Raw genomic sequence first — 57671 nt, 5'->3', positions numbered from 1 at the left:
ACATTTTGATGGCAAATGAAATGCTCAATGGGATGAATGATTTGCGCCAGAAGCTTATCCAGAATATTAAATAGTATGGTAAGAACGTCTAGGCTTCACTGATTTCAGGACGAATGCTTAAAATAAAAAGAGGGGTATTTTTATGACCGGTTTGGTTTTGATGAGCACATTTTCAATTGCAATTGGTGTGATGATTATCGCCATTTCAAGATGGGGTGTCCACCCCTTTTTAGCGATTATGGGTGTTTCATTAATTCTTGCTGTGGTTGTCGGATTGCCGCTTTCAGAAATTCCCGGAATTTTAGGATCCGGATTTTCAGGAATATTTACAAGTATTGGTATTGTGATTATTCTGGGTGCTCTAATTGGATTAATCTTGGAAAAAACTGGTGCGGCAATTAAATTGGCAGACCTTGTAGTAAAGATGGTGGGACAGAATAATCCTGAACTGGCTTTGATGATTATAGGATGGGTTGTCGCAGTGCCGGTTTTTTGCGATAGTGGGTTTGTAATCTTAGATCCGATTCGCAAAGCAATGCAAACAAAAACCAGAACCTCATCAGTAGCCATGACGGTAGCTCTGGCAGCGGGACTTTATACGGCTCATGTATTTATTCCACCCACACCAGGACCGATTGCAGCAGCTGGAACGCTTGGGGTTGGAAATAATTTGCTGTTAGTTATTGGTATCGGTACACTGGTGTCGATTCCTACATTAGTGGCGGCGCTGATATTCTCAAAATACATTGGTGAAAAAATCAAATCAAAAGATGAACTTGAGGATCAGGACTATCAAAAAAGTATGGCGGAACTACTTTCTGAATATGGTGAAATACCAGGTGGTCTGGCTTCCGTTGCTCCGATTCTGGTACCTGTGGTACTGATGGCACTTGGTTCAATTACCAATTTATTCTCAGTTGGCGGAATATTGGGTCAATTTTTTGCTTTTTGTGGAACTCCCATGATTGCACTAACGGGAGGGTTACTATGTGCGTTGGGGCTCTTGATTTTAACAAAAAAAACAGCAGATTTTTATGAACTGACCAATGAAACCTTGAAGATTGTTGGACCCATACTATTTGTAACAGCTGCTGGTGGGGTTTTAGGTAAGGTGATTGTTGCAGCTGGCTTTGTTGAATTTATTCAGTCCAATGCCGGTTTCATATCCCAGGCCGGTATCTTTTTTCCATTTCTGATTGCAGCTATTTTAAAAACGGCTCAAGGATCTTCAACAGTTGCGATGACTACGACGGCAGGAATTATGGGCAGCTATTCAGACGCTGGCTCAATGATGACGGCATTAGGTTTAACTACCCCATTATCTGCAGTTCTGGCAGTGCTGGCGATCGGGGCTGGGGGAATGACGGTATCCCATGCAAACGATAGCTACTTTTGGGTGGTGACAAACTTTGGGGCAATGGCACCCCAGGATGGCTATCGTACCCAGACGCTATTGACCCTGATTATGGGAATGACAGCGATGGTAACTATTTTTATTTTATCGCTATTCGTGTTATAATTAAGTAATTAATAGTCTAAAAATTAAATGTAACGATTAAGATATTGTTATTCATATTATGGTATTATTATCCTAAAGTAAAGGCATCGCAGTACGATAACATACATGTGTTTAGAATGTAGATTAAGGCAACGGCTGATTCGAACGAATTTGTTTCATGAAATTTTCATTGATTCACAAAAAAGAAGGGTGGAATGAATATGGATATTGCGGCACTATCAATGGGTTTGAGCCAAATGCAGGTTAGTCAACAAGCCAGTATTTCGGTGATGAAAATGGCAATGGAAACTGGTACAGAGCAAATGACTGATATGATGGCAATGGTCGAAACAGCGACTCCGTCGGCCACTGTAGCTGGTCCTGCACCAGATCCTAATATCGGCCAGTTGTTGGATATCTCGATTTAAATGGATCCAGCCGGATTATAACACCGGCTGGATTTTTCATTGTTAATATACATAAGGTGCAGGTAATTTCGATAAATATTCTGTTGCGGGAATTATTGCAAGCCTGATGGTTTAAAAGTAAAAAATGGGGTACGAATCAGATCATAGACTAAAGAAAGCTGGAGGAAATAAAATGTGTTGTAAAAATAATGAAGAGAGCCAATGCTGTGTAGCGGTTCATAAGGACAAAATTGTCCCGTGCGCTTTAGTTGTGCTTACAATTGCCTTTACGATTGCGGGGTTTGTCATCGGCCATCGTTTTATCGGCAAAGGGTGTTGTAAAAATCAGGATGAAGAATAGAGAAACGGAACGGTAAGAGTTACGAAAAAGACCGAAGCGAAAAACGCTTCGGTCTTTTAATCATAGGGTGCTTGCTTCCATTTTGACTGGATATTTTTGTTTGAGGTCTTCGACCTTGCCGATAAATGCTTTGTTCTGTTTTTCACGCAGTAAGTAATTACGAGCATTTTCCTTTACGGCATCAAAGGGGATCGTTTGAGCGATCTTGCGATCAGTCAGCTTAATAATATGGAAGCCAAACTGTGTTTGTACTGGTAGTTCGGTCATCTCATCGATTTCAAGGGCAAAGGCGGCGGATTCGAATTCGGGAACCATTTGACCTTTAGAAAAATAACTGAGGTCTCCACCTTTTTCATTGGATGGACACATCGAGTACTCTTTCGCAGCAGCTGCAAAGGGTTTTCCATTTTTGATTTCTTCAATCACGGTTACAGCTTGCTCTTCAGTCGGCAACAAAATATGGCTGGCTCGAATACTGTCGGGAGCAATGAACTGGTTCGGGTTCTCATCGTAAAATTTCTGAACTTCTTCATCAGGTACGGTGATATCCATCATGAATTTGGCAATCATATGGGTTTTAAGCAGCTTTTCTTCAGCATCGATGAGCATTTTTTGAAACTCTTCACTTTCATCGACCTTTGCTGCCTTGCCTTCTAAATAAAAAAGCTCTTGAGCAATGAGTTCTTCTAGCAATTGACGTCGACCTTCTTTCGAAGTAAATTGATTTGCTTGTTCTTGGGGTAATTGTCTTATTAAGGCATCGAGATCCGCAGAGTAAATTGTTTTACCATTGACGGTAGCCAAAGGGGTTTTTTCCATAATCGTCTCCTTTAGGTCCAATAAATTTATTATCTTATATGATCATAGCCTGTGGATGGATCTTTGTCAATACGTAGTTCAGCTAGGCTACGAATCAAAGTAGCATACACTTGTACCAAAGCTGTTGTTGAGGGTAGCGCCTATGAGCAGGATGATTATGTGATTTGATCGATTTACATTAAGTAAAGCTTAATGATTCCGAATAATAAGATGGTATGATTGACAATTATGGAATGGAGCGCTATACTAGTGATAGATAGTTAGGTAAGCGCTAACTAATAAAAAAGTTGGGTGATAATATGACTTGTAAGAAAAACGAATTATATGAGGCCTATCATAAACTGCTGAAACTGGATGCGGCATTGCATGAAAATGAAACCTGCCAGTGTCAGGCGGAAGATGTTACCTCAAAACAGAAATATTATCTGAAAATTATCGATAAGAATTATCGTGTCACCTTTAGTCAATTGGCTCAGGAAACACGAAATTCGAAACCGACGATTACTGAATTGATTAGTAAATTTATTTCCATGGGCTGTGTGTATCGTGAACGTTCACCAGAGGATGGCAGGGTGTATTTTATTTATCTCACACCAAAGGGTAAATCAATTGCCAGATCCGAGGAAAGAACCCAGATTCAAATGATTGAACGTATTAAAAGCAGTCTCAACGATGAAGAGCTGGATCAATTGATCACCTTACTAAACAAAATCCTTTAATAAAAAACAAATCTTTAGAGGATGAGGAGGAAGAAAAATGAGTACACTAGAAATTAAAAGCGCACCATTAATCCCGATTACGGAAACTGTAATTTATCCGGGGATTTCAAATCGTATTTTTGTCAACGAAGATATTGGTAATAATATCAAAGAACTGATCATTAAAAATAATACCCTGGCCATCGGCTTGTCAACTAAGGATTATAAAGGATTGGTTCAATTGACTGCTGATTCCTTTTATCGGATTGGCGTGTTAATGAAATTTGACAACATTCAGAAATCCGATAATGGTTTCATTATTGATATTACTACCATCAATCGTGTAAAGGTTCTGGATTTTACCTTCGAAGAAAAACAGATTACTGCTTCATATACTGTTCAAGATGATATACTGGACATTAATGCTGATGAAGAGCAGGAAATGATTGTTTACATTAAAGGATTGATGAAAGACTTAAGTCATAATTTTAAAGGAGCTGAGTATTTTGTCAGTATCCTGGAAGGTCTGCCTTCATTAGAAGAAATTATGGGTTATACCATTCCGATGATGGGCATTCCATTAAAAAGCAAACAGGTTCTTTTAGAAATTGATTCATTAAAAGAACGTGCCTTGAGCTTTATTGACTATATTATCCGGGAAAAAGATTCAGTTCATTTGCAACTGGAAATCAGCAAAAAGTATTCCCAACGAAAGGATAAAACCTATCGTGAAGCGATGCTTCGGGAACAGTTAAAAAATATTAAAGCCGAACTCGGAGAACTCGATGAAGAGCTGGAAGAAGAAGCCGATTACCGCAAAAAAGTGCTGGATTCGGATATGCCCCCGGATGTTAAAAAAATCGCCTTAAAAGAGGTCAGAAAATTTGAAAACTCACCACCCAATGGGGGTGAAAGCAATGTGATTATGAACTATCTGGATTTGCTTTTAGAACTACCATGGACCAGTGAGAAAAAAGAAATTGATATTGAACACGCCAGAGCGGTATTGGAGTCTCATCATTTTGGTATCGATGATGTAAAAAAACGAATCATTGAACATCTGGCCGTAATGAAATTAAAAAAAGATAAACAAGGTTCAATCCTGCTGCTGGTGGGACCTCCGGGAACCGGCAAAACCAGTTTGGGAAGGAGTATTGCTGAAGCGTTGGATCGTAAATACGTACGAGCCAGTCTGGGTGGGGTTCGGGATGAGGCTGAGATACGAGGCCATCGTAAAACATACCTGGGGGCAATGCCAGGACGTATCATTAAAGGTATTGCCAATGCTGAAGCTAAGAATCCGGTGTTTATCCTGGATGAAATAGATAAAATGGGCATGTCCCACCAGGGTGATCCTGGTTCAGCTTTGCTGGAAGTATTAGACCCAGAACAAAATTGTACCTTCTCGGATCATTACCTGGAAATCCCCTACGATTTATCAGAGGTATTTTTCATCGCAACAGCTAATGATTTGAGCACCATCCCAGCACCGCTCTTGGATCGGGCAGAAATAATCCAGCTGTCGAGTTATACCAACGGCGAAAAGAAACGGATTGCCATCGATCACCTGCTGCCAAGTGTTTTAAAAGACCATGGATTGACCACTGATATGCTTCAGATTGAAGATTCTGCCATCGAAGCAATTGTTGAAAACTATACAGCTGAAGCGGGCGTTCGAGGTTTGACCAAGCAGTTGGCAAAAATTGCCCGAGTTGTGTCGGAAAAAATTGTCTCTAAAAAAGTTGAGCTTCCCTTTGTTGTGACAACGAAAAACCTGAGTGACGTGTTAGGTAATAAAACCAGACGCCATGAAAAAGCTGGTGAAAATAACAAACCTGGCGTGGTAACAGGAATGGCATGGACAGCAGTTGGTGGAGAAATTCTCTTTACCGAAGCAAGCCTGATGCCGGGAAGTGGTAAGTTGACGTTGACGGGCCAATTGGGTGATGTCATGAAAGAAAGTGCTACGATTGCGATGAGTCTGATCCGATCCCGCTTGGGTGATCTGGCCAATGGCTTTGACTACTTTAAAAATGATACCCATATTCATGTTCCGTCCGGATCAACACCTAAAGATGGACCATCCGCTGGCGTTACCCTAACGACTGCACTGGCTTCATTGATCCTGGGGAAACCGGTTGATTCAAAACTATCCATGACAGGGGAAATTACCTTAAGTGGTCAGGTATTACCGGTGGGCGGCATTAAAGAAAAGGTTATTGCTGCTCAACGCAGCGGCATCACAAAAGTATTATTGCCAAAAGATAATGAAAAAGATGTCAGTGATATTCCTGAAGAAGTGCGCAATGCCTTAACCATTATTCATGTTGCAACCATTGAAGAAGTGCTAAAAGAGGCATTGGGGATCGAATTACCAGAATCTAAATTGGTATTAAATAGACCACAAGGTGATTCCAATGTGCAACTGAGTATGGTTGAGGAATAAATTCCATTATTAAAAAAAGCGATAAGAAAAAGCTGTTGAGTAGAGTAGAAAGGAAGCTGTCAAATGGCAGCTTTCTTTTTTTCTAACCGGTTCAGTCGACGGCTGTATTTTCTTATGATATAATATCTCCCATGAAAATTAAGATGTTAAATAACGAAACAATCAATAAAATAGCCGCTGGTGAAGTTATCATCCGGCCAGTATCTGTGGTAAAGGAACTGGTGGAAAATGCCATTGATGCTGGAGCAGATCAGATTACGGTGATTGTTGAGGCAGGTGGTAAAAACCGAATAACGGTTCGGGACAATGGTTGTGGGATAGCGTATAATGAGATTCCATTGGCCTTTAAACGTCATGCCACCAGCAAGTTGTCAACCATTGAAGATCTGGAAGAAATTGAATCGCTGGGGTTTAGAGGCGAAGCCTTGTCCAGTGTAGCGGCGGTGGCTAAGGTTCAGATTACGACGCGATTCGAGAATGAAGAGATTGGGAGCCAAGCCCTGTTCGAGGGGGGGGCTCTCATTCATCAGCGGGTCTGCGCCTATAATCGGGGGACTGAAATTACCGTGAAAGATTTGTTCTATAATACTCCGGCCCGTCGAAAGCATTTGGAAAAGGACAAAAAGGAAGAGGCGATCCTCCGGGATCAGTTAGAGAAAATTGCTATTTCGCGCCCGGAGATTCGTTTCCAACTAAGCAGTAATGGACGAATGGTTCTCGAAACCCCCGGCACAGGAAAGGTAATCGATGTGGTCAAAAAACTTTTCGGGAGTGAAATGGCAGACAATCTGATAACCCTTAATTATGAAAATAAGCCGATGAAACTGGAAGGGTTTGTAGGGAATCTAAAAACGATGAGAACGCATCGGGAAGATCAAATGTTTTTTATAAACGGACGATTTGTCAAAAACAACCGACTATCAAAAGCATTAGACGAAGCGTTTGATGGATATAGTATGAAACACCAGCATCCCCTGGGTATTGTTTTTATTGAACTACCTGGTCGAATGTTGGATGTAAACATCCATCCGGCTAAAACGGAAATAAAGATTCTTAATGAAAGCCTGGTTTGCTTGCTTTTTAAACAAGGGATCAGAGAAACGCTCAGAAATGCCAGTCTGATTGTTGAGTTGGGGACAGCACACACGGTTGAGTTTGACGATGTTAATGAGAAAAATAAATACGCAGATAAAAAACCGACTGGTAACCATGACGCAGAGATTTTTTATAACGCTGGCAAAATGATAAGCGTGTCAGTAGCACAAAATAACCAGCCAGAAGAGCAAACTACCATTGAGACAGTGCTAAGTAGTAGCGCTTTGATGACTTCTGCGAACTGTTTGGATACGGAATTGTCATCGTCTGAAAAGCGGATGGGGTTTGGTGTTGATCAGAGAAAATCGGCTTTAACTGGACAATCAGAGAAAGCTCAAAACACCGCACCATTAACCGAAAGCTTAAAGGCAGGAAAGATGGCATTGTTTGAGAATGCTGACGTGTATTTTTCATCGGATCGGTACAGGCAGGTTGATAATGATTTGAACATCTTCGAGTCGGGTCGGCCCAATCCGGAAAAGGGTATTCAGGTATCAGGCAGTTCAACAAGTGCCAGAGCGGACATTAAATATCTGACCAAAATGAAAATTGTCGGACAATTGTTTAATGTCTATATTCTACTGGAGGGAGACAAGGAAATCTATCTCCTGGATCAACATGCTGCCCACGAGGCATTCTTAACCCAGGAACTGATGCATCTGTTTAATCGTCAAGAGGTTCTTCCCAGCCAAGGGTTGATGACGCCAATACCGATTAAAATTCGGCCAAAAGATTTAGTGGGAATTGAACAGACCCTGGTGCAATATAAAAATCTGGGTTTTGACTGCGATGTTTTTGGTGAAGACACGCTGTTGGTGCGAAGTGTTCCGATATTGCTTGGGGAACCCCAGAGTCCGGATTTGCTAAAATTGATGATTGACGAGAATTTATTTGAGTGTGATGACAGGTTTTGCGTAAATAACGTTTTTTCAGAAAAAACACAGAATAAAATCATTTCCATGGCCTGTAAAGCTGCCATTAAGGGCGGGCAATCCTTAACTCAGGTCGAAATTAAAAGCTTGCTCGAGAATTTGACAAATCTTGATAATCCCTACACCTGTCCCCATGGTCGCCCCATTATAATGAGATTAAAGGAATATGAATTAATGAAATTATTCAAGCGGGTAATATAATATGGAAGTGAAAAAACCGAAAATAGTGGTCATTGTAGGGCCAACAGCCAGCGGAAAAACGGCTCTGGGTATAGCTCTCGCAAAAAAACTCAACGGCGAAGTTGTTTCAGCCGACTCCATGCAAATCTATAAACACATGAATATCGGTACGGCCAAGGTTACCTCAGAAGAGATGCAAGGGGTGCCCCATCACCTGATTGACTGTGTGCCACCAGATGAAGAATTCAGTGTAGCTAAGTATAAAGCGGCAGCGCTTGAAGCCATCGAAGAAATTCTTATAAAAGGAAAACTTCCTATTATAATAGGGGGGACTGGATTATATATCAACAGTCTGAGTCTCCCATGGGATTTTCAAAAAAAAGACAGTGATGAGACAATTCGGTGGCGATTAACGGCTGAAGCTGAAGTTCTGGGCAAAGATGCATTGTATGAGCGATTAAAATTGGTGGATCCAGCCACTGCAGAAATCGTTCATCCCAACAATCTAAACCGCATTATCCGGGCATTGGAAATCTATGAGCTCACAGGCAAACCAAAATCTCATTTTGATGAAGAATCAAGAAAACAGGAAGTGCCCTACGATTATATTATGATCGGTTTGGATTGGGATCGGGAGACTCTTTATAATCGAATAAATCATCGGGTCGATCGGATGATCGAGGAAGGTCTGATCGAAGAAACAAAAATGCTGATTGAAAGGGGTTATGATTGGAACCTGACATCGTTGAAGGCAATAGGCTATAAGGAATTGAAGCCTTATCTGGAAGGTGAGTCCACTTTGGCAGAAGTGGTCAGTATTTTGAAACGGGATTCCCGTCACTATGCCAAACGTCAAATGACGTGGTTTCGAAAGGATGAGCGTATCCAATGGCTAAAAATGGGTGAACCTAGTAATTTAGAAACTCAGGTTATGGAATGCCTTAGTCTGATTAAACCACAGTTAGAATCAATAAATGAAAGCGAGTAAAGTGTTTGAACATTCAAAATGACATTAAAACCTATCTTGAACAGGAATTTAAAATATCAGAGTCAGTTATAAATTTCGTAAAAAATACAGAAAAAGATATCGCATTACAGTTGAAGAAACTGGACGATTTGTCGGAGTTGCATCAGTATCGGGTGATTAAAGCCATGCAAAAGGCAGGTTTGGGAGATCGCCACTTCACTGTTTCGACCGGTTATGGCTATGACGATGTGGGTCGGGAAGTAGTGGAAACCATCTATGCTGATGTATTTGGAGCAGAAGACGCTTTGGTGCGACCGCATATTTCATCGGGAACGCATGCAATTTCATTGGCTCTCTATGGCGTATTGCGGCCCGGTGACCACTTATTGGCAATTACCGGTTCACCTTATGACACCATACGTACTGTTATTGGTCTGGAAGAGGCTGGTACTGGTCAGGGAACGATTAAAGAGTTTGGAGTAACCTACGATCAGATTGAACTGCTCTCAAACGGCTGTTTTGATGAGACAGCCATACTTGCTGCGATCACTCCTGAGACAAAAATGATCTATCTGCAGCGTTCTACAGGTTATAGCTGGCGTGCTGCGCTGCAAATGGATGAGATGGAAAAGATGATTAAAAAAATTCGCAAAGTAAAAGCAGACGTCATTGTTTTTGTTGACAATTGCTACGGCGAATTTATGGATCGAGTTGAGCCAGTGTCAATCGGGGCTGATTTGATGGCCGGTTCCCTGATTAAAAATCCCGGTGGCGGCTTGGCTCCAACTGGCGGCTATGTAGCGGGACGGGCGGATCTGGTTCATCTGGCTGCCAGCCGACTGGCGGCTCCTGGAGTTGCTAGAGAAACCGGGGCAACACTGGGAATTAATCGAACGCTGTTGCAAGGTCTCTTTCTGGCTCCAACTGTAGTTGCCCAGGCAATTAAGTCAGCGGTGCTTTTGGCCGCCTGCTATAAAAAGCTGGGCTTTGCTGTTTGCCCGGAAGTGTCAGATTACCGCAGCGATATTATTCAGAGCATCTGTTTAAAAACGGCGGAAGGTGTTAAGACTTTTTGCCGGGCAATTCAGGAGGCGGCCCCGGTTGATAGTCAGGCAACTCCTGAACCATGGGACATGCCGGGCTATTCTGATCCGATAATTATGGCAGCTGGGGCTTTTATTCAAGGCTCTTCCATAGAACTTTCAGCTGATGCGCCGATGCGAGAACCTTACTATGTCTATTTTCAGGGGGGACTGACCCATTTTCATGGTAAACTGGGGGTTTTGCTTAGTCTCCAGCGGCTTAAGGATAAGCAACTCGTAAAAATATAAAAATTCAGATAAAGAAATTGAGGTGATTAACGTGATAACTAAAGAAAAAATTGATCGAATCAACGAATTGGCCCGAAAGAAAAAAGAGTGTGGGTTGACTGAAGATGAATCGGATGAACAAATGACACTGCGAGCAGAATATTTATCGGCTGTCAGAACAAATTTGAGAGCCCAACTGGATAATATTGAAATTGTCGACAAGTAGAATTGTAAACGAGTTTAGAAACTAAGGAGAAAATGACATGAAAAATAAAGACAAAGAAAAGAGTCCTGCAGTTTTACTTCAGGAACAGCTTGGAAAAAAATGGGAGCTGGCCTGGAAAGATCTCAGTGATGAAGATGTTAACGAAGTTAAAGCGATCAGCAATGACTATATGCGCTTTTTGACAGCTGGAAAAACCGAACGGCAATGTGTTGAGCTCAGTGTTGAATTGGCTGAAAAAACTGGTTTCAAACCCATGGAGACCTATCAGAAAGCCGGGGAAATCAAGCCTGGTGATAAGGTTTATATGATTCATAAAGACAAAACCGTCGCTTTCTTTGTGGCTGGTAGCGAACCGATTGAAAAAGGAATGGCTATTGTTGGTGCTCATATTGATTCGCCCCGATTGGATTTAAAGCCATCGCCGTTGTATGAAAGTGATGATATGGCTTTCTTCAAGACCCACTACTACGGTGGCATAAAAAAATACCATTGGGTGACCATCCCGCTGGCGTTGCACGGAACAGTCGTAAAAAAAGACGGTGAAACAGTCAACATTTCTATTGGAGAAGCGTCAGATGATCCCGTTTTTTGTATCACTGACTTGCTGCCTCACTTATCTCAAGAACAAAATACAAAAAAAATGACTGAGGGGATTACCGGGGAAGGACTGAATATTATTGTTGGGAGTCAGCCTTATCCGGAAAAAGATCTCAAAGAGGGCGTTAAATTAAACATACTGAATCATTTGTACACAAAATATGGGATGATGGAAGAAGATTTTGCCACTGCTGAACTGGAAGTAGTGCCGGCCGGGGCAGCTCGAAATGTTGGTTTTGATGAAAGCCTGATTGGGGGATATGGCCAGGATGATCGGATCTGTGCTTACACGGCGCTTCGTGCTTTGGTTGATCAGGATACAGTTCCGAATCGTACACGATGCGTGATCTTGGCTGATAAGGAAGAAATCGGCAGTGTTGGCAACACCGGTATGCATTCTCGTTTTTTTGAAAACGCCGTAGCCGAACTTATCAATCTGATGGATGTAAATAAACCAGAAATGGCCATCCGTCGATGTTTTATGAATTCTGAAATGCTTTCTGCTGATGTTACTGCTGGCGTTGATCCTAACTTTACCGGTACCCACGATAAAGGCAATGCTCCGTATATTGGCAAAGGAATGGTCTTATCAAAGTATGGTGGTGCCCGCGGAAAATCTGGCTCCAATGATGCGCATGCGGCGTTTATGGGAAAAATGAGACAAACGCTGGAAACAGCTGGGGTGGTTTGGCAAATGGGAGAGCTTGGCCGGGTAGATCTTGGCGGAGGAGGAACCATTGCGCATATTCTGGCAGAATATGGAATGGATGTGTTGGATTGTGGTCCAGCACTATTGAGTATGCACTCACCTTTTGAATTGGCTTCTAAAGTTGATCTATTTATGTGTTATAAGGGTTACAAAAGCTTTCTGGAGTAACAAAATGACAAAATAATACCCGTGAAGTTGAAATGTAGATTTCAAAAACGCATTTGTTAATATAGTAACAAATGCTATATAATCCATTTATGATTTTTAGCAGATAAATGTTCACCTTAAAATGATAATTATGGTCTAGAATTTACACTTTTAGAACTATAAATTATCATTTTTTTTATGGGCCCAGCGGGTACAGTATTATTTTAAACAAATTTATCAATTCGTATGGAAAAAAAATTATTTATATGTTATGATACTGCCTATATATACAAGTATACAGTTTCTCTTGTGTAAAAAATTTAATTTGAGGGGTGTTTGACTTAAGATGAATGTAAAACATGGAACCTTTAAGGGGGGAATCCACCCACCCTATAGAAAGGAAAGTACTGCTGAAGTGCCTTTGGGCTTTGGCACAAAGCCGGAAATGGTGATCATACCCATGTCGCTGCACATTGGGGCACCTTGTACGCCGATCGTAAAAAAAGGCGATCAGGTGTTTCTTGGCCAGAGAGTCGGAGAACCAAATGGGTTTGTTTCTGCACCGGTACATGCCAGCGTCTCTGGAACTGTTGTTGCGGTTGAGGAACGTCCACATGCATCGGGAGACCGAATCATGGCGGTTGTTATTGAATCAGACGGTTTGGATACCATCGACCCAAGTATCAAACCATATGGTACGTTGGAAGATATGGATGCAGAGGCCATTAAAAAAATGGTATTGGACTCCGGTATTGTCGGTTTAGGTGGGGCAACATTTCCAACGCATGTAAAACTGGCGATTCCACCAGACAAAAAAGTTGATTGTGTTGTTTTAAATGGCGCTGAATGCGAGCCTTATTTAACGGCCGATCATCACTTGATGTTGAATCAAGCTGAAAAGGTTGTCATGGGATTGAAGGTCGCCATGAAGGCTGTTGGTGTTGAAAAAGGCTTTATTGGGGTTGAAGACAACAAAACTGATGCTATTGAAGCCTTGGTAAAAGCTATTGGAAACGATAGCAGATTAGAAGTATATTCATTGCATACGAAATACCCGCAGGGTGCTGAAAAACAATTGATTGCAGCAATAACGGGTCGTGAAGTCCCATCGGGAGCGCTGCCAGCTGACGCCGGTGTGGTTGTTATGAATGTTGGGACTGCTGCTCAAATCGCTGAGTCCATGACGACAGGAATGCCGTTGTATAAACGTTATCTGACTTGTACAGGGGATGCCATCAAAAATCCCCAGACGATGGAAATTCGTGTGGGCGTTCCGTTCCAGTCTGTCATTGATCAATGTGGTGGGTTTTCTGCTGAGCCTGGAAAAGTAATTTCAGGGGGACCGATGATGGGTGTTACTCAGTTTGAAACTGAAATTCCAGTAATGAAGGGAACATCAGGGATTTTATGTTTGACGAAAGAATCAGCTAAAATTGCGACACCTTCAAATTGTATTCATTGTGGAAAATGTGTTGGTGTCTGTCCAATTCATTTGCAGCCACTTTATATTGCTGAGTACTCGCAACGAAATAAATGGGATAAATGTGAAGCAAATCATGCCATGGATTGTATCGAATGTGGAAGCTGTTCTTATATCTGTCCCGCAAAACGTACCCTGGTATCGTCTATTCGCGTGGCAAAACGTGAGATTATCGCACAACGAAGAAAAGGAAATTAGGAGGAATATTGATGAATGAATTAAATCTTACAGTGTCATCATCTCCTCATATCCGGGCAAAACATACCACAGCCAACATTATGCAAAATGTTATTATTGCTTTGTTACCTGCATTGGCTGTCGCAGGATATGTTTTTGGGGTATGGGCATTGGCACTCGTAGCTATTTGTATTATCTCGTCAGTTGTTACGGAAGCAGTCATTCAAAAACTGCTAAAAAAACCGATCACAGTCAATGACTGGAGTGCCGTTGTAACAGGTGTGCTTTTAGCATTCAACTTACCAATTAATGCGCCCTGGTGGATTGCTGTTGTGGGCTCTGTTTTTGCTATTGCCATTGTAAAACAATGTTTTGGTGGGTTAGGACAGAATTTTATCAATCCAGCCCTGGCCGCGCGCGCCTTTCTGTTGGCATCCTGGCCAGGACATATGACCAGTACCGCTTATATTCCGGTTACGGACACGGTTACCACAGCGACCCCGCTGGCATTATTAAAAGCTGGTGATCTGGCAAGTATGCCGTCAACACTGGATCTTTTCACAGGATTAAATGGTGTTTATGGTTGTATCGGAGAAATTTCTGCCCTGGCTTTATTAATCGGTGGGGTATACCTGATTATTAAAGGAATTATCAGCTGGAGAATCCCAGTTATCTATTTATTAACCATCGGCATTTTTGCTTTGTTAGTGGGACAAGATCCAATTGTTCATATTGTCTCAGGTGGTGTCGTTTTAGGGGCCTTCTTTATGGCGACTGATTATGCTTCGTCTCCAGTTACTCCAAAAGGTCAAATCATCTATGCAGTCGGTTGTGGTTTGATTACCATGATCATTCGTATCTACGGTGGATATCCGGAAGGATGTTCGTACTCGATCTTACTGATGAATGTTGCGACACCTCTAATTGAACGCTTCACCAAAGAGCGAATCTATGGTGTGACTAAGATCAAAAAGGAGGCAAAGGCATAATGGAAGCAAAAGAAAAAGTGCAAATCGACTGGAAAGTCGTTTTCAAACTCGGTCTTATTTTGTTGGTTATTTCTGCTGTAGCCGCCTGCGCCTTGGCATTAACCAATTATGTAACAGCTCCTACCATCGAACAGATGAATATTGATGCAAACACGGAAGCACGGCAGGAAGTACTGCCAGATGCCACTGAGTTTGAACAAGTTCCTGAAGAAGATGTAGCAAAAATTGCTTCAGAAATTGGTATGGAAAAACCGGAAGAACTGATGGAAGTCTATATTGGAACAAATAATGGCGAAACAGTGGGATATACGGTAAAAACCGGACCAACCAGCGGTTATGCAGGAGAAGTTCAAGTTTTAACGGGTATTTCGTCGGACGGAGTCATCACTGGTATTACGATTATTAAGCATAACGAAACTCCAGGCTTAGGTGCTTTGGCAGCAGGAGAATGGAATGATCAGTTTACCGGAAAATCAGCAGAAGAAGAATTGGTGGTTGTAAAAGGTACTGCTAAAGAAGACAGCAATGAAATTCAAGCCATCACTGGATCAACAATTACTTCAAAAGCAGTTACATCTGGGGTAAACGTCTCAATCCAGGTTTACCAGACTTTATCAGAATAGGAGGGAACGCAAGATGAATTTTATGAAAAATCTGACTCGAGGAATCATCCGAGAAAATCCCACCTTTGTACTTGTATTGGGGATGTGTCCAACCCTTGCGGTTACCACATCAGCCATCAACGGTATGGGGATGGGCCTGGCAACCATGTTGGTATTGATTGGTTCGAATGTGGCGATCTCAGCATTGCGAAAAGTAATACCCGATAATATCCGAATTCCGGCCTTTGTCGTTGTAATAGCCTCTTTTGTTACGATTGTCGGGATGTTGATGAAGGCCTATGTGCCAGCACTTGATGCGGCATTGGGGATCTTTATCCCTTTGATTGTTGTTAACTGTATTATCCTTGCTCGGGCAGAAGCATTTGCTTTTTCAAATGGCATTGCTGATTCCTTTGCTGACGCTGTTGGTATGGGTCTCGGTTTTACATTAGCTTTAACAGTTTTAGGATCAATTCGTGAAATTTTAGGAGCTGGCAGCATCTTCGGATTTTCTTTATTTGGTGCAGCCTATGAACCAGTGTTGTTAATGATTCTGCCTCCTGGGGCATTTTTAACCCTTGGTCTTTTGATTGGCCTCATTAACTGGAAAACGAAAAAGGCATAGGGGGAGATATCGATGACTTTAATTTTTATAATGATCAGTGCGATTTTTGTCAATAACTTTGTACTGTCACGATTTTTAGGTATTTGTCCGTTTTTAGGGGTTTCAAAGCAAGTTGAAACCGCTGTGGGGATGGGAGTTGCGGTAACCTTCGTTATGGCCCTGGCTTCTGCCATTACCTATGTGGTTCAGTATTCGATTCTTGATCCGCTAAATCTTGGCTACCTGCAGACAATTGCATTTATATTAATCATTGCTGCATTGGTTCAGTTAGTCGAAATGATTATCAAAAAATCCAGCCCTTCACTTTATCAGGCATTGGGTGTTTATCTGCCATTGATTACCACAAACTGTGCGGTTCTCGGGGTAGCATTAATTAATATTCAAAACGAATACAATTTTATCGAAACCATTTTCAACGGCGTTGGTGCAGCGCTTGGTTTCACGCTTGCTATTGTGCTGTTTGCTGGTATTCGTGAGCGACTTGAAACATCAGCTGTGCCCAAAGCGCTGGAAGGATTTCCCATTGCGTTGTTAACGGCAGGTCTGATGGCCATCGCATTTCTGGGATTCTCCGGAATGAAGTTAGGTTAGGAGGATACGGAAATGTTGAATGAGATTTTAATTCCAGTCGTTATCCTCGGTGTGTTTGGTTTAGTATTTGGAATTGGCCTTGCTATTGCAGCTAAGGTATTTGAAGTATACGAAGATCCTCGTGTGCCATTAGTGCGTGCAGCTCTTCCTGGCGCTAACTGTGGTGGTTGTGGTTTACCGGGCTGTGATGCCTTGGCATCCAATATTGTCGAAGGAACAGCGGGAATTGATGCCTGTCCAGTTGGCGGTGCTGATTGTGCCGCTGCGATTGCGGAAATTATGGGTATGGAAGCTGGCAGTGCGGTTAAAAAGGTTGCCACTGTTATTTGTCAGGGCACCTGTGAAACGGCTCCAAATCGGGCCGAGTACTATGGTGAAATGGATTGTCGGGAAGCCATGATCGCTTCTGGCGGGGCAAAAGGTTGTCGCTACGGCTGTATGGGATTAGGGACTTGTAAATCAGTATGTCCTTTTAATGCCATTGTTATGGGAGAAGACGGGTTGCCGAAAATTGACCCGGATAAATGTACTTCCTGTGGCAAGTGCGTGGATGCCTGCCCCAAAGCGATTATGAATCTGGTTCCGGCGACTCAGGATGTTATTGTAAAATGTAATAACAAAGATAAAGGAAAGACAGCAAAACTGGTTTGTACAACTGCTTGTATTGCCTGCGGAGCCTGTGTGAAAGCATGTAAATTTGATGCAATCACCGTTGAAAACAATATTGCCAAAATTGATTATGATAAGTGTGTTCAATGTTATGAATGTGTCGTTAAATGTCCAATGCACACTATTTCTGGTGACGTTGAAACCGGTAAGAAGACAGCATATATCATTGATGCAAATTGTATCGGTTGTGGCGCTTGCGCAAAGAACTGCCCAGTTGAAGCAATTTCTGGTGAAATCAAAAAGCCACCATATGTTATTGATCATGAAAAATGTATTGGCTGCGGTATCTGTTTTAAGAAGTGCAAGAAAAATGCCATTGAAATGCGACCCAATAAAGCCAAATAGTCTATAATTTTACAGGACTCTTCATTGAAAAATGGAGAGTCTTTTTTTATGAAGAATTTATGACAATTCCGTGTTTGTGCAAATTTTTAATGAGAATTTTAGGAAAGATGTATAAAATGGTTTTGCTTTCTGTTAAAATGGTGGTATTGTCGAAATAATCTGTCATATGGTGAACGAAAAATCAAATGTGGATATAACTATTAAAAAATAAAAAAAATTAACGACTTTGGTCAAATTAAGGTATAATAGTATGCATGTTTTTATTGCTGAGTCGTTTCATGCTAAATTACATAATGCATCATTTATAAACAAATCAGAAAACTGATTGAAACAAATAGTTTTTATATCAGGTCAGATTCGGGGGTAGAATTATAAGTCTCATCTATACTTATCAAATATCAGACAGTCATGAAAAGTTGGTCAGAGAAGAGCTGATCAGTCGTTATTGTTATTCTAGCCGATTAATCAGAGAAATCAAACGGATTGGAAAGATCAGCTTGAATCACAAAGAGTGTTTTCTGGGACAGCAAATCAAACCAGGAGATATCATCGAAATTAAGATGCCCCGGGAAGATATTGATGGGGAACCGGTAGCGGGCAAACTTAATGTTGTTTATGAAGATGATGAGCTTTTAGTAGTCAATAAACCGCCATTTTGTGTGACACATCCCACGAAGAGCCATCAATTGGATACACTGGCAAATTTCATTAGCTATTACTGGCAGGAACAGGGGACTGCAGCGAAGATTCGCTTTATCAATCGATTGGATCGAGATACCACCGGTATTGTTGCAATAGCCAAGAATAAATATGTGCATCACTATGTACAAAAAGAAATGAATTCTGGTAAGGTGAAGAAGGTTTATCATGCACTTGTTCATGGACGGCTTCCTGCTGAAGTGGGAATTATTGATGCTCCAATCGGACAACCCTATGAAGACAGTATTCATCGGATCGTTATGGAGTCTGGAAAGCCATCTGTTACCCGGTATCGGGTACTGGAAGAGTATAAGGATGCTTCGCTGGTTGAGTTGGTGTTGGAAACCGGACGAACCCACCAAATTAGAGTTCATTTGAAATATTTGGGGAATCCCGTTATTGGCGATCCCTTGTATCATGACGATGATAAAGAATACGATTCTTTTGGAATGTCTCATCAGGCTCTACACGCGCAATGTTTGGAGTTGTCGCTGCCTCGAAAAAAGAATTTGTGTGTTTTGGCTGAGTATAACAACGAATTGTTAGACCTTCGAAAGCGTCTAATAGATAAAATATAGAAAAGGTGATGGAATGAGCGAAAAGCAAAAAAAGGGGATAAAAAGACGAAAAAAGAAAAAACATATTGGAGTAAAGGTACTGATTGTTCTTTTAGTCCTGGGGATTCTGGGAGTCGGTGTTATGTATTCAATCTATGCTGCAAATCGCATGGATATTTCAGATTATCAGTATCAGGCTAAGGATAAAACGGAGATTTATTCGGCGGATAATGCTCTAATCGCTGAATTGTACACAAAGAACAGAACCAATGTGACGATTGATCAGATTCCGGTGCAATTACAACAGGCTCTGATTTCAGTAGAGGATTCTCGTTTTTATGATCATTTTGGAATTGATTTACTGGGGATTGTTCGAGCGTTTTTTTCGAATATTGCCAGTAATGGTATTGGTGAAGGTGCCAGCACCATCACTCAGCAACTTGCCAGAGTTCTGTTCTTACCTGATATTGCAACGGAACAGAATTTTAATCAGTCGCTGGTGCGTAAGCTAAAAGAAATTTCTATAGCACTCCAATTAGAAGAGAAGTATACAAAAGAACAAATTCTGGAAATGTACTTCAATGAGTATTATTTTGGTTCAGGCGCATATGGGATTGAAGAAGCAGCACAAACTTATTTCAACAAACCGGTTTCTCAGGTTAATCTGGCCGAAGCCGCAATGCTGGCAGGTTTGCCTCAAGCGCCAAGTGCTTATGCACCGAATACTGATTTTGAAGCCGCAAAAAAACGTCAACTGGAAGTACTGACGCGAATGGTAAAAGAAAAATATATTACGCAAGAAGAAGCGGACGCTGCATATGCGCAAGAACTGGTCATCCGCGATCCGGCGACCATTAGTAATGATGATCAGATCGTTGACAATTATGAAGCGTATGTTGGACGGGCACTCAACGAGTATGCGCAATTAAAAGCATCTGCAGTCATGCAGGAGCGTGGTATCACTGAAGACCAGGCAATTGATTATATCAAAGAAAATATTGCCAATGGCGGTTACCGTATTTACACAACCATTAATACGGCGATGCAAGGAGATGCAATCGAAAGCTTGACAAGTGCGTTAGATGGAGATTTGCCCAACGAAACGGGAGCCATCGTCACTGTCGATCTGGATGGGGCGGTTAAAGCATACTATGGTGGGAACACCCAAATCGATATGGCTAACACCCCAAGACAGCCAGGATCGAACATTAAACCGCTTTATTACGCAGCAGCCATGGATAAGGGATTAATTACCCCCAGTACAACTATCTCGGATACTTATACTGACTTTGGTGGATATGCCCCTAAAAACTATGATGGTAGTTATCATGGGACGGTAACTGTTAAGACGGCATTAGTCAACTCTTACAACATCCCGGCTGTTAAAGTATTCGATAAAGTTGGACCAGAAGAAGCAGTAGCGTTTATGCAGACAATGGGTATTTCGACTTTTGAGGATGACGATTATAACTTGGCGACGGCACTTGGTGGGATGACCTACGGAATCAAACCTCTGGAAATGGCGGCCGCATTTAATGTTTTTAATAACGCTGGTGTCTATAACCAACCTTATTATGTCACAAAACTAGAGCAGGTAAATGGCGAGGTTCTATATACAAAAGATTCCTCCAGTACAACGACACGAAAAGTTATGTCGGATACTACGGCAACAAATATGATGAATATCCTGGAAGGGGTTGTTGATTACGGAACTGGTTCTGCGGCGGCCCAGATTTATACCACTGCCGGAAAGACGGGGACAACCCATGATAACAAAGATTTATGGTTTACCGGGATTACCGGGAATCTAACCACTTCAGTCTGGCTGGGGACGCCGGAAAACGATGTGCTTTATGGGGGGAGTTCCCGAGCGGCAGGGATTTATGGAAATTACTTGAGTATGGTTATCGATCAAGACTTGTTGACAACTACTGAAATTGAAAGAACCTCTAACGAGGGTGAAAGTTCCGGAGCCTCTTCGATTGATTCGGGAACAAGTACAACGAATAAAGAAGAAACAACGGAGCCAACCACGCCAACAACCCCGACCACACCGACAACCCCGACAACTCCAACAACCCCGACCACGCCGACGGAGCCAACAACACCAACGGAGCCAACCAAGCCAACAGATCCTACTACGCCAACGGAGCCAACCGATCCGACCACGCCAACAGAGCCAACGGATCCAACGACACCAACGGATCCAACAACACCGACAACCTAATGGAGGATAAAGATGATCATACAAAATGAATCAAAAACACAAGAAATAAAACAGAATATGCGGGGTGGTCACGGGAACGTTGAGATTACCCACATCACTGATAGCGAAATTCTAGGGAAAAACTGCCGACTATTTGCCCAGATCACAGTAAAACCGGGAGACTCCATTGGAGAACATCAGCATACAGGTGAGCAGGAAATATTCTATTTTTTACAAGGAAAAGGGATGGTCGTTGATAATGGCATTCAGTTACAGATAGGACCCGGAGATGTGATGGTCACTCCGGATCAGGGTAGCCACAGCGTTGTCAATACTGGGGATGAGGATTTGGTGTTTATGGCACTGATTCTCAATGAAAATGTGTGATCAAGAAGAATATTGAACAAGTCTTAGCCACATTGGAGTGCCTTTACGGTCAGGAACAATGTGGCTTAGATTTTAGTAGCCCTTTTGAATTGTTGATCGCCACCATCCTATCAGCACAATGCACCGATTTGAGAGTAAATATCGTTACCGGGGATTTGTTTAAGAATTATAATACACCAGAATCGATTTTGTCATTGGGGGAAGTAGGGCTACTTGAAAAAATAAAAACCTGTGGACTGGCTAAAACAAAAGCCAAAAATATTATTTTGACCTGTCATCGGTTATTGACAGAGTATTGTGGCAAGGTACCAGAGCAACTGGATGAACTGATTACACTTCCTGGGGTTGGACGCAAAACTGCCAATGTGGTAATGAGTAATGCCTTTGATATCCCGGCAATTGCAGTTGATACCCATGTTTTTCGAGTTTCACGTCGAATCGGTCTGGCTCAGGGAAAGACCGTTTTGGAAGTTGAAAAAGAATTGATGAAAAATATTCCAAAAGACAAATGGTCCCAGGCTCACCATTGGCTTATCTGGCATGGACGAAAATGTTGTACAGCAAGAAATCCCAATTGTAGCGGGTGTGAGCTAAGCAGCATCTGTGATTTTGGACGTCAAAATATTAAAGAAGCATCGTCTCAAAGCAATTAATTCTTGTGTTTTTCTTAAGAATGGTTTATGATAAGCACTATAAATAATCATTGAAAAGAAAAAGGAGGAAAAGAAATGAAGAAAAGAGTTGTTAGTGTTTTACTTGTTGTTATGTTCACCGCTTCTATTTTTGCATTCGCAGGATGTTCAACATCTGGCGGAAGTTCTGATGTTGTCAAACTTGGTTTTATCGGACCAATGACTGGCGATGCTGCTATTTATGGAAGCTCAGCAGAAGAAGGTGCGCAATTAGCCGTCGCTGAAATTAATGCTGCTGGCGGTATTGATGGAAAAAACATCGAATTGGTTGCTTATGATTCAAAAGCAGATCAAACTGAAGCAATCAATGCTTATAATCGATTAAGAGACCAGGATGGTGTTGTTGCAGTGATCGGCGGAACCTTAAGTGGGGAAACCTTAGCAATGAAAGACATCATGGTTTCAGATAATATGCCAGTACTGTCACCAACAGCAACAGCTGTGGAAGTAACTCAAGATGCTCCAAATGTATTTCGAGCATGCTTCCTGGATGACTATCAGGGTCAAGCTGCTGCTAACTTTGCGGCTACTACTTTAGGTGCAAAAACTGCGGCATTGTTAATCGGAACGGGTAATCCCTACTCAGAAGGTGTATCAGAAGCCTTCAAAGCGGCATTTACAGCTAAAGGTGGCACAATTGCCGGTAGCGAATCTTACGGTACGGCTGATAAAGATTTCAGTGCTCAGTTGACAAAAATCAAAGAAATGAATCCGGATGTCGTATTTGTTCCAGACTATGTTCAAACAGTTGGACCAATTCTTCAAAAAGCCAAAGAAATGGGTATTACCGCAAAATTTGTTGGAGCTGATGGTTGGGATGGCGTTCAAGAAGAATACGCTGACGCCGCTCAGGGAAATTACTTCACCAATCACTATGCTGCCGATTCACCATCTGAAACCGTTCAGAACTTTATCACTGCCTATAAAGCCGAGTATGATAAAGTGCCAAACTCTTTTGCAGCTTTAGGTTATGATGCTGTATATGCCATGGTCGAAGCAATTACTGCAGCTGGTTCTACTGAGTCTGCAGATATTATCACAGCTTTAAATGCGACGGATCATCCTGGCGTTACTGGAACTTTGAAGTTTGATGAAGAGGGAAATCCAAAGGATAAAGAAGTAACTATTATTAAGATCGATGGCGGTCAGTTAAAATATGACTCAACCGTTGTTAACAAATAGTATTTCATAAACGACAATATTACAAGCAGTACAAGGGATATAGGAGAGACCATCTCTTCTATATCCATTTTATGTTATTCTATAAAGGAGGATACATCGTGAATTTATTTCTGCAACAGCTGATCAACGGGCTCAATGTAGGGAGTATCTATGCGCTCATCGCAATCGGTTATACCATGGTATATGGCATTATTAAACTAATCAACTTTGCCCATGGTGAAATCATGATGTTCGGCGCATATTTTGCATTTATTGCTGCCACCAGCTTTCACCTTCCGGTTTGGGCGGTGCTCTTATCATCGATGGTCATTATGGCTATCATTGGAGTTGCCATCGAATTTATCGCCTATCGGCCCTTGAGAAATGCCCCCCGACTGTCTGCGCTGATTACTGCTATTGGGGTGAGTTTGTTTTTGCAAAATCTGGCGTTGATTATTTTTAAGCCAGATCCCAAGGTTATGCCAAAAATATTTCCGGAGACCATTTATAAAATAGGTGAAATCGAAATCAGTTCAACCACTCTGATTACTATAGGTTTGTCACTGTTTTTTATGGTTCTATTGGATCTATTTATTCGAAAAACAAAACAGGGTCGTGCCATGCGTGCCGTATCAGAAGACAAGGATGCTGCGATTCTGATGGGGATTAATGTTAATCGAACGATTTCGCTTACCTTTGCGGTGGGCTCAGCACTTGGTGCTTTAGGCGGGGTTCTCTACAGTGTCGCGTATATTCAGGTATACCCAACAATGGGCGTTATGCCTGGCTTAAAAGCATTCATTGCTGCGGTATTAGGGGGGATCGGAATTATCCCTGGAGCGATGCTCGGCGGGTTTATCATTGGTATGGTTGAAACAATGACAAAAGCGTATCTTTCAACAACTTGGGCTGATGCCATTGTATTTGCGATTCTAATTGTGGTACTGCTTTTCAAACCAACAGGCATCTTGGGAAAAAATACGAGAGAGAAGGTATAAACAATGGATCACAATAAGAAAAAAGCATATTTAATTAATGCAATTGCTATCGTTGCCCTTTACCTTGTATTTTTCGTGCTGATTCAGACGAAGACCATGAACAATTATTTTGTGGGAATTGCCATTATGACTTGTATAATGATTATCATGGCGATGAGTTTAAATATTGTAGCCGGATTTTTAGGTGAAATGGCCTTGGGTCATGCCGGGTTTATGGCCATTGGCGCTTACTCATCTGCCAGTTTTTCGATGGCATTGATTGACGGAGGATTGTCATTGCCGCCAATTGTCACGCTTGTTCTGGCGATGATTGTTGGCGGGATTGTTGCTGGAATTTTTGGATTTCTCATCGGGACACCAACGCTGCGACTCCGTGGGGACTATTTGGGGATCGTAACCATCGGGTTTTCGGAAATTATCCGAATCTTTTTTATTAATTTTGGACCGACTGGTGGAGCCGCTGGATTAAAAGGAATTACCCGGCTGGTGAATTTCAACAATGTCTATTGGATTACGATAATTGTTGCATTTCTGATTTTTACATTAGGCAGATCAAAGCAGGGGCGGGCCATTATTTCCATCAGAGAAGATGAGATCGCTTCGGAGGCTGCGGGGATACCGACCACCCGATACAAGGTATTGGCATTTTCGCTGGCGGCTTTTTTTGCTGGTGTTGGCGGTTCATTATATGCCCACTATCAATCATTTCTGGAGCCGAGCAAGTTTGGCTTTATGTTTTCGATTGAAATGTTTGTTATTGTAGTTTTAGGTGGATTGGGAAGCTTAACCGGCTCAATCATTTCGGCCATCGTTTTAACAGTGTTGCCGGAAATGCTTCGTAGTTTTTCCGAATACCGACTATTGGTTTACTCTCTTGTGTTGATTATCATGATGATTTTCAGACCGCAGGGAATTTTCGGAAGATCCGAATTTTCGCTGACAGCTTTTATTGAATCACTGATTCAACGAAAAAACGTCAAGAATTCCATCGGCGGAGGTGAAGCATCATGACCGTTTTATCAGCAAAAAATATTACGATGCAATTTGGTGGTTTAACTGCAGTTGATCAGTTTAATCTTGAATTGAGTGCTAACGAGCTGGTTGGTTTAATTGGACCCAACGGCGCAGGCAAAACGACAATTTTCAATATGCTAACCGGCGTTTATGTTCCAACAATGGGTGAGATTATGCTTAATGATCAAAGCATCATTAAAAAAACTCCTCACGAAATCGTCAAACTGGGTGCCAGTCGAACCTTTCAAAATATTCGATTGTTTAAAGATTTGACTGCGGTGGAAAATGTAAAAATAGCCTATCACAATTTTATCGACTATAACATGGTTCAGGGGATGTTCAGAACAAAAAAATTCTGGACAGAAGAAAAAAAAGCTCACGAAGAATGCATGAAACTTCTGGATATTTTTGATATGGGCGAGTATGCTGATACCCTGGCTAAAAACCTTCCCTATGGGCAGCAACGTAAACTGGAAATTGCCAGAGCGCTGGCTTCAGATCCAAAAGTACTGATGTTGGACGAGCCAGCGGCGGGAATGAACCCGAATGAAACGGCTGAGCTCATGGAAACCATTCACTTCATCAGGAACAAATTTGACATTACTGTTTTGCTCATTGAACATGATATGAAACTGGTTATGGGGATTTGTGAGCGGATTATCGTGGTAGATTACGGAAAAACTATTGCTGAAGGCACTCCGGATGAAATTAAGAACAACCCTGATGTTATTCGTGCTTATTTAGGAGATTAGGAGGCCGTAAATGCTGAAAGTAAAAGATTTAAATGTACATTATGGAAAAATTCATGCGATCAAGGGTATTAGCTTTGAGGTCAATGAGGGTGAGATTGTTACCCTTATCGGTGCCAACGGTGCTGGGAAAACGACTATTCTCCAAACGATTTCGGGACTATTAAAACCCAGTGAAGGGATGGTGTCTTTTGAAGGCGAAAACCTTAATAAGGTGCCAGCCCATCAGATTCCGGTAATGGGAATAGCCCATGTTCCAGAAGGGCGACGTATTTTTGCCGAAATGACCGTTTATGAAAACCTCCAAATGGGAGCCTATATCAGAAATGATAAGGATCAGATCCAAGAGGACATGGAAAAAATATTTTTGAATTTTCCCCGACTTAAAGAACGGATTAAACAAATTGCCGGAACCTTAAGCGGTGGTGAACAACAAATGTTAGCAATGGGACGAGCTTTAATGACACGACCAAAACTGATTTTGCTCGATGAACCATCAATGGGTCTGGCACCACTTCTGGTCGACGAGATTTTTAACATGATCCAAACTGTAAATGATGCTGGAACAACGGTTTTATTGGTTGAGCAAAATGCGAACAAGGCTTTGCACATTGCCAATCGAGCTTATGTGCTGGAAACTGGATACATTAAACTTTCTGGTAATGCCAGAGATCTTCTGGTGAATCCGGAAGTGCAACAAGCTTATTTAGGTGGTTGATTAAAAAACTGTCTCGCTAGAGGCAGTTTTTTAATGGGAGGGACATCTCTGTTAAATTTGATGTCATACACCTGGAATATTTCTTAAACACCTTGATTTTCATCCTTGATATGAAAATATACCTATGATATACTGTTAAAATTGAATGTGAATATAATTTATAGTGAAAGATACGGAGGATAACATGAGTGCTACAGTAGAAAGTATTGAAAAAAATATTGCAACCCTAAAAATTGAAATAAGTCCGGAGGAATATTCAAAGGCTGTTAAAAAGTCCTATGATAAAAATAAAAAACGTTTTTCGGTTCCAGGCTTCAGAAAAGGAAAAGTGCCTAAACAGGTAATTGAATCCTACTATGGAAAAAATGTATTTATGGAAGATGCCATTGATTTTGCTTTTGCCCCTGCTTATACCAGTGCATTGGAAGAAACAGAAATCAAACCAGTAACTCGACCTGATCTGGAAAATATTGAAAAAATCAGCGAAGAAGAAGGTGCCACCTTTATCGTTAAGGTTGGGGTGAAACCAGAAATTAAATTGGGTGACTACAAAGGGGCGGAGGTAGATTCTCTGGAAGTTGAGATTACGGATGAAGAGATTGCAGCTGATCTGGCAAAAATGCAGGACCAGAATGCCCGACTGGTCACATTAGAAGCTGGTGAAGTTAAAGATGGTGCGACGGTTACCATTGACTACGAAGGCTTTTTAAACGAGGAACCATTTATTGGCGGAAAAGATACAGATTATGATTTAGTCATTGGTAGCGGAACCTTTATTCCTGGCTTTGAAGAACAATTAATTGGTACTAAAATCGGTGAAGAAGCAACTGTCAACGTAACCTTCCCAGACGAATACCATGCCGAGAACCTTAAGGGACAAGCCGTGGTGTTCAAAGTTGCAGTTAAGGGGATTAAAGAAAAAGAATTGCCAGAACTCGATGATGATTTTGCGAAAGATACCAGTGAGTTTGATACATTAGATGAACTGAAAGCAGATGTCGCAGCACGGTTAAAAGATGCTAAAACAGCTGAACTGAGAAAAGCGGCTGAAATTGCAGCTGTTAATTTTGCAGTGGAAAACGCTGAAATTGATGTACCTTATTTAATGATTGAGGAAGAGGTTGACAATAACCTGCAAAACTTTGAAAACCAAATGAAACAACAGGGCATTTCTTTAGATGACTACTTTAAATATACGAATGTCAATCGTGAAGATTTCAGAAATAATCTGAAAGAAGACGCAGAAAGAAATATCAAAACGGAGCTGATTCTTTCAAAAATCGGTGAAATGGAAGCTTTGGAAGCAACTGAAGAAGAAGTGGATGAAGAGATTAAAGTATTTGCAGATGCCTATGGACATGATTTTGAAGAATATAAAAAAGGTCTTCAGGAAAGAATGTTAGATTATATCAAAGCAAATATTATTAGACGAAAGACAGTGGAAATGCTGGTAGATGCCGCGACGACAAAAATTTCAGAGTAATAATAAGAAAGCAGGAAAATGTATTCATGCTAACAAGTAAAACAACACAATCGTTAATTAGCAATAACCTGGTTCCGATGGTTGTCGAACAGACTGGCCGGGGAGAACGCTCATATGACCTATTTTCGCGATTATTAAAGGAACGAATTATCTTTTTAAATGGTGAAATAAATGAAAGCCTGGCATCTTTGATTGTTGGACAACTGATTTTTTTAGAATCCGATAATGCGGAAAAAGATATTCAAATTTATATTAATAGTCCAGGTGGGGCAGTGACTGCAGGTATGGCCATCTACGACACGATGAATTACGTTCGTTGTGACGTGTCTACCATCTGTGTAGGGCTTGCTGCATCAATGGGGGCATTTTTATTGGCTGCCGGAGCAAAGGGAAAACGCTTTTCCCTTCCAAACAGTGAAATAATGATTCATCAGCCGCTAGGTGGCGCCCAGGGGCAAAGTACCGATGTGGAAATTTATGCAAAACGATTGATAAAAACACGAGAAAAATTAAATTTAATACTTAGCGAGCGAACCGGGCAACCCCTGGAAACTATTGCTAAAGATACTGATCGCGATAATTTTATGGATCCTGACGAAGCGAAGGCCTACGGATTGATTGATGAGATCATTGTGTCGAGATAGGAGGCTTAGAAATGGCAAGAAATGAAGATAGCATCGAAAATGCCCGATGTTCCTTTTGTGGTAAAAGCCAATCTCAGGTAAAACGAATGGTGGCTGGGCCAGGCGTTTATATTTGCAATGAATGCATTGAGCTATGCGAAGAAATTATGGATGTGGAGAGCATGCCTGAGGATATTGCGTTTGATGATGTCCCCAAACCAAAAGAAATCAAACTCAAATTAAGTGAATATGTCATCGCTCAAAACCGTGCCAAGCGAGCCCTGGCTGTGGCCGTTTACAATCATTACAAACGGATTACTGCAATGGATGAAAATGATGCCGAAGTTGAATTGCAAAAAAGTAATATCCTATTAATTGGTCCAACGGGGTCAGGAAAAACGCTTTTAGCGCAAACATTAGCCCGAGTTTTAAATGTACCATTTGCGATTGCTGATGCAACTTCATTAACGGAGGCTGGCTATGTCGGCGAAGACGTGGAAAATATTCTATTGAAACTACTTCAGGCTGCTAATTTTGATGTTGCTAAAGCCGAAAAGGGCATTATCTATATCGATGAGATTGATAAAATCGCCAGAAAAGGTGACAACCCTTCAATCACCAGGGATGTCAGTGGTGAAGGTGTACAACAGGCGTTATTAAAAATTCTTGAAGGAACAATCGCAAATGTCCCGCCACAGGGTGGACGTAAACATCCGCATCAGGATTTTATCCAAATTAACACAAACAATATATTATTTATTTGTGGTGGTGCTTTTGACGGCATGGATAAAGTAATTGAGCAGCGTATGGAAAAAAGCTCAATGGGTTTTGGTGCAGACATTCGCAGTTCCAAAGAAAAAATTGAGGATGATGATCTGAGTTCAGTTCAGCCGCAAGATCTGCTGAAGTATGGTCTGATTCCGGAGTTTATTGGTCGAATTCCTGTGATTGCATCATTAGAACACTTAGATGAGAGCGCCCTGATACAAATTTTGACGGAGCCACGAAATGCGTTAGTGAAACAATACATAAAAATGTTTCGGATTGAAGGGGTCGAATTGGAATTTCAGCAGGATGCACTCGTGGCAATTGCTAAAAAAGCCATGGATACAAAAACTGGTGCCAGAGGTCTCCGCGGAATCATTGAGAATATAATGCTTGATATTATGTTTGAAGTTCCTTCGAATGAGAATATTGAGAAAGTGATCATAACCAAAGAAGTTGTCGAAAAACAAGTTGAACCGATTATGATTCTTGGAAAGAAAAACAACGAAAAAAGCAAAAAGAATGATGTAGTATCGTAGATTTTATTAAATAGCCGTTCAAAAGACCAACTACTCTTTGGTATTTTATACCGTGTATTTGAAATTTTGCACGGCTTTTTTTAAAAAACTTGGGTATAAATTAATACAGGTAATTACATAAAAGGTGCTTTTCATAATAATAGAGGCAAGGAGTTGATTAATTTGAGTATTGAAAAAAAGGAAATTCCAGAAGAAAAGACTGACCATTTGGGAATGACTGAACCGGAATTATTTGTTCAGGAAAAAGAAACCTTACCATTGATACCGCTTCGCGGGATGAGTGTTTTTCCTGGTATGGTGGTTCATTTTGATGTGGGTCGCGAGAAATCTGTTAAAGCATTGGAAGCTGCGATGGAGCGAGACCAAATGGCTTTTTTGGTCACACAAAAAGAGGTTATTAAAGAGGATATTAATCCAGATGACTTTTATAATATTGGTTGCAGAGTAAAAGTTAAACAATTATTAAAGATGCCGGACAATCTTGTTCGGGTTCTGGTTGAAGTCCAGGAAAGACGAGAAATCGTTGAATTTGAAAGTTTAAATCCCTATTTTCTGGTTACAACCAAACCGGTCCGTTCCGTTTATTATGATACAAAAGAGAATCGGACACTCATCCGTATGATTCGCGAATCGTTTGCCAATTATATGAATGTTACCAGAAAGGTGGCGACGGATCTTATTCTGGCCATGGATTCATTAGATGATCCGGATCAGCTTATTGACATTATCGGTGCCAATTTGTTCCTGGATCTGGAAGACAGTCAACGGCTGATTCAAGAAACCGATGTGAATAAGCGTTTGGTACTTACCTACGAGATTTTGGTTGAAGAAGTTGAAATGATTAAAATCGAGCACAACATCGACGAAAAAGTTCGTAGTGAAATGTATAAGCATCAACGGGAATACTATTTGCGGGAGCAGATAAAAGTGATCCAAAATGAATTAGGTGAAGGTGACGTTCAAAATGAGTTGGAAACGTATCGGGAACGACTGGCGGCACTGGAAGTACCGGACGAGGTAAAAGACAAGGTTTTGGGAGAACTGAATCGTTTGAACAAAGTTCCTCAAGGCTCATCAGAGGCAGGTTTAATTCAAACTTATGTGGAATGGATACTGGATCTTCCCTGGAATACGCTAACCGAAGAAACGGTTGATGTTTCAATTGCCCGAAAAATTCTGGATGAAGATCATTATGCATTAAAAAAGGTTAAAGAACGAATTCTTGAATATATATCGGTACTGCAGCTTTCAAAGAGTCTCAAATCACCAATTATTTGTCTGGTGGGACCTCCTGGAGTCGGAAAAACGTCGATTGCCAAATCCATTGCTCGAGCCTTAAATCGTAAGTATGTCCGTATGTCATTGGGGGGGATGCGAGACGAAGCCGAGATAAGAGGTCATCGTCGAACCTACGTTGGTGCCATTCCAGGACGAATCTTATACAATATGAAAAAATGTGGAACCAGAAATCCGCTATTCTTACTGGATGAGATTGATAAACTGGGACAAGATTTCAATGGCGATCCCGCCTCTGCATTACTGGAGGTGTTGGATCCGGAGCAGAATAACACCTTTACTGACCACTATCTCGAACTACCGTTTGACCTGTCGCAAGTGTTGTTTTTAACAACCGCCAATTCTTTATCAACCATTCCAAGACCGTTGCTGGATCGAATGGAAATTATTGAGGTGAATGGTTACGTCGAAAGTGAAAAGGTGGAAATCGCCCAACGCTATCTGATTCCCAAACAACTGGAAATTCATGGATTAAAAAAATCCACCTGTAAGTTCAGTGAAGCAGTAATAAAGAATACCATTGAATATTACACCAGAGAGTCAGGCGTTCGCGAACTTGAGCGAAAAATTGCTCAGATTTGTCGTGTCGCTGCAAAAGAAATTGTGGAACACAAGAAAAAAAGCATCAGCATCACGCAGAAGAATCTGGAAAAATTCTTAGGAAAACATCGCTATTCGTTTGATACCGTAGGTGATAAAAAAGAAGTGGGCTTGGTCAATGGATTAGCCTGGACACCGGTTGGTGGTGATACCCTGCAAATAGAAGTGATCGTGGTGGATGGTACCGGAAAAATTGAAATCACCGGACAGCTTGGTGATGTGATGAAAGAATCAGTCAAAGCGGGTATTAGTTATATTCGCTCCCAGGCGAAGGTGTTAGAAATCGAATCTGATTTTTACTCAAAAAAAGACATCCATCTCCATGTACCTGAGGGTGCTGTACCGAAAGATGGCCCATCAGCTGGGATCGCAGTCACAACGGCGCTGATTTCATCGTTAACCAATATACCAGTGCCACAAAATCTGGCAATGACCGGTGAAATAACCCTCAGTGGCCGGGTTCTGCCAATTGGCGGATTGCGTGAAAAGCTGACGGCAGCCCATCGTGCCGGTATTAAAGAAATTATCTTGCCAAAAGAAAACGAAAAAGACCTGGAAGATGTACCAAACGTTGTTTTGGAGGCTTTACATATTCAGTCTGTTTCAAAAATGAGTGAGGTCACAAAAATTGTTTTTAAAGATCTTCAATAAATAGACCGAACTTTCAGAAAATGGAGAAAATAATGAAAGTAACAAAAGCGGAAATTGTCATCAGTGCTGTGGCAGAAGCACAGTATCCTGATGATAATCTGCCGGAAATAGTGCTGTTGGGGCGTTCGAATGTTGGCAAATCAACGTTTGTCAACACCTTAATCGAACGGCGAAGCTTAGCACGAACCAGTTCCCAGCCGGGAAAAACCCAGACGATGAATTTTTATCGAATAAATGACGTGTTCTATTTTGTCGATATGCCTGGTTATGGCTATGCTAAAGCGTCCAAAACGGAACGTGAAAAATGGGGGAAGATGATTGAAAAATATCTTCGGAATCGTGAAAATGCGGTACTGATTTTTCAACTTATTGACTCTCGACATGAACCCTCAGAAGATGATTTATTAATGTATGAATGGCTGATCTATTATGATTTAAAACCTGTAATAATTGGCACCAAAGCCGACAAGCTGTCAAAAACGAATCAAAAAAAGGCAGTAAATCGTATTGCAAAATCACTGAATCTGAAGAAATCTGATGAGCTCATCCTATTTTCGGCAGAAACGAAATTGGGAAAAGACGAAGTATGGGAATGTATTCATAACGTATTATAATCAATTTTAGCTTCCTTTTGGAAGACTTAGGCTTAAAAACAAGCTTCGATCTTGTTACGGCTTAACCTTCTTTCAACAGGAAGCTTTTCCAGTTCTGTTAAAACAGTTCTGAGGCGATTTTATGAGGTTGGAATGACTGAAAAGATAATTCGAGTGCTGGCAGAACAAGCAGGTATTGATCTGATTGGTTTTTTTTCGGTGGAACCACTTAAGGAGTGTCTGCCTTATCTGATCAGGCGCCATCAAGAAGGGTTTTCCACGGGCTTTGAGGGTGGCGAACCCGAGGATCGAATTAATTATTTAAAAGCCTATCCTGATGCAAAAACGGGGATAGTTATTGGTATCAATAACTATCAGGCATTTGAAGAAGTGGCAGATGAGAAATATCGGGTTCAGCTCGCATCGGTTTCCTGGGGTGAAGATTATCATCGGGTACTGAAGCGACGAATGACGCAATTAATGGAGCGCATGAATGACATCCAACGGCAGACAGGAGGAGCACAAATAGAGTATCGACTATTTGTTGACAATAGTCCACTGGTTGATCGGGGATCTGCATACCGTGCCGGGTTGGGCTTTTATGGCAAAAACAACTGTTTGATCAATGATCAATTGGGTTCTTTTTTCTTTATCGGACAAATATTGATTGACAGCGTCATTGTTTTTGAACCGCCACTACTGCTAGAAAATGGGTGTGGAACCTGTCGGCGTTGTCTTGATGCATGTCCCCATCAGGCTCTGGGCGAAGGGTTTAGTCTGGAACCAACAAAATGTATTTCATATCTAACTCAAAAAAAATTCCTGTCCACTGATGAAGAAGTGCGTTTAAAAACGTATCTTTATGGTTGTGATCTCTGTCAAAAAGTCTGTCCCCATAATCAGGATCTTGAAGAAACCCAGGAAGAAGCCTTTTTAATTGACGCAAAAACTGCGTCACCACCGCTGGATGAAATATTGGCCCTGACAAATAAGGAATTCAAAATTCGTTTTGGGAAAACTGCCTGTGGCTGGCGAGGGAAAAAGAACTTAATCAGAAATGCCCAACTAATAAAAAAAAATAAAAAAATATATGATTAGTCGATCATAAAGTGCTATAATAATTAAGTTAGAGAACTTTTTACATTTATTATAATTAAACATGGAGGGAAAATGGTACGAGATCGCTTTGCACCGAGTCCAACTGGCAATGTTCATGTTGGAAGTCTGCGGACAGCACTGTATAATTACTTATATGCTAAGAAAATGGACGGGAAGTTTTTGCTCCGTCTTGAGGATACAGACCAAACCCGGCTTGAACAGGGGGCAGTGGATAACCTGCTGGATGCACTGAATATGACCGGTGTGATTCCGGATGAAGGCTTAATAAAAGAAAATGATCGTGTGATTGAAAAAGGCCAGCATGGCCCCTATATTCAATCCCAACGTCTGGACATTTATAAAGATTACATAGAGTTGCTACTCGATCAGGGACAGGCCTATTATTGTTTCTGCACCAAAGAACGACTGGAAGCGGTTAGAACTAGTCAGAAGGAAAAAGGCGAAACGCCTAAGTATGACGGAAAGTGTCGAGAATTGTCGCAGGCTGAAATCGCTGCAAATCTTGAGGCGGGGCTGCCTTATACCATCCGATTGAAATTACCGGAAAATCATGTAATTGTTTTTGATGATCTGGTGCGGGGTGTCATCGAGATGAATACCAATGATTTGGATGATCAGGTTTTATTAAAGGCTGATGGCTTTCCAACTTACCACATGGCGGTCGTCGTCGATGATCATCTGATGGCAATTACCCATGTCATTCGCGGGGAAGAATGGCTACCATCCACGCCCAAACACGTCTACCTGTATGAATGTCTGGGTTGGGAAGCGCCGAAGTTTGTCCATTTACCAAATATCCTGAATGATGACCGTAAAAAGCTCAGTAAGCGTCAGGGTGATGTTTCAGTTGGAGATTTTTTGGCAAAAGGTTATTTACCACAGGCACTTGTAAATTTCCTGGCGCTTCTGGGTTGGAGCCCGGAGAATGAGCAGGAAATATTTTCAATGGAAGAATTGATCCAGGCCTTTGACCTATCTCGAATTAACAAATCGGGAGCAGTTTTTGATCGGGCTAAGCTAAACTGGATGAATGCCCATTATATCAAAGAATTGCCATTGGACGAATTGGTAAATTATTTGACACCATTTTTGGTTGCTGCCGGGTTGATAAAGCAGGAAGAAGTTCCAGAAAAGCAGGACTGGTTATCTAAAATAGCCGAGATTTTAAGAGATCGTATCGAGTATTTTGCCCAGGCACCTCAGCAATTGGAGATGATATTTAAGAATGATTATGTCATTGAGGACGAGGAAGCATTGACATTATTGCGTGAAGAGTCTTCTAAACGTCTTTATACGGCACTGATAAAAAAAATCGAAGCAACGGAAGTTTTAGACGCAGCCCGGGGAAAAGCTATTCTTAAAGAAATTCAAAAAGAAGAAAAAATCAAGGGCAAAATGCTCTTTATGCCAAGTCGGATCATGATTACCGGTGAAATGCATGGTCCGGATCTTACATTAATTATGGATGTTCTGGGTAAAGATGAGGTTTTAAACCGCATCAAGTCAGTGGCATCGATTATGCAATTATAAATAAAATCAACAAGGAGGAAAGTACATGAGTAAACAAAAAACAAATAGTCAGGCGAAAAGCGGAATGCTATTGATCCTGATTGCGCTGTTTATTGGATTGGTAGGATATGTACTCTTTAATGGGGTATCAGTAGGTGTTTATGACATTGGTAATGTCAGTCAAAACATCAACTACGGATTGGATTTAACCGGTGGGGTCAATGTCGTGCTGGAAGCCCAGGCAACGGATGATGAGGCGGTTACTGCAGAAAAAATTGAATCGGCCATGCTGACCATCCGGCAGCGAATTGATACGTTAGGCGTTTCGGAACCGACAATTACAAAACAGGGCGATAATCGCATCCGGGTTTCCATTCCCTCGGTAAGCGATCAGGAAGAAGCCCTGGATCTGATTGGTAAAACAGCTCAGCTGGAATTTGTGGGGCCTGACGGAACCGTTATTTTGACGGGTAAAGACGTCGTGGATTCCAAAGGGGTTATGCAGACAGACAGCTCCGGATTGGAAAAAGCGGTTGTTACCTTAAAATTCAGCGAAGAAGGCACCAAGCTTTTTGCTGATGCAACCCAAAAATATATTGGTCAGGCAATTCAGATTAAACTCGATGACGAAATTATTTCATCACCTACTGTCAACGTCGCAATCACTAACGGTGAGGCCGTCATTGAAGGAATAGGCGACATCGAAGAAGCTGGCAATCTTGCTTCCCTTATTCGCGGCGGGGCATTGCCTGTCAAACTGGTGCCAATCGAAGTGCGAACGGTTGGCCCGACACTTGGTCAGAATTCCCTGGATAAAAGTATCTATGCCGGTATGATTGGGATTGCGCTGGTGCTCGTTTTTATGCTGATTTTCTACCGCGGGCTGGGAATTATTGCTGATTTGGCGCTGATTATCTTTATCATTATATTTATGATAATCTTAACAGCCCTTAACGTTACTCTGACACTGCCGGGTATTGCCGGATTGATTCTCACCATTGGGATGGCGGTAGATGCCAATGTTATTATTTTTGAGCGTATCAAAGAAGAAGCTCGGCTGGGAAAATCACTACTTACAGCAATCGATAATGGTTTTTCAAGAGCTTTTTCAACAATCCTTGATTCCAATGTGACTACCTTGATTGCTGGCTTTGTACTCTTCTTTTTAGGAAGTGGAAGCGTCCAGGGATTTGCCGTGACATTGATTTTAGGTATTCTTGTGAGTATGTTTACGGCAGTTGTAATTACTAAACAGCTGGTCATTTTATTGGTGAAAACTGAATTGTTTAAAAGCAATTCGTTCTACGGAATATAGAGAGGAGACCATAATGAAAAAGAACATTCAAGTAGCCGAAAAAAGCAAAATATGGTTTGCCATCTCGTTGATATTAATTGCTATCAGTGTTGGTTCGTTGTTCATCAATGGACTCAATTTTGGTATTGACTTTATTGGTGGAACCATTGTCACCATTGAGTTAAACACACCTTTTGAAACCAGTGATGCCAAAGCGTTGATTGAAGAGTATGATTCCAGTGCTGATGTGACCTATGCCGGGGAAGCGAAGACGCAGGTGATTATTTCTACCAAAAAAGATTTATCGACTGAGGAACGACAGGCCCTGTTTTCAAAATTTCAGGAAAAATACAATTTAGAGGATAAGGATTTGTTGTCGATTGACACGGTCAGTCCCTCAATTGGTGCAGAAATGGCTAACAGTGCCATGATTGCGGCAGTTGTCGCAGTATTACTGATGTTGGTGTACATTACATTCCGCTTTGAGTTTATGTTTGGCTTAGCCGCAGTCATCGCCTTAGTGCACGATCTGATCATTGTTTTAGGGGTCTATTCGATCTTCCAGATTCAAGTGAATTCACCACTGATTGCGGCAATGCTGACGATATTGGGATATTCCATCAATGATACCATCGTTGTTTTTGACCGCATTCGTGAAAATCGTCCTAAATTTGGGAAATACGATTATGCCAATTTGGTCGATACCAGCGTCAGCCAAACCTTGCGACGCAGTATCAATACTTCTTTTACCACCTTGTTGGCAATCGGAGCTTTATACGCCTTTGGGGTGCCAGCAGTTCAGGATTTTGCTCTGCCGTTAATGGTTGGGATTGTCAGTGGAACCTATTCATCTATCTTTATCGCCAGTGCCCTCTGGTGCAAAATTAAAGAATTTCAGGCCAGTAAAAGTGCGGCGGTTAAAAGTTAACAACGAACATATGAAATAAAACAAATAACAAAGCGTTTAGCGTCAAGGAGGTAGCTCCCTGACGCTTTCGTTTTAGGTGTCTGATCTTTAGTACGGACTACAGTAAATCATACAATTCAATCTTGAGGTGAATATGTCAGTAAAAACACAATGGATACAAAGAAAAAGTAAGCACAGTCATTTAAGTGTGTCCGAAAATGAAGATTTAATAGATCAAATTATGGAGGAGTTCAACTTAACAAAACGAACAGCTGAAATACTGATCAGTCGGGGGATAACATCCATTGAGGAAGCCCGGCGCTATCTTAATCCTTCGCTGGCTGATCTTCATGATCCGTTTCTTTTTAACGAGATGGAAAAAGTAGTAAACCGAATTGCAAAAGCAAAAGCGGCAAACGAAAAAATATGTTTGTATGGCGATTATGATGCAGATGGTACTATTGGGGTATCTATCATGTACAGTTTTTTGAAACGCCATGAATTCAATGTTTCCTACTTTATTCCCAATCGACTGATCACTGGTTATGGACTACATATTGATCCGCTGCAAAACTTAATTGATGAAGCGGTGGGGCTTCTGATTACTGTCGATAATGGGATTTCCGCCAATGACCAGATTGATTTTTGTAATCAGCACAATCTGGATGTAATTATAACCGATCACCATGAATGTCAAGGAACGCTTCCGGCAGCATTTGGAATTATCAACCCTAAGGTGCCAGGAGAAAATTATCCATTTAAGGAACTATGTGGTGCCGGGGTGGCTTTTAAACTTGTTCAGGCGATCAGTACGAGGCTCGGATTAGATTTCGATTTGCAGAATGCGATTGAATGCGTTGCATTAGCCACAGTAGCAGACCTGGTTCCACTTCAGAATGAGAATCGAATTCTGGTTGCCATGGGACTACATTACCTTAATTCGAATCACAAAAATCCTGGAATTCGGGCATTGATTGAAGTAAGTGAGTTGGCCCAGGTGAAAGCCTGGCATTTTGGTTTTGTGCTGGGTCCCAAGATTAATGCAGCAGGGCGATTAGGAGAGGCACATCACATTGTTGACTTACTCACTGGACATGATCCAGCTAGATTGATGGAATTGGCTAAATTTTTAAGTGATGAAAACCGGAAACGCCAGAATCTTGAATCAACCATTCTGGATGCAGCACTTGCTCAGGTTGAATCCCAGGAGCTATATAAAAATGATATTATAATCGTCATTGGAGAAAACTGGCACTCGGGTGTTATTGGGATTGTTGCCAGTCGGATTCAGGAAAAGTATTATAATCCTGTGATTGTTGTTAGTATCGCTGATGGAAAGGGGAAAGCTTCCTGTCGCAGTGTGGAAGGATTTAATATTTTCGAAGCCTTACACTCTTGCAGTGAGTTATTTACCAGTTATGGTGGCCACGATCAAGCAGCCGGTTTTAGTATCGATGCTGAGAATCTCGCCCAGATGACCAAGAAAATTATTGAATACGGACACCTTACAGAAATAAAAAAACATCTGATCAAAAAAATTCCCTACGATGCGATTATTGATGAGACGGAAATCACCTGGAATCTTTTTAATGACTGCTCACATTTTGAACCGTGTGGTCTGGGAAATCCCGGCGTGCAATTTGTCCTCAACCGTCCAGATATTATTTCGATGAGAACCATGGGAAAAGAAAATAATCATTTGCGGCTGAGTTTGAGTAATGATGTTAGCGGAGTCGGTTTTGGGTTTGGCGAGTTTTTGACCAATCGCCCCGAATTAAGCGCAAATGGTTTCCGGGGAGTGGAGTTTATTTGTCGCCTGGATGTCAACGAGTATCGAGGGAATAAAACTTTGCAATTGGTATTAAAAGACATCCACCAAAATCCCATCTGGGATTTTGACATGGCGATGTTTTTGGTGAAGTTCATCGTTCAATCGGTGAATCCCAAAATAGAAATTAAGTTGCAGTCTTATGGAATTGATCCGTATGAAATGCGAATGCAGCGGGAGACCGTAAAATGCGTTTATCTGGTCCTGAAAAAATCGGGAGAAGTTGGGGTATCTGTACAAAACCCAAATAGCACAAAATTGTCGCCATTTCATTTTTTAATGGCATGCGAAATACTTCGAGAAGCAGGATTAATTGCATACCGATTAAAAAACGGGCTGGTTTTTTCGAAAATTATAGAAACACAGGAAAAAAAGGATATTCAAAACACGCAACTAATGATAAAATTAGAAAAAATGATTTGTGATTGAAAAGGGAGATTAAGATGGATTTAAAAGAAAACATTGATATTTACGAAGATTTTCCCAAGGAAGGGATTAGTTTTAAAGATATAAACAGTCTGATTTTAAACCCAAAGGCTTTTGCACATGTCATTGACGAAATGACGAAGGTGGCAAAAGCCCTTGATGCAAATATAATTGTAATTCCTGAAGCCAGAGGTTATATTTTTGGTACACCATTGGCATACTTGATTGGTGCTGGTCTGGTGCCCGTTCGAAAGCCTGGAAAACTGCCTGGTGAGGTTTCATCTGAAGCTTATGATCTTGAATATGGATCAAATATTGTCGAAATCCAAAAAAACGCCATCAAGCCGGGAGATCGGGTTATTATTGTGGATGATTTACTGGCAACCGGGGGAACGATGATGGCAGCTACTAAATTGATCGAAAATCTTGGTGGGGAAATTTCGGGCATTATCACTTTGATTGAACTCACCGAATTGGGGGGGCGTGAGCTTCTTAAGAATTATTTTGTACACTCGATTGTGACCTACCCCTACTAAAGACTACTCATTAATAAAGGCAGAAACGATATGGATAATGATGCAGTAAGAGGAAAAATTGACAATGTAATAAATCTGGTTAAAGCAAACAATCCAGATGCTCAAACGGATATGATCGTTAAAGCCTATGATCTGGCCCGGGAAGCACATAAAGATCAGAAACGTCTTTCTGGAGAAGACTATGTAATTCATCCGGTTTCTGTTGCTTATATTTTGGCTGAAATGCAAATGGATACGGAAACAATTGTGGCCGCTATTTTGCACGATGTTATTGAAGACACAATCTATTCATATGATTATATTAAAGAAGAATTCAATCAAAATATTGCTGATCTGGTGGAGGGGGTTACAAAAATTGGGCGGATTGGTTTCCAGTCTAAAGAAGAAAGCCAGGCGGAAAACCTCCGTAAAATGATTTTGGCCATGTCCAAAGATATTCGGGTCATTTTGATCAAGCTGGTTGACCGGCTTCACAACATGCGAACTTTGGAATACATGCGGGAAGCTAAACAGATTGAGAAAGCCAAAGAAACGTTGGATATCTATGCACCTTTGGCAAATCGACTGGGAATTTCTACCATCAAGTGGGAACTGGAGGATTTGGCACTAAAATATCTGGATCCGGAAGGATACTACGATTTAGTTCAAAAAATCAAAATTAAGAAAAGCGCCCGGGAAGCCTATATTGCTGATGTAATTGAAGTGTTATCCAAAGAAATCGAAAAGGTTGGTACCCATGCTGAGATTTATGGGCGGTCTAAACATTTTTACAGTATCTACCGAAAAATGAAAAACCAAAACCGCAGCTTCGATGAAATCTACGATTTGATTGCCGTTCGGGTTATTGTTGATTCGTTAAAAGACTGTTATGGGGTGCTGGGCGTGGTTCATTCACAATGGACGCCCATCCCAGGACGTTTTAAAGACTATATTGCCATGCCTAAACCAAATCTCTATCAGTCCATTCATACAACGGTAATGGGACCCAAAGGAGAACCCTTCGAAATTCAAATTCGTACCAGAGAAATGCACGAAACTGCAGAATATGGAATCGCTGCCCACTGGAAATATAAAGAAGGACGAATGGATGCCAAGGACAATAAGTATGAGGTTCAAATGTCCTGGCTTCGGCAAATGCTTGAACTCCAGCGGGATTCTGAAGACGCCGGAGAATTGGTGGAAACCATTAAGGTTGATCTTCTCAATGAAGAGGTCTATGTTTTTTCGCCAAAAGGCGCAGTGGTTCCGTTGCCGGCAGGATCATGTCCCCTGGATTTTGCCTACCGAATTCACAGTGATATCGGAAATAGCTGTGTCGGGGCTCGGGTAAATAACAAAATTGTCCCACTCAATAGTCCCTTAAAGAGTGGAGACATCGTGGAAGTCATGACTTCCAAGAATTCGAATGGCCCCAGCAGAGACTGGCTGACTTTTGTTAAGAGCCCACATGCGCGCAACAAAATAAAGCAATACTTCAAAAAAGAAGAAAAAGATGAAAACATTCAAAAAGGCCGAAGTATTTTGGAGCGTGAAATCAAACGTGAGGGTTTGCAGCATTCGAATTTGTTAAATTTGAACAACCTGGAGATTTTGGCGGAAAAGTGCAGTTATAAGAGCCTCAACGATTTTTATGCGGCCATTGGTTATAATGGGATAAAAATTGGAACTGTTTTTCAAAAAATGAAGCTACTGTTTCCTAAGGAGTTTCCCGAAGAAGTTGAAGAAATTGTCTTAAAGAAACCGACCAAGGATCCCAAGAAATCCAGTAGCACAGTGATTGTTGCCGGCCATAACGAAATTGATGTCCACTTTGCCAAATGTTGTAATCCGGTGCCTGGCGATAAAATTGTAGGATATATCACAAAAGGCCGGGGAATATCAGTCCATCGGGCGGATTGTTCCAATGTTCTTAATCTCACGGATCCCAACCGGATTGTCGAAGTAGAGTGGAATAAATACAGTACCGGATCATTTACAGCAGAAATACACATAAAAGCCAAGGAATCACCGGGAACGATTATTCAAATTTCGAAAACATTTCTGGATATGGGCATTCCGGTGACAGCTCTGAATGCGAAAAATGAGAAAAATGAATATGACTTTTTTTCGGCCACGCTCGAGGTAAAAAGCCGTCGGGAATTAAATTTGCTGATTAAGAATTTGAACAAGATAAAAGAAATTACACAGATTTACCGAGTATAAGGAGTAGTTATGCGGGCAGTAATACAGCGGGTGACCGCATCAGAAGTACGGATCAACAATGAAACAGTGGGAAAAATTGGCCATGGACTCAATGTACTTCTGGGCATTAAAGATGATGATACCGAGGCCGATATGGACTATATCATCAATAAGTTGGTTAACCTGAGAATATTTGAAGATAACGATGGAAAAATGAATCGCTCCATTCTCGATGTTGAAGGCGAATTGTTAGTAGTCTCACAGTTTACCCTCTACGGTGATTGTCGTAAGGGCAGACGGCCAGGCTTTACCCGAAGTGGGCCAGTAGATGTTGCAGAAAAAAAATATGCCATTTTTGTTGATAAATTAAAACGTCAACCAATTAAAAAAATTGAGACGGGTGTTTTTCAGGCTGAAATGGAAGTATTGATTGTCAACGATGGTCCGGTTACCCTGTTATTAGATAGTGAAAAAGTTTTTTAAATTGATTAAATAGATAAGGAAAGCAATATGGAAGTAATCAAAAAATCCCTGGGACAAATGGGCACAAATTGTTACGTGGTTTGGAATGAGAACACACTGGAAGCGGCGGTGGTTGATCCCGGATTTGAGGATCAACAAATTGGTGACATCATTAATGACAATAAACTCAAAGTAAAATACATTCTGCTGACACATGGTCATTTCGATCATCTTGGTGGCGTTAATCAGATTAAGCAATTAACTGGAGCAAAGGTTCTGATTCACGAAAATGATGCGGATTGTCTTGTGGATCCGAAACGAAACCTCTCAGCATTGGCTGGAATCGACATGGTACTGGCGCCAGCTGATGGATATTTAAACGAAAATGAAACAATCACATTAGGAGAGATTGTTATCCGCATAATACATACACCTGGTCACTCAAAGGGAGGGGTCTGTTTCTTGGCAGACGGTCAGCTCATAGCTGGAGATACTCTTTTTAACACTTCGATCGGCCGAACGGACTTTGCAGATGGCGACTTAAGTGAGTTACTCAATGCGATTGAGATGAAACTGTTTATCCTTGATGATGCAACCATTGTACTACCGGGACATGGTGGGAATACGACCATTGGGTACGAAAAAATGCACAATCCTTTTTTAAAGGGGCGTTTCTAGGAGGGTTCAATGAAGGTGCTTCGCTTTGATTTAGAACGGCCAGAATTAGAATATTATTTTCACGAATTATATCAGGCCTTCGATCCGGGAGTGAAAAATGTCTTGACAGGAAAAGCAGATGGTGTACTCGTTGAGAAAACCATTGGAATGCAAGTCGTGCTAACTTTGACATGGGAAGGTGGTAAAGCACTAACTCGAACCTATCAATTCAATAACAGCGTCGAACCCCTTGAAAATAGCCTTTATAAGGGGTTTCTTTATGATTTTCTATCTGAGTACTTTGAAAAAAGGCTGCAATGGGGAACATTAACCGGTATTAAACCAGTAAAAATGGTACAGAAATATTACAAACAGGGTAGGACGACAACCCAAATAAGAAATAGATTCAGGGATTATTATCGTGTCAGCAATGACCGCACCGATCTTTTGCTTCAGATTGCAAAAACACAAGCCAGCCTCATTCCCAGTGAACAGGTTAGTGAGGCGAATCGCCTTATTAGTATTTATGTAGGAATTCCTCTCTGTCCCTCTAAATGTGACTATTGCTCCTTTGTGTCCACGATTGTCGATAAAAAGGGTGAAAATTTGCAGCGATATCTGGATCATTTACTTATTGAAATTAAAAAAACAGGGGAAGTTCTAAAGGCTTCCAATTTGCGAATTGACACCTTGTATATCGGTGGCGGCACACCAACCGTGTTAAGTGCCGATCAATTGGAACAGCTGATGTCAGTACTTGAGGGTAGCTTTAATTTATCGCAGTTGAGGGAATATACGCTGGAAGCAGGGCGACCCGAAACGATTAATCAGGAAAAGCTGGAAGTAGCAAAAAATCATAAGGTAGATCGCATTTGTCTGAATCCGCAGTCTATGAATCCGCAAACGTTACTCAGTGTTGGACGGCCATGGGAAGCGGGACTTCTCGAACAACAGGTGGCATTAATTAAGTCAATCGGGTTTAAAACCTTGAACATGGATCTAATTGCCGGACTGGGAAATGAAACACCAGCAGATTTTTTACGATCCCTGGAAGCCGTTCTTGCCCTGGATCCTCAAAACATCACAATCCATAATTTGTCGATTAAAAAAGGCTCTCGATTAAAAGATCAAAACGGGATTGTTGTTAACGAGGGCTATGGTGAAGATTTTTATCAATCGGTAAAAAAACGCTTGGCTGCAGAAGGTTTCGATCCCTATTATCTGTATCGACTAAAATATACTCGGGGCAACAGTGAAAATGTCGGGTATGCCAAGCGGGGGCATGAAGGAATTTATAACATTTTAATGATGGCTGAGTGCCAGTCAACTCTAGGTATTGGGGCTGGAGCAACGGGAAACCTCTATGATCCAGTGACCGATAATATCTCCAAGGTTTTTACGGTAAAAGATGTGAAAACTTATAATGAACGGTTTGAGGAGATTGTGGAGAAAAAGTGCGGTGCTTATCGCATTTTATCAATGAATAAAAAATAAGACTATTTTTTAAATCGGAATAGAATGTTCCGATTTTTTATATTTGGACTATTAATGACGATTATAAATCATTAAATCGTTGAAACGATTCATAAATCATGATACTCAAATTGTTTTTCAGTATTCCCGCTTGACAGCTCTATTACATCTTCATTATAATATAAAGGTTAAGAAGATAATAAATCACTATATACATTGGAGGTAGAATGAATACTTATTATAGAAATACCATGTGTGGAGAATTAACAGCAAGCAATGTTGGGCAGGTTGTTGAATTGGCAGGCTGGGCAGATAATCGTCGAAATCTTGGTGGGGTACTTTTTATCGATTTAAGAGACCGCTCCGGAAAAATTCAGCTGGTGGTCAACGAAGAAAAACCTGAAGCCTTTGAAATTGCAGAAAAGGTTAGAAATGAGTATGTCTTATCGGTTAAAGGTAAGGTTGTCTTAAGAAGCCTGGAAAATGTTAATAAAAATATCCTAACTGGTGAAATCGAAGTTGAAATTATCGAGGTAAAAATTCTGGATTCATCGGAAACACCACCGATTTATATCGAAGACAATGATCAGACCAATGAAGCGGTGCGACTCAAATATCGTTACCTTGATCTGAGAAAACCGAAATTCCAGAAAATTCTAAGAACACGACATCAAGCAGCTGCCATTGCCAGAAATTTTTTAAATGAGAAGGGTTTTCTGGAAGTCGAAACACCAATGCTGGCTAAACCGACTCCTGAAGGAGCCCGAGATTTTCTGGTGCCATCCCGGGTACAAAAAGGAAAGTTCTTTGGATTGCCGCAGTCACCTCAGTTATACAAACAAATCTTAATGATTTCTGGCGTTGACCGTTATTATCAGATTGCCAAATGTTTCCGTGATGAAGATTTAAGACAGGATCGCCAGCCGGAGTTCACTCAAATTGATATGGAAATGTCGTTTATTGACAAAGACGATATTATTGCCATTAACGAAGAAATGATTGCAAAGATTATGAAAGAAGTAAAAGGCGTCGATGTTCAAACGCCAATGGTAAGAATGACCTATCAGGAAGCGATGGATCAATATGGTTCGGACAAGCCCGATACCCGATTTGACTTAAAACTGATTGACTTATCAGAAATTGTTGAAAACTCTGAATTTAAAGTTTTTTCCAGTGCCGTAAAAAAGGGTGGTAGCGTTCGTGCCATCAATGCTAAAGGGGCGCAGGATAAATTAAGTAAAAAAGGCATTAAAGGACTGGAAAATTTTGCTAAGATTTATAAAGCTAAAGGTTTAGCCTGGATCGACGTTTCCGAAGACGAGATGAAATCACCAATCCTGAAGTTCATTTCAGAAGAAGAAAAAACCGCAATTTTTGAAAAAACTGATGCAAAGCCAGGGGATTTAATTTTTATTATTGCAGATACCAACGAAATAGTCTGTAATGCTTTAGGTCAATTACGACTGGAACTGGCACGTAAATTGGAATATGATTTAAAAGACCAGTATAATTTTCTCTGGGTAACGGATTTTCCATTATTGGAATATGACCCGGAAGCAGGCCGTTATACTGCTAAACACCACCCTTTTACCATGCCGCTTGAAGAAGACTTGCAGTATCTGGAAACCGATCTGCTAAAGGTTCGGGCGGATGCTTATGATATGGTCGTAAACGGGGTCGAACTGGGCGGTGGAAGTATTCGTATCCATAACCAGGACATCCAGGAAAAAGTATTCACGGCGTTGGGCTTTACTCAGGAATCAGCCTGGGAGCAATTCGGATTTTTGCTGGAAGCTCTTAAATATGGTACTCCGCCCCATGGTGGGTTGGCCTTTGGTCTGGATCGTCTGGTGATGTTGCTTACCGATAATGACAATATTCGTGACGTTATTGCTTTCCCGAAAACTCAAAATCATGGTTGTCTGATGATGGATGCACCAGCGAGTGCCAGTCTGGATCAACTCATCGATCTGGGCATCTCTGTGGATGAATTGTAATGAAAGAAATAGGAACAGTTAGATCACTTCGGGGAAATAATGCCGAAGTTGAAATTAAACGTAATTCAGCTTGTGGTGACTGTGGTGCCTGTCACATCAGCAAAGATCAGTCAGTTATGTTAACGACAGCGAAGAACACAGTCAATGCTAAGAACGGTGAAACGGTTGAAGTAGAAATGCAATTTGTCAATGTCTTTGTTGCCGCATTTATCATGTATGGAATACCGCTTGTTGCCTTTATTTTAGGAAGTAGCGTGACATATTATGTGATTGGTAGCTTCAAATTAGGGTTGGATCAAGTGCTGGTCTCTTTTTTGACAGGAATCTGTCTAACGGCCATCGCCTATCTGGCAATCCGTCACTTTGATCGTCAGGGTCTATTTAACAGCAAGTATCAACCCGTGATCATTGCTGTTATCGATAATGCTGAGATTAAATCGACCCCTATGGAAAAACGAATGGGTAATTAATTACGAAAGAGGTATCTGCGGTTTTTAACGCAGATACCTTAAATATTGATGTATTTTTGTTGGTTTAAACAAAATAAATAAAAAAAAGCTTGATTAATCCCCCGTGATTCATTATAATATATTTACTGTCTGGGTGTAGCGCAGCTTGGTAGCGCGCTTGACTGGGGGTCAAGAGGCCGGAGGTTCAAATCCTCTCACTCAGACCATTTTTTATTAAGGTGAAAATATGGGTCAAATTAAAAGAAAAAATAATAGACGAGTCAATTCTTTAAGAAAAATTGTTGTTGGCATCGTTTTTTTTTTATTGTAGCAATAATTATTATTTCCAGTTACCGGGGTAATATGAGCATGCTGCTCGAAAAAAAAGAGTATACTGAATCGTATAAAACAGAGATGTATTTTTTCAAAGATGTTGATTATCGAACGCTCGATAATTTCCAGGCCAGTGACTTGTCGCTGATGGAAGGGGAAAAAGCCAATGGTTATAAACCATTGACAAATTCGCCGAAGGTTATTAATGCAGAATATTTAAATCAGCAAATTGCCGTGATTGACACGATTATTAAAGAAGAGTACTATAACAACTGGAGCCGGATCGTGGGCGATATGGTGACGAATTATCAAGGCATTTCAAGCATTACCAGCCAGATCGGTGAAACAGAGCGGGAACGAAAAAAGTTTCTGATTGAATCAGTGCAATACATGGGGCTAGATTTAGCAGCCCTTCAACAAAAACGGCAAACGCTGGTTGGCCTGCTTGGTGGTCAGCCGCGAAACATTGCCTTGAATGAGCTCGGTCTGCTTTCGAGTGGCTATGTTTATACATCGATCCAACCAGTTGAAAAAACGTTAAGTGAAAGCATGCTCCCCTATATTAATACCACTTTTTTAAAAACCGCCAGTAAAGTTGATCAGCAATCCGAAGGACTTTTAAAGGTTGTAAATAATGACCACATTTATGTCGCCTTTTCCATGCCAAGTGACATGGCCATTATGGGCGAAGCTGAGGTTGAGGCCTTAAAGACTGAATTGATGGGGACTACCGACAGTGGGATTAATCAAGATTACTATGAGTTTTTAATTAAAAGAGTTGATCAGCTTTATTATTTTCCTAAGCTTAGATTTAAATTTGATGATCAGGTATATTCCGGTTATTTTGTTGATGTTATTGATGAAGGCGGTCAAAAGATCGTTGTACTGATGCTAAAAGATTACGTTAATGACTTTGCTAAGGTGGTTATAGGTAAATCTGACGTTTTTATTCAGGACTACAGTGCCTATGAAATACCCAAAAGTGCAGTATACACTATCGGAGATGAGACATTGATCGACACCGTAACAAAAGGTTATTTTAGTGATTCATTTCCGGTTGTTGTGGAAAAGTATAATAATGGCTATGCTGTTTTGAGAACCGATGAGAATCCGAATTTAAGCAGTGGTATGCGGATTAGTATTTATCCCTAAGGATGTGAAACAAAGTGATTTCAGAAAACATAAAACGGATCAAATCAGAAATACCCGAAGATGTTACGCTAGTTGCGGTGACAAAATATCAAAGTCTGGAAGCAACCCAGGCGGTTTTAGAAGCTGGCATTTTTGACCTTGGCGAAAGTAAGGTTCAGGATTTTCTTAAAAAATACGAGGTTCTGGGCGATCAGCCACGTTGGCATTTTATTGGACATTTGCAAAAAAATAAGGTAAAATATTTAATTGGTAAAACCTTTCTGATCCATTCTGTCGATTCAATCGAGTTGATGGATGTCATTGAAAAGGAAGGAAAAAAACAGGGAATTGTTACCGATGTTTTACTCCAGTTAAATTTAGCTCGAGAAGACAGTAAATCTGGAATTCTCGAAGAAAATCTGCAAACGGTATTGAATGAGTTGTCCGGATATCAGTTTATCCGGATCAAAGGTCTGATGGCGATGGGTCCTTTAACTCAAAATAATGACAAAATACGTGAGATTTTTGTGGATTTAAAAAGAATTTATGATAAAATAAAAGAGGAATCTGTGGGTGAGGTTATTCAAATGAATTATCTTTCCATGGGTATGACTGATGATTATACCATTGCAATAGAAGAGGGCTCCAATATGATTAGAGTTGGACGCAAAATATTTAGTTAGGAGAGATACGATGGCAGCAGAAAAATTTAAGGATAAAATTATTAAGGTTTTTGGCATGGAAGTAGACAATGAGGATGGTTACGACGAAATTTACGAGGAAGATGTATATGATGACGATGTTGAAGATACAAAAAGTGCCTTCACAGCGCCAAAAGCAAAAAAAACAACAACTTCAAGACGAAGTGAACTATCCCTCGATGACGGTCCAGAAGTCTTAGTGTTGGAACCTGAAGTTTTTAAAGATGCACCAAGTATCTGCAATAAAATAAGAAATAACAAAACAGTTGTATTGAATTTAAAAAACACTGATTATGAAAATGGTCGTAAAATATTTGATTTTTTAAGTGGAGCATTATTTGCACTAGACGGTTCAATTAATAAAATTGCAGACAATGTATTTATTTTAGCTCCAAAAGCGGTGGCGGTGTTGACTAATCCACAGCATGATGATTTGGATTTCAATGCGCCGATTTTAGAGTGGGATGAGGATATGGAATAGGTCGTTTATGATCCAAGGAATTCTCATTCAAGCCGGTAATCTATTATTTGAATTGATCACGCTTTTAATTTTTATCAACATTATTTTTAGTTGGGTGAGACCCAATCCAGATAATATTTTTGTAAAGACGATTTATGGTTTAACGGAGCCCATTTTATCGCCGTTGCGACGATTTACAATCATTGGACCATTGGATTTATCAGCCTTTGCTGCGATACTATTAATGCAGATCGTATTGTTTCCGCTTTATAAAATGGTCGTCATGTTAATATTTTAGAGTTATATTCAGATATCAAGTATTAAGGGGATGTCTAATGACAGAAAAAAAAGATACTTTTTTATTATCACGTATTACTGATGCGTGTTGTAAAAATTTTAAACCCCGATTCTTTGATTTTTATGATGAAGTGTTTCAACAAAAAATAGCGGACACCATTAAGCATAGTGGTGTCCCTTATCTATTTTTTGGAGGGCACCCGGATGCTGAGCGTAAGATGTTATGTATTTATCCGGATTATCTATCTTCAGAGGATCTGGAATGGCCCATCTTCGCCATTGAATTCGAAAAAGTGATGCCAATTGATCACCGCAATGTCTTGGGGGAACTCATGAACTTGGGAATAACTAGGGAGAGTATTGGTGATATCGATGTGGGTGATGAAAAGGTACAAATTATCATGCATCAGCGGCTACAGGAGTTCATGTGGATCAATTTCAATCAGATTAAAGGAAGGGAGATACGAACGACAATAAAGACCAGTCAGCAAATCGAAAGCTTTGAAAAGAACTACAAGCGATTGTCTGTGGTGGTTGCTTCGAACCGAATAGACGGGATCATCAATAAAATATGGGGTTTTTCGAGACAGAATAGTCTTGTTTTAATCAAACAAGGTAAACTGCGGGTGAACTACGTGGAGATATATAAAAATGATTTTCGGCTGAAATCAGGTGATATTCTGTCGCTAAGAGGTAAAGGAAAGGCAAAAATCATCAGTATGGATGAGCGGACAAAAAAAGGTAATATCCGATTAGAAGTGGATCGATATATATAAATAATGGAGGGTGTTATGACGAAAGAGCATAATGAGTATATTGTGCCAGAAGAAACCGATCAACGACTGGATCATTTTTGCAGCACGTTGTCCGGTGATTATTCAAGAGAATATATTAAACGACTTATTGCGGCAGGGGATGTTTTGGTGAATGGGCAAAAAAGGAAAGCCAGCTATCACGTTAAAACTGGTGAGATCATCACCTTGATGATTCCTGAGCCAGTTGCCTGTCATATGCAAGCAGAAGATATTGCGCTTGACATAATCTATGAAGATGATGACGTGCTGATAGTAAATAAGCCCCAGGGGATGGTCGTCCACCCAGCCCCGGGCAATAGCAGCGGTACGCTTGTAAATGGATTGCTATTTCATACTAACAATTTATCAAAGATTAATGGGGTGATGCGTCCGGGAATCGTTCACCGGATTGACAAGGATACGTCTGGGCTACTGATGATTGCGAAAAATAACGCTGCACATCGAAGTTTATCTGAACAACTCAAGGAGCATACTATTCTCAGGCGATATTATGGTCTGGTTAAAGGAAATGTCAAACCCAATCGTGGAACGGTAGATATGCCCATAGGCAGGCATGAGCAACTTCGTATAAAAATGGCGGTAGTGGAAAAAAATTCAAAAACGGCCATTACCCATTTTGAAGTGATAAAACGTTATGCCCAATACACCCTTCTTCGATTTGAACTGGAAACCGGGCGGACCCACCAAATTCGGGTGCATATGGAAAAGATCGGTCATCCATTGGCAGGAGATCCATTGTATGGGAAAGGAGACAAGAATAATCCGTTTAAAACAGAGGGGCAATGTCTCCACGCTCATACATTAGGTTTTATCCACCCGAGAACGAATGAACACCTGGTTTTCAGAGCATCAGTTCCGCCAGCATTCAAAGAAATTCTAAAAAAACTAAAATAGGTTCAATTGGTATCAGTGATGACTTCGATTGATTCAACGCCATCCTGAGTGGGGGTTACATACATGGTGTTTTGATTGGTAAAGATAACCATACCCGGTTTTGCTTTACTGGGCTTTTTTAGGTATTTAAACTCAAGATAATCGACAGGAACATTGCTTGAACCTCTTGATTTACTATACCAGGCAGCCAAATTGCCAGCTTCAAGTAAAGTTTTCTCGGTGATAAAGCGGCCACCAGCAACAATCAATACATGAGAACCAGGGGCATCTTTGACATGAAGCCAGCAATCTTCATTTTTCCCCATTTTAGTGGATATAAAGTCATTCTGATAATTATTCTTACCAACAAAAATATGGAAACCTTCAGATGAAATATAATGCAAGGGTTTAGAAGGTAGTTGTTTCTGCTTATCTTCCTTGGAGATTGCTTTTTTGTTAAATTCAGAGTGGAGAAATTCATGGCGGATTTCATCCAATTCAGCCAATTCAGTAGACTGATCCAAACTGTTGACGAGGCTTTCCAAATAATAGATTTTTTCTTCCGTTTCCAATATATAGCTGGCCAAATGTTTAAGTGCCGTTTTGCTTTTGTTGTATTTTTTATAGTAGTGCTGGGCATTTTGAGCGGGGGTTCGATTGACTTTCAAAGGAATATCGATGGTTTGGCAGTCAGGATCGTAGTAGTTGACGAGTGTGGCAATTTCCTGGCCTTTTTCAATGGCATAAATATTGGCGGTGATCAAATCGCCATACAGTTTAAATTTTTCGTTTTTATGAGATGCATCAACATCCTGTTGAAGGTTGTCAAGCTTTTTAATGTTTTTTCTAACCAGAATATCCAGTTGCTGGCGTAGATTGGCCGCCCGGGTTTTAAAGCGGAGGGCTTTGTCTCTCATAAAATAATACGCTTCAAGCATCTCTGAAATGGACGGATATGCTTCGAAACGGTGATCAGATCGTAGATAGTGAAGGTCAATGGTTGAAAAGTCCACCATTTTACGTCCGAGATAAATAATGACTGGTTCAGATTTTTGCCTGATTTCGTTGATGACTTGAGTGAACGCTTCGCACAGAAATTGTTTTTGTTTTTTTGAAAGACCAGACACACTAGTTTGAGGATCAATACCGCTCCTGAAGGCAATTTCCCGACTGATGTTGGGGCTGATGCCAAGTAAAGCCTGAACAAAGACTTTTTCCACTGAAGAATCCTTATAATCGCTCAGCAATTCATTCAAATGATTTGCGTCAAGATTGAGAAAGCTGAGACGGCTATTTTCTGGAGGGTAAACATAATCACGACCAGGAAGAATTTGGCGGTAGCGACTGGAAGTTGACCCGACTTTTTTTAGCGAATCCAGAATTTTCATCGATTCATCAACCAGAATAATATTACTGTTTCGTCCCATTATTTCAACGAGTAGTTTACGAACAACTATTTCATTAAAATCGTTTTTTGCTGTGACGGAAAGTTCCATGATCCGGTCAGTTTCATGTTGGGCAATATCAATAATGGTTCCATTTAGAAGGTATTTTCTCAATACCATGCAAAAACTAGGAGCCGCACTCGGATTTTCTTTGATCTTTTCAGTCATGTATACACGTGGATTGCTTGCATTTGCAGAGAGTAAGAGATGTTTTTTTTGATTTCCCAGGTTGACTAAAAGACGAATTTCATCAATTTCTGGTTGGTAGATTTTTCGTATGCGACCTCCAATTAAGAGGGGTTTAAATTCATTGATTAAATGATACAGGGTAACACCATCATAAGCCATAAAATGCTCCTTTCAAATCGTCGGTTCAATATAGAATGATTTTATCATGTTCTTCAAGGATGATAAAGGGTTAAAAAAAACAATGAATAAGGAATGATTAAGATAAGTAACGCCAATTTCAATAAAGTGTTCAATAAGTAGGGAATCGTTGACTTTTTCATTGAAATTCGATATAGTGTATAAATTAGGTAAGGATGAGCTGAGTTTCAGAATGCGTTAGTATCTAATAATCTTGCAGGTTCAAATGAAAACCAAATTACAAAAGCTGTTGCCTGGTATTTCGCTTAACTGGTCATGTGGAATTTGCCGGGTGGATTTAATGGAAATGGAGAAACATCATGAAAAGTATGACGGGCTTTGGGCGGAAAGATTATCGCGATGAGGAAGTCGATTGTTCAATTGAGATTAAGACAATTAACCATCGATTCAGAGATTTTTTTATAAAAATTCCAAAAACCCTCAATCCAATCGAAGAAAAAATCAGAAATACTGTTTCACAAAGCATTGCAAGAGGACGAGTTGAAATATTTATAAAATATTCGGAATTGGGCACAAAAAATCGTCGGATCGTTTTCAATCGAGATTTAGCCCAAAACTATATTTCGGTACTTAACGAAATTCGCCGACTTGATTCAATGATTGGGGATGATCTGAGCTTATCTTTGATTTCAAAGTTTCCGGATGTCATTATGGTTGAAGAAGACATTGATGATTATGAAAGCATCTGGTCAAAAATAAAACCGGTTTTAGAAAAAACATTGGAAGAAGTTGAAGATAGCCGAAAACGTGAAGGAAATGCATTGAAACTCGATGTAGTCAATCGTTGCTGTATTGTTCGAAATTATGTCGAAAATATTCGAGAAAAAAGTCCGGATATGCTGGAACGATATAAAAATGAACTTCGAGAAAAGATTTCCTCCTATGTTGAATCGGTGGAAATAGATGAAAAACGTTTATTGACTGAGGTCGCTCTGATGACGGATAAATTGAATATTGATGAGGAGTTAACTCGACTGCAAAGCCATTTAGACCGATTAGAAGGGATGGTTGAAGAAACCGAACCAGTAGGAAGAAAACTGGATTTTCTGATACAGGAAGTAAATCGGGAAATCAATACCATTGGTTCAAAAGCCAGCGACTTAGCTATTGCTAATATTGTGGTTGATGTTAAAAGTGAGATTGAAAAAATAAGAGAACAAATACAAAATATTGAGTAGGGGTGTTAAATAAATCTATGAGTGATTGTCCAGTAATAAACACAGAATTAAAAGAAGAACAATTAACCGAGCCGTTTTTCGAGCGAGAAAAAGGGATTCTCATTGTAATATCAGGACCATCCTGTGCTGGCAAGGGAAGTGTTTGTAAGATTATTTGTCGAAAAAACCCGGATCTTCGGCTGTCAATTTCTGAAACAACGCGTCAGCCCAGAAATAGTGAGAAGCATGGACGGGAATATTTTTATATCTCCAAAGAAAGCTTTGAAGAAAGAATAAAAAAGGGACAATACCTGGAATATGCAACAGTTTATGAGAACTACTATGGAACACCAAAAGATTACGTAGAAAACTTATTGGAATCCGGCTTTGATGTGATTCTGGAAATTGATATTCAGGGTGCTGCAAAGGTGCGAACCAACTATAAAGAAGGGATTTATATTTTTATTGTACCGCCATCCATGCAGGAACTTAGACGTCGCATCGAAGAGCGGGGAACTGAAAGCAAAGAACAAATGGAAATGCGTTTAAATTGTGCATACGAAGAAATGAAAAATGCGGATGACTATAGTTATATTGTCATAAATGATGACTTAAACGACGCCGCTCAGCGGGTACAAAGTATTATTACGGCTGAAAAATGCCGAACGGAACGATTGAAAAATAAAATTGAAGATATACTTGGGAGGTAACAATGCGATATCCAGCATTAAATGATTTGATTAACAAGGCAGAAAATAAATATTCTTTGGTTTTGGCAACAGCAAAACGAGCAAGAGAAATAGTGGATGGAGATGAACCACTGGTAAAAATTAAAATCGATAATCCGGTCACCATTGCAACAAACGAGATTGCCGAAGAAATGATCCACTGCGTCCATAAGACAGCTGAACCAGAGTCGTTACAACATTTTGAGATGGTTAACGAATCACATTCAACCTTATTAAAAAGTGGCGAAACAGAAGAGTTACCAACAATAATCGAATAGGATTCAAACTGTGAAAATAGCCGAAGTTTTTTTAAACCAGACAAACAAACGAATCGATCATGCTTATGATTATCGTGTTCCAGTGCATCTGGAATTGGTAACTCAGGAGGGGATCCGGGTTGTTGTGCAGTTTGGTATCGGAAATCGGCAGGTTGAAGCTTTTATCACAAAAATCAAAGAAACGACAGATTACTCAGGTAAAATCAAAGAGATTATAGAAAATATCGATATGGAACCAATATTGAATAGAGAACAAATAGAATTGTGTCTTTGGATGAAGACCGTCTATTGTTCTTTATTTTATGAGGCCCTCTCGTATTTTACGATGGCAGTACAAATCAAGCAAGAAATTGATTATTACCGGAATTATGAAAAACTTGACTTAGATTTAAAGCAAAACTGGTTTATTGAGCATTATTTTGACAATGCGAATGAAGTCCTCCCATTAAAGAAAGTTAAGCCTGAAGATCGCATTATTTTAGCAGAACTGATTAAAAAGAAGGCTGTGTACTCTAAAAAAAGCTGGAAAAAAATAAGCGACCCAGAGAGCAGAAAAAAGTCGATCCAATCGAGCTATCATCTTACTGCTATGGGGCGGGAGGCTTTAAAGCAGGATAAAAAATTTGG

The 57671-nt window shown here is 40.7% G+C and carries 54 protein-coding genes and 1 tRNA gene (1 of these 55 cut by a window edge); 53 read left to right on the top strand and 2 right to left on the bottom strand.

Annotation, left to right across the window (positions count from 1 at the left end; genetic code table 11):
* Positions 1-142: 142 nt before the first annotated feature.
* From BI182_RS11705 to BI182_RS11695, 3 genes are all read left to right on the top strand, one after another.
* On the top strand, positions 143-1519 hold the full coding sequence (locus BI182_RS11705) for a GntP family permease (RefSeq protein ID WP_286808161.1): 1377 nt from the start codon (positions 143-145) through the stop codon (positions 1517-1519).
* Between the two features lie 194 nt (positions 1520-1713).
* Positions 1714-1926: a YjfB family protein gene (locus BI182_RS11700; protein WP_228883351.1), complete on the top strand. Its 213-nt coding sequence runs from the start codon at positions 1714-1716 to the stop codon at positions 1924-1926.
* 172 nt (positions 1927-2098) lie between these two features.
* Entirely contained in the window at positions 2099-2266 is a 168-nt protein-coding gene (locus BI182_RS11695) for a hypothetical protein (RefSeq protein WP_250932876.1), read from the top strand.
* 60 nt (positions 2267-2326) lie between these two features.
* Here the strand turns inward: BI182_RS11695 and BI182_RS11690 are convergent, their stop codons facing one another.
* Entirely contained in the window at positions 2327-3085 is a 759-nt protein-coding gene (locus BI182_RS11690) for a peptidylprolyl isomerase (RefSeq protein ID WP_228883356.1), read from the bottom strand.
* A gap of 299 nt (positions 3086-3384) precedes the next feature.
* Between BI182_RS11690 and BI182_RS11685 the strand changes: the two genes are divergently transcribed.
* From BI182_RS11685 to BI182_RS11465, 46 genes are all read left to right on the top strand, one after another.
* Positions 3385-3804 (top strand): MarR family winged helix-turn-helix transcriptional regulator, encoded by a 420-nt coding sequence (locus BI182_RS11685; RefSeq protein ID WP_070371163.1) that lies wholly within the window; start codon positions 3385-3387, stop codon positions 3802-3804.
* A gap of 37 nt (positions 3805-3841) precedes the next feature.
* Positions 3842-6229: an endopeptidase La gene (gene lon, locus BI182_RS11680; RefSeq protein WP_228883358.1), complete on the top strand. Its 2388-nt coding sequence runs from the start codon at positions 3842-3844 to the stop codon at positions 6227-6229.
* 143 nt (positions 6230-6372) lie between these two features.
* Positions 6373-8457, top strand: a complete 2085-nt coding sequence (gene mutL, locus BI182_RS11675; RefSeq protein WP_286808156.1) for a DNA mismatch repair endonuclease MutL — start codon at positions 6373-6375, stop codon at positions 8455-8457.
* A gap of 1 nt (position 8458) precedes the next feature.
* Positions 8459-9424, top strand: coding sequence for a tRNA (adenosine(37)-N6)-dimethylallyltransferase MiaA (miaA, locus tag BI182_RS11670; protein ID WP_286808154.1), 966 nt, complete (start codon positions 8459-8461; stop codon positions 9422-9424).
* Between the two features lie 5 nt (positions 9425-9429).
* Positions 9430-10734: a methionine gamma-lyase family protein gene (locus BI182_RS11665; RefSeq protein WP_286808153.1), complete on the top strand. Its 1305-nt coding sequence runs from the start codon at positions 9430-9432 to the stop codon at positions 10732-10734.
* 31 nt (positions 10735-10765) lie between these two features.
* Entirely contained in the window at positions 10766-10939 is a 174-nt protein-coding gene (locus tag BI182_RS11660; RefSeq protein ID WP_084633607.1) for a DUF896 domain-containing protein, read from the top strand.
* Positions 10940-10976: 37 nt separating this feature from the next.
* Positions 10977-12413, top strand: a complete 1437-nt coding sequence (locus BI182_RS11655) for an aminopeptidase (RefSeq protein ID WP_286808151.1) — start codon at positions 10977-10979, stop codon at positions 12411-12413.
* A gap of 325 nt (positions 12414-12738) precedes the next feature.
* Positions 12739-14070 (top strand): electron transport complex subunit RsxC, encoded by a 1332-nt coding sequence (gene rsxC / locus BI182_RS11650; protein WP_070371169.1) that lies wholly within the window; start codon positions 12739-12741, stop codon positions 14068-14070.
* 11 nt (positions 14071-14081) lie between these two features.
* Entirely contained in the window at positions 14082-15038 is a 957-nt protein-coding gene (locus BI182_RS11645; RefSeq protein WP_070371170.1) for an RnfABCDGE type electron transport complex subunit D, read from the top strand.
* Entirely contained in the window at positions 15038-15661 is a 624-nt protein-coding gene (locus BI182_RS11640; protein WP_148636419.1) for an RnfABCDGE type electron transport complex subunit G, read from the top strand. Before BI182_RS11645 ends, BI182_RS11640 begins: the two co-directional genes overlap by 1 nt.
* Positions 15662-15674: 13 nt before the next feature.
* Positions 15675-16265, top strand: coding sequence for an RnfABCDGE type electron transport complex subunit E (locus BI182_RS11635; protein ID WP_070371172.1), 591 nt, complete (start codon positions 15675-15677; stop codon positions 16263-16265).
* Positions 16266-16277: 12 nt separating this feature from the next.
* Positions 16278-16856: an electron transport complex subunit RsxA gene (gene rsxA, locus BI182_RS11630; RefSeq protein WP_070371173.1), complete on the top strand. Its 579-nt coding sequence runs from the start codon at positions 16278-16280 to the stop codon at positions 16854-16856.
* Between the two features lie 12 nt (positions 16857-16868).
* Positions 16869-17870, top strand: coding sequence for an RnfABCDGE type electron transport complex subunit B (locus BI182_RS11625; protein ID WP_070371174.1), 1002 nt, complete (start codon positions 16869-16871; stop codon positions 17868-17870).
* A 368-nt stretch (positions 17871-18238) separates the two neighbouring features.
* Positions 18239-19147, top strand: coding sequence for an RluA family pseudouridine synthase (locus BI182_RS11620; protein WP_286808181.1), 909 nt, complete (start codon positions 18239-18241; stop codon positions 19145-19147).
* A 13-nt stretch (positions 19148-19160) separates the two neighbouring features.
* Entirely contained in the window at positions 19161-21353 is a 2193-nt protein-coding gene (locus BI182_RS11615) for a transglycosylase domain-containing protein (protein ID WP_070371176.1), read from the top strand.
* A gap of 12 nt (positions 21354-21365) precedes the next feature.
* Entirely contained in the window at positions 21366-21719 is a 354-nt protein-coding gene (locus BI182_RS11610) for a cupin domain-containing protein (RefSeq protein ID WP_070371177.1), read from the top strand.
* Complete coding sequence (gene nth, locus BI182_RS11605) at positions 21716-22372, top strand: endonuclease III (protein ID WP_286808147.1); 657 nt, start codon at positions 21716-21718, stop codon at positions 22370-22372. Before BI182_RS11610 ends, nth begins: the two co-directional genes overlap by 4 nt.
* Before the next feature lie 75 nt (positions 22373-22447).
* On the top strand, positions 22448-23593 hold the full coding sequence (locus BI182_RS11600; protein ID WP_070371179.1) for an ABC transporter substrate-binding protein: 1146 nt from the start codon (positions 22448-22450) through the stop codon (positions 23591-23593).
* 71 nt (positions 23594-23664) lie between these two features.
* Entirely contained in the window at positions 23665-24570 is a 906-nt protein-coding gene (locus BI182_RS11595) for a branched-chain amino acid ABC transporter permease (protein ID WP_070371180.1), read from the top strand.
* 3 nt (positions 24571-24573) lie between these two features.
* Entirely contained in the window at positions 24574-25581 is a 1008-nt protein-coding gene (locus BI182_RS11590; protein ID WP_148636421.1) for a branched-chain amino acid ABC transporter permease, read from the top strand.
* A complete protein-coding gene (locus tag BI182_RS11585) occupies positions 25578-26336 on the top strand; it encodes an ABC transporter ATP-binding protein (protein WP_070371182.1) in 759 nt (252 codons plus the stop codon). The genes BI182_RS11590 and BI182_RS11585 overlap by 4 nt, the downstream gene beginning before the upstream one ends.
* A 10-nt stretch (positions 26337-26346) precedes the next feature.
* Positions 26347-27051: an ABC transporter ATP-binding protein gene (locus BI182_RS11580; RefSeq protein WP_070371183.1), complete on the top strand. Its 705-nt coding sequence runs from the start codon at positions 26347-26349 to the stop codon at positions 27049-27051.
* 184 nt (positions 27052-27235) lie between these two features.
* Positions 27236-28534, top strand: coding sequence for a trigger factor (gene tig, locus BI182_RS11575; protein ID WP_228883370.1), 1299 nt, complete (start codon positions 27236-27238; stop codon positions 28532-28534).
* Between the two features lie 26 nt (positions 28535-28560).
* Positions 28561-29178 carry an ATP-dependent Clp endopeptidase proteolytic subunit ClpP gene (clpP, locus tag BI182_RS11570; RefSeq protein WP_228883372.1) on the top strand — a complete coding sequence of 206 codons (618 nt, stop codon included), beginning with the start codon at positions 28561-28563 and terminating at the stop codon, positions 29176-29178.
* An 11-nt stretch (positions 29179-29189) separates the two neighbouring features.
* On the top strand, positions 29190-30461 hold the full coding sequence (clpX, locus tag BI182_RS11565; RefSeq protein WP_286808142.1) for an ATP-dependent Clp protease ATP-binding subunit ClpX: 1272 nt from the start codon (positions 29190-29192) through the stop codon (positions 30459-30461).
* A gap of 213 nt (positions 30462-30674) precedes the next feature.
* A complete protein-coding gene (gene lon / locus BI182_RS11560) occupies positions 30675-33008 on the top strand; it encodes an endopeptidase La (RefSeq protein ID WP_070371232.1) in 2334 nt (777 codons plus the stop codon).
* A gap of 32 nt (positions 33009-33040) precedes the next feature.
* Entirely contained in the window at positions 33041-33622 is a 582-nt protein-coding gene (gene yihA, locus BI182_RS11555) for a ribosome biogenesis GTP-binding protein YihA/YsxC (protein ID WP_228883375.1), read from the top strand.
* Between the two features lie 132 nt (positions 33623-33754).
* On the top strand, positions 33755-34699 hold the full coding sequence (gene queG / locus BI182_RS11550; protein WP_286808138.1) for a tRNA epoxyqueuosine(34) reductase QueG: 945 nt from the start codon (positions 33755-33757) through the stop codon (positions 34697-34699).
* A 72-nt stretch (positions 34700-34771) separates the two neighbouring features.
* Positions 34772-36250, top strand: a complete 1479-nt coding sequence (gene gltX / locus BI182_RS11545) for a glutamate--tRNA ligase (RefSeq protein ID WP_286808137.1) — start codon at positions 34772-34774, stop codon at positions 36248-36250.
* A 25-nt stretch (positions 36251-36275) separates the two neighbouring features.
* On the top strand, positions 36276-37544 hold the full coding sequence (gene secD / locus BI182_RS11540; protein ID WP_084633610.1) for a protein translocase subunit SecD: 1269 nt from the start codon (positions 36276-36278) through the stop codon (positions 37542-37544).
* Between the two features lie 13 nt (positions 37545-37557).
* Positions 37558-38451: a protein translocase subunit SecF gene (gene secF / locus BI182_RS11535; RefSeq protein WP_286808133.1), complete on the top strand. Its 894-nt coding sequence runs from the start codon at positions 37558-37560 to the stop codon at positions 38449-38451.
* A gap of 133 nt (positions 38452-38584) precedes the next feature.
* The gene (gene recJ / locus BI182_RS11530; protein WP_286808131.1) at positions 38585-40687 is read left to right on the top strand and encodes a single-stranded-DNA-specific exonuclease RecJ; all 2103 of its coding nucleotides are present in this window, start codon (positions 38585-38587) and stop codon (positions 40685-40687) included.
* 14 nt (positions 40688-40701) lie between these two features.
* Positions 40702-41220: an adenine phosphoribosyltransferase gene (locus BI182_RS11525; RefSeq protein ID WP_286808130.1), complete on the top strand. Its 519-nt coding sequence runs from the start codon at positions 40702-40704 to the stop codon at positions 41218-41220.
* Positions 41221-41250: 30 nt separating this feature from the next.
* A complete protein-coding gene (locus BI182_RS11520; RefSeq protein ID WP_286808129.1) occupies positions 41251-43422 on the top strand; it encodes a RelA/SpoT family protein in 2172 nt (723 codons plus the stop codon).
* Positions 43423-43431: 9 nt separating this feature from the next.
* The gene (gene dtd / locus BI182_RS11515; protein WP_286808127.1) at positions 43432-43884 is read left to right on the top strand and encodes a D-aminoacyl-tRNA deacylase; all 453 of its coding nucleotides are present in this window, start codon (positions 43432-43434) and stop codon (positions 43882-43884) included.
* Positions 43885-43911: 27 nt separating this feature from the next.
* Complete coding sequence (locus tag BI182_RS11510; RefSeq protein ID WP_286808125.1) at positions 43912-44541, top strand: MBL fold metallo-hydrolase; 630 nt, start codon at positions 43912-43914, stop codon at positions 44539-44541.
* Positions 44542-44550: 9 nt separating this feature from the next.
* The gene (gene hemZ, locus BI182_RS11505; protein WP_286808123.1) at positions 44551-46014 is read left to right on the top strand and encodes a coproporphyrinogen dehydrogenase HemZ; all 1464 of its coding nucleotides are present in this window, start codon (positions 44551-44553) and stop codon (positions 46012-46014) included.
* 206 nt (positions 46015-46220) lie between these two features.
* Positions 46221-47990 carry an aspartate--tRNA ligase gene (gene aspS / locus BI182_RS11500; RefSeq protein WP_228883389.1) on the top strand — a complete coding sequence of 590 codons (1770 nt, stop codon included), beginning with the start codon at positions 46221-46223 and terminating at the stop codon, positions 47988-47990.
* Entirely contained in the window at positions 47990-48460 is a 471-nt protein-coding gene (locus BI182_RS11495) for a SoxR reducing system RseC family protein (protein WP_286808121.1), read from the top strand. The genes aspS and BI182_RS11495 overlap by 1 nt, the downstream gene beginning before the upstream one ends.
* A gap of 129 nt (positions 48461-48589) precedes the next feature.
* Positions 48590-48666: transfer RNA gene (locus tag BI182_RS11490), tRNA-Pro, on the top strand.
* Between the two features lie 142 nt (positions 48667-48808).
* On the top strand, positions 48809-49924 hold the full coding sequence (locus BI182_RS11485; RefSeq protein ID WP_286808119.1) for a hypothetical protein: 1116 nt from the start codon (positions 48809-48811) through the stop codon (positions 49922-49924).
* A 14-nt stretch (positions 49925-49938) separates the two neighbouring features.
* On the top strand, positions 49939-50586 hold the full coding sequence (locus BI182_RS11480; protein ID WP_070371200.1) for a YggS family pyridoxal phosphate-dependent enzyme: 648 nt from the start codon (positions 49939-49941) through the stop codon (positions 50584-50586).
* A gap of 10 nt (positions 50587-50596) precedes the next feature.
* Positions 50597-51085: a cell division protein SepF gene (locus tag BI182_RS11475; RefSeq protein WP_070371201.1), complete on the top strand. Its 489-nt coding sequence runs from the start codon at positions 50597-50599 to the stop codon at positions 51083-51085.
* Positions 51069-51362, top strand: coding sequence for a YggT family protein (locus tag BI182_RS17300; protein ID WP_353744772.1), 294 nt, complete (start codon positions 51069-51071; stop codon positions 51360-51362). The genes BI182_RS11475 and BI182_RS17300 overlap by 17 nt, the downstream gene beginning before the upstream one ends.
* A gap of 37 nt (positions 51363-51399) precedes the next feature.
* Positions 51400-52137, top strand: coding sequence for a YlmH/Sll1252 family protein (locus tag BI182_RS11470; protein WP_286808117.1), 738 nt, complete (start codon positions 51400-51402; stop codon positions 52135-52137).
* Positions 52138-52152: 15 nt separating this feature from the next.
* Positions 52153-53070 carry an RluA family pseudouridine synthase gene (locus BI182_RS11465; protein WP_286808115.1) on the top strand — a complete coding sequence of 306 codons (918 nt, stop codon included), beginning with the start codon at positions 52153-52155 and terminating at the stop codon, positions 53068-53070.
* A gap of 2 nt (positions 53071-53072) precedes the next feature.
* On the opposite strand, the gene BI182_RS11460 is transcribed toward BI182_RS11465, so the two are convergent.
* Entirely contained in the window at positions 53073-54842 is a 1770-nt protein-coding gene (locus BI182_RS11460) for an Rqc2 family fibronectin-binding protein (protein ID WP_286808114.1), read from the bottom strand.
* Positions 54843-55180: 338 nt separating this feature from the next.
* On the opposite strand from BI182_RS11460, the gene BI182_RS11455 reads away from it, so the two are divergent.
* The 4 genes in view from BI182_RS11455 to priA are tightly spaced (at most 17 nt apart) and all read left to right on the top strand, a layout consistent with a single transcriptional unit that may run on beyond the window.
* Positions 55181-56059: a YicC/YloC family endoribonuclease gene (locus BI182_RS11455; RefSeq protein WP_084633611.1), complete on the top strand. Its 879-nt coding sequence runs from the start codon at positions 55181-55183 to the stop codon at positions 56057-56059.
* A gap of 17 nt (positions 56060-56076) precedes the next feature.
* Complete coding sequence (gmk, locus tag BI182_RS11450; protein ID WP_175440931.1) at positions 56077-56748, top strand: guanylate kinase; 672 nt, start codon at positions 56077-56079, stop codon at positions 56746-56748.
* A gap of 2 nt (positions 56749-56750) precedes the next feature.
* Positions 56751-57044, top strand: coding sequence for a DNA-directed RNA polymerase subunit omega (gene rpoZ / locus BI182_RS11445; protein WP_286808110.1), 294 nt, complete (start codon positions 56751-56753; stop codon positions 57042-57044).
* Between the two features lie 10 nt (positions 57045-57054).
* A protein-coding gene (priA, locus tag BI182_RS11440; protein WP_286808108.1) for a replication restart helicase PriA crosses the window boundary here: on the top strand, positions 57055-57671 show its 5' end (the start). The gene runs 1774 nt beyond the window's last position; the window shows 617 of its 2391 coding nt (coding positions 1-617); its start codon is at positions 57055-57057; its stop codon lies off the right edge, out of view.

The organism is Acetobacterium sp. MES1, assembly GCF_002237635.1.
Lineage (GTDB): Bacteria > Bacillota > Clostridia > Eubacteriales > Eubacteriaceae > Acetobacterium > Acetobacterium wieringae.
Note: the sequence above shows the minus strand (reverse complement) of the source record. Positions and strands in the feature narration are given on the sequence as shown.

Excerpts from the sequence above, each read along its gene's own strand:
- BI182_RS17300 (WP_353744772.1), top strand. The coding sequence starts at position 51,069 with ATGAGGATATGGAATAGGTCGTTTATGATCCAAGGAATTCTCATTCAA.
- BI182_RS11470 (WP_286808117.1), top strand. The coding sequence starts at position 51,400 with ATGACAGAAAAAAAAGATACTTTTTTATTATCACGTATTACTGATGCG.
- BI182_RS11615 (WP_070371176.1), top strand. The coding sequence starts at position 19,161 with ATGAGCGAAAAGCAAAAAAAGGGGATAAAAAGACGAAAAAAGAAAAAA.
- BI182_RS11520 (WP_286808129.1), top strand. The coding sequence starts at position 41,251 with ATGGATAATGATGCAGTAAGAGGAAAAATTGACAATGTAATAAATCTG.
- hemZ (WP_286808123.1), top strand. The coding sequence starts at position 44,551 with ATGAAGGTGCTTCGCTTTGATTTAGAACGGCCAGAATTAGAATATTAT.
- secD (WP_084633610.1), top strand. The coding sequence starts at position 36,276 with ATGAGTAAACAAAAAACAAATAGTCAGGCGAAAAGCGGAATGCTATTG.
- BI182_RS11700 (WP_228883351.1), top strand. The coding sequence starts at position 1,714 with ATGAATATGGATATTGCGGCACTATCAATGGGTTTGAGCCAAATGCAG.
- BI182_RS11460 (WP_286808114.1), bottom strand. The coding sequence starts at position 54,842 with ATGGCTTATGATGGTGTTACCCTGTATCATTTAATCAATGAATTTAAA.
- dtd (WP_286808127.1), top strand. The coding sequence starts at position 43,432 with ATGCGGGCAGTAATACAGCGGGTGACCGCATCAGAAGTACGGATCAAC.
- rsxA (WP_070371173.1), top strand. The coding sequence starts at position 16,278 with ATGACTTTAATTTTTATAATGATCAGTGCGATTTTTGTCAATAACTTT.
- BI182_RS11640 (WP_148636419.1), top strand. The coding sequence starts at position 15,038 with ATGGAAGCAAAAGAAAAAGTGCAAATCGACTGGAAAGTCGTTTTCAAA.
- BI182_RS11610 (WP_070371177.1), top strand. The coding sequence starts at position 21,366 with ATGATCATACAAAATGAATCAAAAACACAAGAAATAAAACAGAATATG.
- aspS (WP_228883389.1), top strand. The coding sequence starts at position 46,221 with ATGAATACTTATTATAGAAATACCATGTGTGGAGAATTAACAGCAAGC.
- clpX (WP_286808142.1), top strand. The coding sequence starts at position 29,190 with ATGGCAAGAAATGAAGATAGCATCGAAAATGCCCGATGTTCCTTTTGT.
- queG (WP_286808138.1), top strand. The coding sequence starts at position 33,755 with ATGACTGAAAAGATAATTCGAGTGCTGGCAGAACAAGCAGGTATTGAT.
- BI182_RS11455 (WP_084633611.1), top strand. The coding sequence starts at position 55,181 with ATGAAAAGTATGACGGGCTTTGGGCGGAAAGATTATCGCGATGAGGAA.
- miaA (WP_286808154.1), top strand. The coding sequence starts at position 8,459 with ATGGAAGTGAAAAAACCGAAAATAGTGGTCATTGTAGGGCCAACAGCC.
- BI182_RS11645 (WP_070371170.1), top strand. The coding sequence starts at position 14,082 with ATGAATGAATTAAATCTTACAGTGTCATCATCTCCTCATATCCGGGCA.
- BI182_RS11485 (WP_286808119.1), top strand. The coding sequence starts at position 48,809 with ATGCTGCTCGAAAAAAAAGAGTATACTGAATCGTATAAAACAGAGATG.
- BI182_RS11690 (WP_228883356.1), bottom strand. The coding sequence starts at position 3,085 with ATGGAAAAAACCCCTTTGGCTACCGTCAATGGTAAAACAATTTACTCT.
- BI182_RS11585 (WP_070371182.1), top strand. The coding sequence starts at position 25,578 with ATGACCGTTTTATCAGCAAAAAATATTACGATGCAATTTGGTGGTTTA.
- gltX (WP_286808137.1), top strand. The coding sequence starts at position 34,772 with ATGGTACGAGATCGCTTTGCACCGAGTCCAACTGGCAATGTTCATGTT.
- BI182_RS11580 (WP_070371183.1), top strand. The coding sequence starts at position 26,347 with ATGCTGAAAGTAAAAGATTTAAATGTACATTATGGAAAAATTCATGCG.
- BI182_RS11465 (WP_286808115.1), top strand. The coding sequence starts at position 52,153 with ATGACGAAAGAGCATAATGAGTATATTGTGCCAGAAGAAACCGATCAA.
- secF (WP_286808133.1), top strand. The coding sequence starts at position 37,558 with ATGAAAAAGAACATTCAAGTAGCCGAAAAAAGCAAAATATGGTTTGCC.
- lon (WP_228883358.1), top strand. The coding sequence starts at position 3,842 with ATGAGTACACTAGAAATTAAAAGCGCACCATTAATCCCGATTACGGAA.
- tig (WP_228883370.1), top strand. The coding sequence starts at position 27,236 with ATGAGTGCTACAGTAGAAAGTATTGAAAAAAATATTGCAACCCTAAAA.
- mutL (WP_286808156.1), top strand. The coding sequence starts at position 6,373 with ATGTTAAATAACGAAACAATCAATAAAATAGCCGCTGGTGAAGTTATC.
- BI182_RS11685 (WP_070371163.1), top strand. The coding sequence starts at position 3,385 with ATGACTTGTAAGAAAAACGAATTATATGAGGCCTATCATAAACTGCTG.
- BI182_RS11475 (WP_070371201.1), top strand. The coding sequence starts at position 50,597 with ATGGCAGCAGAAAAATTTAAGGATAAAATTATTAAGGTTTTTGGCATG.
- gmk (WP_175440931.1), top strand. The coding sequence starts at position 56,077 with ATGAGTGATTGTCCAGTAATAAACACAGAATTAAAAGAAGAACAATTA.
- BI182_RS11600 (WP_070371179.1), top strand. The coding sequence starts at position 22,448 with ATGAAGAAAAGAGTTGTTAGTGTTTTACTTGTTGTTATGTTCACCGCT.
- rsxC (WP_070371169.1), top strand. The coding sequence starts at position 12,739 with ATGAATGTAAAACATGGAACCTTTAAGGGGGGAATCCACCCACCCTAT.
- clpP (WP_228883372.1), top strand. The coding sequence starts at position 28,561 with ATGCTAACAAGTAAAACAACACAATCGTTAATTAGCAATAACCTGGTT.
- BI182_RS11705 (WP_286808161.1), top strand. The coding sequence starts at position 143 with ATGACCGGTTTGGTTTTGATGAGCACATTTTCAATTGCAATTGGTGTG.
- BI182_RS11590 (WP_148636421.1), top strand. The coding sequence starts at position 24,574 with ATGGATCACAATAAGAAAAAAGCATATTTAATTAATGCAATTGCTATC.
- BI182_RS11495 (WP_286808121.1), top strand. The coding sequence starts at position 47,990 with ATGAAAGAAATAGGAACAGTTAGATCACTTCGGGGAAATAATGCCGAA.
- BI182_RS11635 (WP_070371172.1), top strand. The coding sequence starts at position 15,675 with ATGAATTTTATGAAAAATCTGACTCGAGGAATCATCCGAGAAAATCCC.
- BI182_RS11525 (WP_286808130.1), top strand. The coding sequence starts at position 40,702 with ATGGATTTAAAAGAAAACATTGATATTTACGAAGATTTTCCCAAGGAA.
- BI182_RS11695 (WP_250932876.1), top strand. The coding sequence starts at position 2,099 with ATGTGTTGTAAAAATAATGAAGAGAGCCAATGCTGTGTAGCGGTTCAT.
- yihA (WP_228883375.1), top strand. The coding sequence starts at position 33,041 with ATGAAAGTAACAAAAGCGGAAATTGTCATCAGTGCTGTGGCAGAAGCA.
- BI182_RS11625 (WP_070371174.1), top strand. The coding sequence starts at position 16,869 with ATGTTGAATGAGATTTTAATTCCAGTCGTTATCCTCGGTGTGTTTGGT.
- lon (WP_070371232.1), top strand. The coding sequence starts at position 30,675 with ATGACTGAACCGGAATTATTTGTTCAGGAAAAAGAAACCTTACCATTG.
- rpoZ (WP_286808110.1), top strand. The coding sequence starts at position 56,751 with ATGCGATATCCAGCATTAAATGATTTGATTAACAAGGCAGAAAATAAA.
- recJ (WP_286808131.1), top strand. The coding sequence starts at position 38,585 with ATGTCAGTAAAAACACAATGGATACAAAGAAAAAGTAAGCACAGTCAT.
- BI182_RS11655 (WP_286808151.1), top strand. The coding sequence starts at position 10,977 with ATGAAAAATAAAGACAAAGAAAAGAGTCCTGCAGTTTTACTTCAGGAA.
- BI182_RS11510 (WP_286808125.1), top strand. The coding sequence starts at position 43,912 with ATGGAAGTAATCAAAAAATCCCTGGGACAAATGGGCACAAATTGTTAC.
- BI182_RS11595 (WP_070371180.1), top strand. The coding sequence starts at position 23,665 with ATGTTATTCTATAAAGGAGGATACATCGTGAATTTATTTCTGCAACAG.